The following is a 57,368-nucleotide window of genomic DNA, read 5'->3' as shown; positions in this document are numbered from 1 at the left end:
GACTACACGCTACGCGCCACAGCAAACTCGAATGAAAACGATGAAGACTATGACGGTCTGGTCGTTTTCAAAAACTATGTCGAGGCGGCCTCGAACGGAGCCATTGAGGTTGAGCTGTTCATCGGAACGCAGCTTTGCTCGAACGGTGCCGAGTGTCTGCAGGGCGTGGCGGATGGCACCATCGACATCTACATCTCCACCTCTGGCGGCGCGTCGGGCATCTTTCCTTACGTGCAGGTTCTGGACCTGCCATATCTGATGGCCGATGACCGCATTGCCGAACACGTGTTGTCAGGCGATTTCACCCGCAAAATGCGCGACATGGCGCTGGAAGATTCCGGTGGCGCGATCCGCTTGATGACCATTGGCAACACCGGAGGCTGGCGCAACTTCGCCAATACGCAGCGTCGTGTTGCCGAGCCTGCCGATATGGAAGGTCTGAAAATTCGCACAGTCGTGGCCGACCTACCGCAGGAACTTGTCAAGGCGCTGGGCGCATCGCCGACCCCAATCCCATGGCCGGAACTGTTCACCAGCTTCCAGACTGGCGTTGTCGAAGGCTCGAAAAACGGCATCACCGACATCATGGGCATGAAATTCCCCGATGCGGGTCTGCAATACGTCACGCTTGATGGTCACGCTTACATGGGTGCGCTGTGGTGGATGAACAACGCCAAATTCCAGGAAATGCCCGAGGACATGCGTCGCGTTGTCGTGGATGGTTTCTATGCGCTGCAGCAGGCCACCTTTGCCTCGCCCAAGCGCAAATCGATCCAAGCATACGAAGATTTTGTTGCTGGCGGAGGTGATCTTTACGTACCTACACCCGAGCAGAAAGCCGCGTTCAAAGAGGCTGCAACGCCGGTCTATGCCTGGTTCCAGTCCAACGTGGCACGCGGAGATGAAGTGTTTAACGCATTGACCGAGGCCGTTGCAGCGGCTGAGGCGGATGTAAACGCCTCGCGTGATGCGGACCTGAACTAAATTGTTGGGTCGGGCCTTTGGGCCCGGCCCTCACCGAAACGGGTACATCCACCCTTTGTAGTCGTTGACCAGAACATGCGCCCTTTCGATCTGCTCCGGCGACATCTTCTTGACCACTTCCTCAAGGCTGATCGCCGCATCGGGGTCGCCGCCAATCGCGCTGAGCGTGTACCACATGTAGGCTCGCACCAGATCAGGCGCAGGCATGCCCAGACCCAGCTCATAATACCAGCCGATGCCGGATTGTGCCCCCGGATGCCCCTTCATCGAGGCGCGCAGATACCATTCGAACGCGCGCTCATAGTCTTGCTCGACCCCAAGACCCAGCCCGTACATCACACCGATCAACTCTTCGGCTTCGGCATTGCCGGATCGCGCCGCTGGCAACAGTTCTTCGCGCGCGGCCTTAAACTCCCCGGCTTCCATCAAATCACGCGCCTGTTCCAACTCGGCCAGCGCCGGAGTCGCAAGCAGATAAAGGGCAAATACAAACTGACGCATGGGGTTGCTTTCCTCTTGGCCGGAGCCGCGGCGGCTCAGGATTTGCCGCGCCCGCTGACGGATTCTGATTTCATTCCCTTTGATACGGAACAGGCCGCTATCGGTCATCAACTGTTTTACGATCCTATCCTGTCGGGTAACCAAAACATTGCTTGCGCTCATTGCCATCACCCGGATTTTGGCACCTCGGACGGGCTGTCTCTGGGCATCGGCGAAGGCGGGCAAGGGCTAGGCCCGGACCGCACGCCCGGCATCGGGGCGGATAAGATCCGCAAGCGAATTCCGCGGAACTCGCCGGGCTTGTGGAATCTGGGGGCCAAGGAGATCCATACGGTCTTTCACGACGGCCGCCTGAGTATCTCGGACGTTTACGGCAACGGCTTCAATTCACCTGCACAGGAGTGGCTGCCGGAAGGATTGAACTCCCTATTGGCCGCACAAGCATTGTTCCCGCTGACCTCGCAGTTCGAGATGGCTGGCAATGTCGCCGAAAATCAGGTGACGGGCGCGGTGCATGACCGCATCGACAAAGGTTGGCCGATCCTCGCGAAGCGCGTCCGCACCGACCCTCTCTATGGCCCAGCCATGGTCAGTGCGTTTGATGAAATCGACACGACCGAAGACATCACGATTACCCAGATCGCCAACGCGCTGGCCGCGTTCATGGCATTGGAATGGCGCAGCACAGACAGTCCGTTTGATCAATTTCTGGCCGGCGATCGTTCGGTCCTGACGCCACAACAAAAAGAAGGGATGTCCCTGTTCTTTGGCGACGCGGGCTGTTCTTCCTGCCACTCTGGCCCATTACTTTCGGATCAAAGTTTCCATGCATTAGGGTTGCCTCCGTTTGGTCCGGGGAAAACCCGTCTGTGGGATCCTTATGCGCGCGACGTGGGCCGTGTGGGTGAAAGCAATCGCCTGGAAGACGCCTATCGGTTCCGCACGCCAATGCTGCGGAACGTCGCCAAAACGGCGCCCTACGGTCACAACGGTGCGTTTCCCGATCTTGAAGGTATTGTACGCCATCACCTGAACCCGCAGGAAAGCCTTGCGACATGGACCTCAGATATGGCTGCCCTTCCCGAAGTGCCGTGGCTGGAACGTGTCGACTTCATCGTCTGGGAAGACAGCTTAGAGATGGCTCGCCAGCGCCGCAAAATCGATATTACCCGGCAAAATCTGACGGATGATCAGATTGCCGACCTAGTTGCCTTTCTTCATGCTCTGACGGGAACGACGCTTGATACGCCGCTCTTTGGTGTGCCCGAGGGCTTTGAACCCTAGAAGAGCTTGGCCATGTCATTGGACATTTGCTTGAAATCTCATAATGCTCCGGTCAAATCCACCGCCGAGAGATTCAATGCATTGCCACTACAATCCAAATGATCAGTTACAGAATTGCGATATTGCAGATCTGACGCGGCGCTTCACAATACAGGATGCAGCTGCCTTGGATGCGACTCTGCAACGGGAACGTATATCGGGTAGATTCTGATGGACCATATCATTACTCTGAATTCGGGTTCGTCTTCACTCAAGTTTGGGTTGTTCACAACCACCGGAGACGATCCGGTGCTGATCTGCTCGGGTGAGGTTGAAAGCATTGGCAGTGCAGCGGCACATATCAGCGCAAAGACCACGGATGGCCGGGTACTTGTTGATACCACGTCCGAGGCTCTGCACGATCAGGCCAACGCACTGGATTACATTCTGGATTTTCTAGAGCGAGAGTTCCCGGCTGCACGTGTGGCAGCCGTTGGGCACCGCATTGTGCATGGCGGGCCGGACAATGATCGACCGATATTGCTGACCCCCGATAGTTTGCAGGTGCTCGAAAAGCTCGAGCCTTTTGCGCCGTTGCACCAGCCTTACAATCTGCACGGTGCACGCGCGGCGATGGAAAGGTTCCCAGATGCCAAGCAGATTGCTTGTTTCGATACGGCTTTTCACCGCCATCACCCCTGGGTGAATGACACATTCGCATTGCCGACCGAGTATTACGACATAGGCGTTCGGCGTTATGGTTTTCACGGGTTGAGCTATGACTACATCTCGGACCATTTGGCCAACACCGCCCCACTAATTCATGGCGGGCGCGTGGTTGTAGCCCATCTTGGCAACGGTGCTTCGATGTGTGCCATGATCGCAGGCCGCTCGGTCGGGTCGAGCATGGGATTTTCGGCCATGGATGGTTTGCCGATGGGCACGCGCTGCGGTCAGTTGGATCCGGGGGTTGTGCTGTATCTCATGGATCAACAGGGCATGAATGCGGACGAGATATCGGATCTTCTTTATCGCAAATCCGGGTTGCTGGGACTTTCGGGTATGACCAATGACATGCGCACACTCGAGGCGTCGAATACGCCGGGTGCGCGTAATGCAATCAACTATTACACCTTCCGGATACGCCGCGAACTAGGTGCATTGGCCGCCGTGCTGGGTGGGCTGGACGCGGTCGTGTTTACCGGTGGGATCGGAGAGAACTCGACCTACATCCGTGATCGCATCTGCACTGATATGGGATGGTTGGGCATCGAGCTGGACCATGATGCAAACGCTGATAACAGGCGGGTTATTTCCACCGATTTGTCGCGCGTGAAATTGATGGTCATTCCGACAAATGAGGAATTGGTAATAGCGCGGGCGGCGGCTGCGCAGATCGGCTGAATCTTCCCTTTCGAAGCGCGCTGGTTTGAAATTTTTTTCTGGGATCAGACAAAAATGTTTCGACACTACGGGAATCCCCCAATTTCGCGATTCCCATGGATGCGTTTACTTTTGATTAACTACCGGGCCAGTGTGCCCAACCACTTTCACTAATTTCCCCCGATGAGGGGCTGGCTTCCTACCCCCTTGGCCGGCCCCTCTACTTTTTTGGGACTAGGCTCACACCGTATCGTTTTGAAGGATTTTCCGAACGAGTGCAGGCAGCTTGGCGCTGTCTTGATAGCTGAGCGTGTGCGGCAGGTCCGAAATAGGTGATTTGCGATAGCCTTGTTCAAATAGCAAAAACGGTACCCCTGCACGCTGGGCTGTTTCGGCATCAACCTCGCTGTCACCGACAAAGATGTGCGGGCCGGCAGCCTGCAGTGCCTCAAAGCTGGCGTTCAGATGCGCTGGGTCGGGCTTGCGGATATCCAAGGTGTCGCCGCCAAACACCGTGTCGAAATAAGGCTGCAGCTTCAATTCGCTCAATACATGCCAGGCCGGCGCTTCGGGTTTGTTGGTACAGACCCCAAGAGCACAACCCATTTCACGAAGTTCTTCCAATGCCTCAAAGACTCCGGGGTAAACGACGGTCTGGTCGCACGCGCCCGCATTGTAGTGCTTTAAGGTAAGCTGCGTCAGTTCCGCGTGCCGATCCGGCTCTATCCCGCAATGGGTCATTACACGCTCGACCAATTTAGGCAGACCGTTTCCGACGAATCTACGGATTGTGTCATTAGGCAATGCCGGATGCCCTTGATCATCAAGCATTCGATTTGCTGCAGTAGCGATGTCGGCAAGGCTGTCCACCAAGGTGCCGTCCAGGTCAAATACAACGACTGCCGTCATCTGCGAATCCACCTTTAACTATTGATGATTAGTGCCTAGGTCGCAATTCGTGACGACGCAATGGAGAGCCGAATAATTGGCTTCAAAACTGTGACTTGACAAACCTTACTATTTTTATCAGATTAATCTTACGAACAGATAGCCAACCCTATTCAGGGTCAGCCAGATCAAGCGAAACAAACCGACAGGCCACGTGCCAAAGACGCTCTGGAGATGCCCCGATGAACATGCAAACCCCCTCCTCGACGCAAAGTTATGCTGTTTCAATGCTGCCGGCTCATAAAGCAGAAGACCTGACAAACGGTGGCAATCTGGCCCATATCGAGCTGGGCGATCAGCTTTACACACTGCGCATCACCCGCGCGGGCAAACTGATCCTGACCAAATGAGTGCAACTTCTTCGCGCGGCGGGGCGGCCGTCGGCCGCCTGTCAGACTTGAGCCCCATTGAGGCCGGTGCAGTCATGTATCTGCGTCTCTGGGGTGATGGTGACAAAGGCCGCGCCAACGCTGCTAGTGATTTCGACATCGCGCTGGGCGCAGATCAGGGCCATGCCACGATGCTGACTTTGGATCGGCTGTGTTCACTGTGTACGCATCATGGTCGCCGCCCGCTGGTGCGCCATGGCTTGGGATGCGCCTGTCTGGGGGCTGATGAGAACTGCTTTGCCCAGATGATCGGCGCCGCGTCCGAGGGCGCGCGCGAGGACGCGATGATGATGGCCTCGCTGATTGTGCGACCTGATTTTGCCCCAGCATTGGCCTCATTGTCCGAGGAACTGGGGCTGGCTCTACGCCGGATGATTTTAGCGGCACCTTTGCCGACGACAGGGCACCAACCCCCAAATGCGGTGCTCCACTGATCGGTGGTAGCAAAACCCCGGCCATTTTGCCGGGGTTTTGTTTTACTCAGCAACAGCTACAGTCTGCATGGTGATGGTCGTGATCGCATTCGAGGGCGGGGCTATAGTCCCCAACCTCCGCAAGTATTTCCCGCAACGCCCAAAGGATCATGTCCACATCTTCCGCTTCGATGGTTAGCGGCGGCCGTATTTTCAGGATATTGTCCTTCGGCCCCTCGCTGCCAATCAGGATGCGGTGATCGCGCATCCGGTTTTTAACGTAGCTACAGATCTCGCCACTTTCCGAGCCATCTGGGTTGATCAGTTCTACGCCCAGAAAAAGGCCCATACCGCGCACATCGCCAACGCAGGAAAAGTCTGCTTCAATCTGCCTGAGGCCGTCCATCAGGCGAGCCCCCATGACGCGGGCATTTTCTTGCAATCCTTCGTCGTCGACAATGTCCAGCACCTCTTTCCCGATCCTGCAGGACAGGGTTGAGCCGCCAAAAGTAGAAAAGAACTCGATCCCGTTGTCGAAGCTTTGGGCGATCTCTTTGGTGGTGACCAGCACGCCCAGGGGGTGGCCGTTGCCGATGGGTTTTCCCATGACCACGATGTCAGGCAGCGCGCCCTGATGTTCAAAGCCGAAGTAATGTTCACCCAATCGCCCAAGACCAGTCTGAACCTCATCTGCGATACAGACCCCGCCGGCAGCGCGGATTTTTTCGTAGACAGCAGGCAGATAGCCCTTTGGCGGGATGATCTGCCCGCCGACCGAAGGGAAGGTTTCTGCGATAAAGCCCGCAAGGCCGTGGCCTTTCGCCTGTAATGCCTCAATCGCCGGATCAACCAGATCCGCAAACCTCCGGGCACGGTCGGGATCGTCACGGCGGAACGAACCGCGATAGTCATCTGCGACCTCAACCAGTTCCACCCAATCGGCTTGCCCAACCCCTCGGGGTTTGTTGAACTTGTAGGCCGAGATCGCCACCGCTGCGTTTGTGTTTCCGTGATAGCCGTGATCCGGCGTCACGATACCCTTCGCCCCGGTATGCGCGCGCGCCAGCCGCAAGGCCAGTTCGTTGGCTTCAGTTCCCGAGTTGACGAAGAAACAGACCTCAAGGTGATCTGGCAGTTTCGACAAAACCTTGTCAGCAAATGCGGTCTGCGCAGGATGCAGATAGCGGGTGTTGGAGTTCATCCTCTTCAGCTGATCCGCCGCGACCGCTTGAATGCGCGGATGTGCATGGCCCACATGTGGTACGTTATTGTACGCGTCCAGATAAGGCCGCCCCCATTCGTCGAACAGGTGATGCTTCCAACCGCGCACCAGCATGATCGGATCGTCATATGTTAGGCTGAGGTTGCCGCCGAAGTGATCGTGTCTGTCTTGCAGGATAGCTTGCTTGTCGGTTGGGCAATATAAAACCTTCTCATCCAGCAGGTTCAACAAAGCCGCCGGGTTGGGGCACACCGCGTTCCACAGTTCCATCTCATCCGGGTCGGCAACTCCGGGCCAGTCGGCCTGCATCCCGTCGGTCGTCAGTGCTAGTTGGAAATGCACATGCGGGGCCCAGCCACCATTCTGGCTGGCATTGCCCAGCCGGGCAAAGGCCGCACCCTGAGCCACCGGATCACCGGGTTTCAAACGCTCGCTTACTTCGGGGTCCAGATGGCCGTAGAGCGTATAGAACGTGTCCCCCTCGGGTGTTTCGTGATGCAGGATCACCACCCCACCGTAATCGAGATGAGCGTCCCGGTTCTCAACCACCTCGACCCGACCACTCAGCGGCGCATGAAGCACCGTTCCGGCGGGTGCAAACACATCCACCGCCAGATGCACGGTGCGCCGATCCGAGGCCTTCCACGGACCCTTGCGGAACCCTGGCTCCGCATAGATCAGGCGGGGTTCATTGTAATAGCCAAGCCAGAGGCCCTCTCCGAATTCCTCTCCGACTCGTGCCGCCTCAGCAAGCGGCATGTGGAACGGATTTTGTGGCCATGTCGAATTTTCCACCGACAACGAGCCCATCGGTGCATCGCTTAAATCCTGCCCGAACATCTGTGCAAAATGCCCGCGATGGCTGGATAGGTAGGTGTGGACACGCTCGGCTCCGTCAACTACCGGAAGGCCACAAGCGGCCCGCAGGCGGGCTGGCATGAGCGCGCCATTGATCTTCGCGTCCTCCAGGAATCGCCACGCCGGAGCCTGGCTGATTGTCACATAAGGGTCGTCCGGGTTCTCGGCCGCCATCAGAGTAGAGTTCACCACCGACACTGCCAGCCGCATCTGCAGAAGGGGCCAGATCAGGTCGATCTCATCAGGTCGCAAACGGTTGGCGGCGTGATAGCCACGCACCAAAGCGGCCAATGCGCGTTCGGGTTTTGGGTGGTCCAGAACGACATAGGCCCCGGCAATGGCCAGTTCGCATACACGCGGTGCTGAGCACATATCACCAAGGTCGATCAGGCCCGAGACGATTCGACGTTCGCTCAACTCGCCTTCAACAAGAATATTGTAGTCATTGGCATCATTGTGGATCGCCTGTTTAGGTAAGCCGTTCAGCTGATCACCGATGGCATCAAATTCTAGGGCTATCTGTCGCAGTCGCGCGCGCCGTGCCGGATCAGAAATTGCCTCCAGTTGATCAACAATCCAACCAGCTTGGGTCAGGTCCCATTTGAAATCTGCACGACTTAAGCCCTTGTGCTTGAACGCCTCCAGCGCCCGGTCTGTTGCGCCCAGAACACGCCCCAGCTTGAGGATCAGGTCCTCGTTTTTTGGCACACTGCGGGCAAAGCACTGCCCTGGCAGTCGTTCAAGCAGCCAGACCAGCCGCGGCTGCCCGTCCGCGTCAGCAATTTCAGGCAACATGGTTCCGTTCAAATCAGAAACAACGTCAGGAAACGGCAAGCCCGGAGCCTCGGCATCGAGATGCTTTAGTGTTTTGATCTGCAAATCCACCAGATCGGCGTCACATCCGGCCCGCATTACTTTGAGCACATAGTCCTGCCCATTCGTGGCCTCGACTAGAAAGTTGAGGTCATATTCCCCATCCAACCGCGTTAGACGGGCTTCCAGCCCCCAGTTCTGACGCAGCTTTCCAGCCCAATATGCATTCAGATCGCCCATGCATTACCCCATGCCATTCCCAACTTGATCCCCTTCATCTGGCCAAAAATACTCTCGGGGGGATCGCGCCCCGGTGCGATGGGGGCAGATAGCCCCCCTGCCGTCAGCTCAAAGCACGCAGGCGTTTGAACAGCGAGGACGTATCCCACCGGCCGCCGCCCAGTTTCTGCACATCCTTGTAGAACTGATCGACTAGCGCGGTAACGGGCAGCGATGCGCCGGTCTCATTTGCTGTATTCAGGCAGATCCCCAAATCCTTGCGCATCCAATCCACGGCGAAGCCATGTTCGAAGTGGTCATCCAACATGGTCTCGTACCGGTTTGCCATTTGCCAACTGCCCGCAGCGCCCTGGCTGATTACCTCGACGACAGCACGGCCATCTAGACCGGCCTTCTCAGCAAAATGCAGCGCTTCGCTGAGGCCTTGCACCAGCCCGGCAATGGCGATCTGATTGCACATCTTCGTCATCTGGCCTGCACCGTTGTCGCCAATGCGGCGGCAGATCTTGGAATAGACCTGCATCACCGGTTCAGCTGCGTCATAGGCCTCCTGATCGCCACCACACATGATCGACAATACACCATTCTCGGCCCCGGCCTGACCGCCCGAGATCGGGGCATCCACAAAAGCGATCCCATCAGCTTTGCCAGCCTCGTACAACTCGCGCGTCACTTTGGCGGATACCGTAGTGTGGTCCACAAAGATTGAACCTTTGGCCATTCCGTGAAAGGCTCCATCCTCACCTGTGCACACCATGCGCAGATCGTCGTCGTTGCCGACACAGGCCATCACGAATTCGGCCCCTGCCGCGGCTTCACGCGGAGTAAGCGCCATGGTTCCGCCATGCTGGGCAACCCAGGCCTCTGCTTTGGATGCGGTGCGGTTATAGACTGTGACGTCGTGACCGGCGGCCTGAAGGTGCCCGGCCATCGGGTAGCCCATGACGCCCAGACCAAGGAAAGCGATTTTTGCCATGTGATGATCCTCTTTGTAATCCGTCCCAGGCCTCGACGGCACAACAGGGCGAGATGTTCAGCAGAGACAAATCAAAGGTTGGGCTAAAGGGCAACCCTGCGTCACAGTTTGCCGCCCAAGTCTTTCAGAATCGGGCAATCAGGACGGTCGTCCCCGGCACACGCGTCGATGAGATGGCTAAGCGTTTCGCGCATACCTCTGAGATCGGCAATTTTGGCGTCAATCTGCGCCAGATGATCCCGCGCAACGCGTTTTACGTCAGAGCTGGCCCGGGTCTCATCCTCGTAAAGGGCCAGCAATGTGCGGCAGTCTTCGATAGTGAACCCGAGCGTTCGGGCGCGACCCAGGAAATTCAGTTTGTGAATGTCCTTATCGCGGAACCGACGATACCCATTGTTGTCGCGCAGCGGTTTGATCAGGTTGATATCTTCATAATAGCGGATGGTTTTGACGGGCAGGCCCGTATGGGTCGAGACCTCTCCAATGTTCATGCTACAGCCTCCCGCTGAAGTGAATTGTCGCTGGCCCCCGGTATGCTGGTCCGGATGCGCCGCAGCCGCAGAGCATTGGATACGACAAAGACGCTGGACAAGGCCATGGCCCCGGCGGCTAGAGCGGGTGACAGTAGATATCCGCCAAACGGATATAGCGCTCCGGCTGCGACCGGGATCAGCAGCGTGTTGTATCCGAAAGCCCAACCGAGATTCTGGCGAATATTGCGCATCGTGCGTTGACTGATTTCGACCGCGTTTGCGACACCGCGCAGATCGCCCGACATCAGCACGACATCCGCGGTTTCGATTGCCACGTCAGTGCCGGTTCCGATTGCCACACCTATATCAGCCCTTGCCAGAGCAGGCGCATCGTTGATGCCATCACCAACAAAGGCGAGCGTTCCAAACCTGGTTTGCAACTTTTCTATTGCGTCAACCTTCCCTTCCGGCAGCACCTCGGCGGTGACGTGGTCAATGCCCAGCTTATCGGCCAGCGCCTGTGCGGTTTGCGCGTTATCGCCGGTGACCATGGCGAGGGTCACACCCATCTCATGCAGTCGGGTCAGTGCCTCGGGCGTGCCCGGTTTGATTGGGTCTGAAACTGTCAGCGCAGCAGCGGCTTGTCCGTCAATTGCAACATAGATCGGTGTAGCCCCTTGGGCTGCACGTATCTGCGCATCAGGCCGCAGGCTACCAAGGTCGATGCCGGTCTGTACCATAAGGCGGTCAGACCCAATCAATACAGAATGCCCCTCGACCTGCGCGCGCAAGCCCAACCCTGTCAGGGAGCTGAATTCCTTCACGTCAGGCAAAATGTCAGGACCTGCGCGAGTGATTGCGGTAGCTATAGGGTGTTCCGATCGCGCCTCAGCCGCCGCGGCCAGGCGCAGGACTTCGGCGCAGTCAAAGCCGTTTGTTGTCGCAACCTCTTCCAGTTCGGGCCGACCCAGAGTCAGCGTGCCTGTTTTATCCAGGGCGATGACTTTGGCTTGTTGTAACTGCTGCAATGCATCGCCCTTGCGGAACAACACGCCCAATTCAGCTGCACGCCCGGTACCCACCATGATCGAGGTCGGCGTAGCCAGACCCATCGCACAAGGGCAGGCGATGATCAGCACCGAAACCCCGGCCACCAGTGCCAGCGGTAAAGCCGGGGCGGGCCCAAAAATCAGCCACGCAGCAACCGTCAATAAGGCCACGCCTATCACCGCAGGTACAAAATAGTATGTGATTCGATCCACCAGCGTTTGAATGGGCAGCTTTGCCCCCTGTGCCTGTTCGACGAGTCTGACAACCTGCGCAAGCACGGTATCCGAACCTACATGCGTGGCCCGAATGCGAAGGGCACCTGTTCCATTTACCGTTCCTCCGACCACCGGATCGTTCTTGGCTTTGCCGATGGGTATGGGCTCACCGGTAATCATGCTCTCATCGACATACGAGGTTCCGTCCAAAACGTTCCCGTCCACGGGAACGCGCTCACCCGGGCGGATCTGAATGATGTCACCCACAATGATCTCGGCGATGGGCTGGTCTTGGGTTGTTCCATCCCTCTCGACCCGTGCTGTTTTGGGTTGGAGTCCGGCCAGTTTGCGAATTGCTGCACCTGTTCGCCCTTTTGCGCGGGCCTCCATCAGACGGCCCAGCAGGATCAGTACAACGATGACTGCCGCAGCCTCGAAATAGACATTGGCGGTGCCTTGCGGCAGAACCTGCGGCGCAAATGTCGCGAGGACCGAGTACAGATATGCCGCGCCTGTCCCCAAAGCGACCAGCGCGTTCATATCGGGGGCGCCTCTCAGCAGTGATGGGATACCTTTGGTGTAGAACACCCGGCCAGGACCGACAAGCAGCGCTGAAGCTAGCGCAAACTGGATCAAATAGCTTGTTTGAAGGCCGATAGTAGAATGAACCCAATGGTGAAATGCAGGGATCATATGCCCGCCCATTTCCAAAACAAAAACCGGCAAGGCCAACATGGCCGCAAACACCGTCGCGCGCCGCAGTCCTGCAAACTCATCTATTTTGCAATTATGATCGGCTCCGTCCTCGGCCTCCGAGCGCGCCGGATACCCCGCCTCGGTCAAAGTCTTCGCAAGCATTGCCGCTTCGGTTACACCCTCAGCAAAGGTCACAGTGGCGCTTTTCATGGCAAGATTGACTGCCACATCTGACACACCCGGGCTTGACTGCAAAATACGCTCGATCCGCTTCACGCACGAGGCGCAGGTCATGCCATCGATGTCCAGACGTATCTGTCTTGTCGCCGCGGGATAGCCCGCTGTGTTGAGCGCGTCTAGAATCTCGTCGAATGAGGCTTCATAGGTGATATCGGCCGTCTTGGTAGCGAAGTTGACTTCGGCGGAGCACACCCCGGGTGTCGCACGCAATGCGCCCTCGACCCGGCCAACGCACGAGGCGCATCCCATGCCCGTAATCCTGATCTGTGTATGCAGTAGCTCGGCCATTCGTGGCGTCCTGGTAATGTACTTTGGTCTCGATATAGAGGCTCCAGTCACTGGAAGGTCAAGGCACTGTTCTCAACTGCGCGCCACCGTCGCACCTGGATTGAAGTTGATCTACGCGCCGGAAGCCTTGAGCTCGGCCAACTCGCGTTGCAGCCGTTGATTTTCTGTCTGTAAATCAGCCAGTTGCTTGCCCAGAGTGTTTAGGTGGGGCCGTAGCTCGGCCTCGGTGAAGCGAGGCGTGATGTGGCGCGGGCAGTTCCAATCGAGCGCCTCAACTTTGATGATGGCAGCACGCTCTGCCTCGGTCTCAGAGCCGTCGACATAGAGATTGGTTGCGGCCTCAACACCCTCGGAAAATGTCATCCGCCCCAGGATCTTGAGGCGACGCTGGTTCGCGTAATCCATCAGAATCAACGCCACGCGGTCATTTCCATCAAGATTTCCGCGCGAGATATACTGCTTGTTTCCCGACAGGTCTGCGTAACCGATAGTTTGCGGGTCCAGCACTTTCAGGAACCCGACCGGTCCACCCCGAAACTGAACATAGGGCCACCCTGTTTCTGATACAGTGGCTTGATAAAATCCGTCGCGTGCGTGAATGAATGCCTCCTCTGCCGGTCCGATTTGATGGCCTTGCCGCGGCCCGGATTCGAGGAACTTTGAGTAGGTTTTGGCTGATCCCATCCGTTCTTGATGGGCGCGCACTGCGGGCGTGAAGGTCAGTTCAGAAAAGGCGCGGGGCATTTTTGCTGTCTCCTGAGTCTTTCGCGGATCGTCTTCAATATGGATGACAATTGCGTGGGCTGTCAGATGTGGAAACGCAGAAGTGAACAGGGCAGGAAACTGGACCAAAGACGTTGCGTAGCAACGCTTTTCGACGCCACGTCACATGGATTGGAAGGAATCGCACACGCAGGTAGCCTTGGGTCAAACACCTGATCTGGAGAGCTTATTGATGTCGCTTTTTACCAGCACCGCCGCCTGGATTACTGACGAACACCGGATGTTTGCCGAGATGGCCGGCCGTTTCATGGACGATGCTTTGGTTCCCAACACAGAGAAATGGGCCGAAAACGGCGTTGTCGATCGGGACTTTTGGCTGCAGGCGGGTCAGACGGGTCTGATGGCTGGTTCGATTGCCGAGGAATATGGCGGTGTTGGCGGTGGAATGGGCTTCGATTCTGTCACTCTGTACGAACAGACCGCACGCGGTGATGCTGGATGGGGATATGGCATTCAGTCCATCGTGACCCATTACATCACCACCTATGGCAGTGAAGATCAGAAACACAAATGGCTGCCAAAGCTTGCCTCGGGCGAGATGATCGGAGCGCTTGCCATGACCGAGCCGGGTACCGGATCGGATGTGCAGGCAGTGAAGACTACGGCTGAGAAGGATGGCAATTCGTATCGGCTTAATGGCTCCAAGATATTTATCACCAACGGGCAATCGGCTGATCTGGTCATCGTGGCGGCGAAGACCGACAAGTCCCTTGGGGCAAAGGGTGTCTCGCTGATCGCCGTCGAAACCGAAGGAACCGAGGGATTCCGCCGGGGACGGAACCTCGAAAAGCTTGGGATGAAGGGCAACGACACGGCAGAATTGTTCTTTGAGGATGTCAAAGTTCCAATGACTAACCTGCTGGGCTCAGAGGAGGGGCAAGGGTTCTATCAGCTGATGAAACAGCTGCCGTGGGAAAGGCTGACCATCGGGATCATGGCGCTGGGCGCGATCGACTTTGCAATATCTGAGACTGTGAAATATGTGCAGGAACGCAAAGCTTTTGGCCAGCGGGTGATGGATTTCCAGAATACCCGTTTCAAGTTGGCCGAGTGTAAGACCAAGGCCGAGGTCCTGCGCAGTTTTGTCAATGACTGCATCGGCAAGCTGGAGGCCGGCGAGCTGGACGCAGCGACAGCGTCAATGGTGAAATACTGGGGTTCAGAGGTGCAGAACGAAATCATGCATGAATGCCTGCAACTGTTCGGCGGCTATGGCTTCATGATGGAGTATCCGATTGCGCGGCTCTACGCGGATGCGCGGGTGCAAATGATCTACGGTGGCACCAATGAGGTGATGAAAGAGCTTATCGCCCGTTCGCTGGACGTCTAACGCGAGGCACTCTCGCCCGTCGTCGGCATTCCTTGCAGAACGTCTCCTCCAATTGGGCCAGGCAGGCGCGGGCGCAGTCCGCACCTGCCCGGCCCCTGCTGTCCGCAGGACGCAAGGCCGGAGGCCGCGCAGGTTTGCGACACTCGTTGCCATTGAAGCACTGCATTCCGCCTGCCATTGTGATTGAGGGATATTCTGTCCGAGAGGAACCTCGACATGGTTGCGTCTAACAAAGATCGCATATGCGCCCTGCTCAAGAGTATTGAGACGGGCGATCCGGGCCCGATTTCAGTGGTGAACGAAGCGCGGTATATCCAGCACAATCCACAAACTCATGAAGGCAGTGAGGGCTTGGCGGCGTTGTTCAAGCGGCTGTCTGATACCTCTCCACGCGTGAACATTGTGCGCGCGTTTGAAGATGGAGACTTTGTCTTTGCACATACCGAATATGATTTCTCGCGCCGAAACATTGGTTTTGAAGTGTTCCGCTTTGAAGACGGGCAAGCGGTCGAGCATTGGGACAATACTCAGAAACGATTGGGCCCAAATGGTTCGGGGCGCAGTATGGTGGATGGCCCCACAGAAAGCCGGGACATCGAGTATACAGAAAAGAACCGGACGCTTGTCCGCTCTTTCGTTGAAAATGCCCTGATCGCAGGAGATCCAGATCAGATAGAAGCTTTTGTTGACACCACTGCCTTTGTGGAACACAGCCCGGGTTTCTCAGACGAGTTAACATCGTTGCGCGCCGCATTTTCTGACACAGAGGCTATTAACTATCAGCATCTTCACCGGGTTCTGGCGGAAGGCGATTTTGTTTTGACCGTTTGTGAGGGTGAGCGTGCGGGAAAGCATAGCTCTTTCTATGATCTGTTCCGCGTATCTGATGGCAAGATCACTGAACACTGGGATACGGTTGAGATCATTGCACCGCGCAGCGAATGGAAGAATGACAACGGCAAATTCTAAGGGAGTTCTAAAGGCTGGTATCAGGCTCCAATTGTTCACTGATCCAGCCTTGGAAAGATCGCAGCGGCTCGGGGGTAGACCGGTCATTCGGCCATACGAGATAATAGCTGCCAAGACTCACATACGGACCGTCCCACGCCTTAACAAGTCTCCCTGAGCGCAGATCATCCTGAACCAGATATGAAGGCACCAAAGCTACGCCCAATCCATGGATCGTGGCTTGGATCATGGTCGAGAACTGATCGAACATCATACCCCGCAGGCCGGTGACTGATTGGCCCTGCATCTCGAACCAGCGCTCCCAGGCGTCTGGTCGGGAATCAAGGTGCAACAGCGGCGCGGCGCAGAGGGTATCCAAGGTGTCGAAATTGACGTTGGTAAGTGCAGGGGCACAAACGGGCAGGAGCTCTTCCCTCATGATCGGCAGATACTGAACACCCGCCCAATCCTGCTGACCAAAATGGATCGCTGCATCAAATGGTTCAGAGGCAAAATCAAATGGCTTGAGGCGGGTACCCAGATTGACTGTGACCTCAGGATGGCGGCGGGCAAAATCCTGCAGGCGCGGTGCAAGCCAGTGCATCCCGAACGCGGGAAGGATCGACAGGTCAAGCGACCCGCCAGCCGGGTTGGCTTTGAGCTTCAATGCCGCACGCGCCAGTTCCTGCACTGCAGACCTTGCGGTCTGGACATAATCTTTGGCGGCGGGCGTGAGGCGCAGCCGCATTTGGCTGCGCTCGATCAGTTGCACGCCCAACTGGTCCTCCATTGTCTTCAGTTGGCGACTGATTGCGCTTTGGGTCAGGGACAGTTCAGCTGCCGCAGCCGAAGCGCTGCCCAACCTGTCAACAGCCTCGAGCGCGAGCAGAGATGAGATGGAGGGAAGAAACCGCCTGGGCGTAATCATATGACTTATCCTCATACCTTCTGAACGCAATAACACTGGTTTTTTCCAACCACCAGAGCGATGAAAGCTGGAACGCATCGCCAATTGTGATCTTGAAACGCGCGCCCGGGCGCGGGAAAATCGAGAGGCTGGGCGAACCCGCGCCGAGATCGGTCAAAGCCGATGATACAGACCAAACAAAAGCGAGAACCATGGACCGCGCCCAGATCGTACATGAGAATTTTCTGACCCGCGTTGCAGATCGCGATTTTCCCGACGGTGTGCCGCCGTGCTCCGGGTTGAGCGATGCAGATGCGGTTTCGCTGTTCCGGTCACAGGTTCTGAGCCGTGCATTGGACAGGACCAGCCGAGCGATGCAAAAGGCTGGGCAGGGGTTCTATACGATTGGCTCGTCCGGGCATGAGGGGATGGCAGCCGTTGCGCATGCCCTGCGCCCGACCGATATTGCGTTCCTCCATTATCGGGACGCGGCCTTCCAGATCGCGCGGGCGGAACAGGTACCGGGTCAACAGATCACATGGGACATGCTGCTCAGCTTTGCGTGCTCAAGTGATGACCCGATCTCGGGCGGACGGCATAAGGTTCTGGGGTCAAAAGCACTGATGATCCCGCCACAAACCTCGACCATCGCCAGCCATTTACCCAAAGCTGTCGGTGCGGCTTATGCGCTGGGGGCTGCGCGCCGAAACACGCCTGAACATCGCGTGCTGCCGGAAGACGGAATTGCAATGTGTTCTTTTGGGGATGCTTCAGCCAATCACTCGACGGCTCAGGGGGCGATCAACACTGCAGGATGGACAAGCGTGCAGTCGACGCCGCTGCCCTTGATGTTCGTGTGTGAAGACAACGGAATCGGGATTTCCGTCAAAACGCCCAAAGGCTGGATTCAGGCGTCGATGGAGCACCGTCCGGGGATCAGGTATTTTCAGGCAAACGGGTTGGATATCTATGAAACTCACGCTGTCGCAAAAGAGGCCGCCGACTATGTCCGCAGGCGTAGGAAACCAGCTTTCCTGCATCTGAAAACAGTGCGCCTGTATGGCCACGCTGGTGCGGATGTGCCGACAACTTATCTGCCAAAGTCTGAAGTTGAAGCAGATGAGACAAACGACCCGTTGTTGCACACCGTACGGCTGCTGGATCAGGCAGGTGCGTTGTCGCCGGACCAGGCGCTGAGTATTTACCGCGACACTTGCGCAAGAACCGACCGCGTGGCGACCGAGGCTGCCAGTCGTCCTCATCTGGCGAATGTGGCCGAGGTTATGGCAAGCCTGATCCCGCCCAAACGTCCCTGCAAGCCGACAAATGGCCCGAGTGCAAAAGCGCGGACTGAAACTTTTGGCGGCGATACGCGTGCGATGGATGAGCCCCAGCCGATGAGTCGGCTGATCAACTGGGCGCTGACCGATCTGATGCTGGCGCATGATGAGATCGTGTGTATGGGCGAAGATGTAGGACGCAAAGGTGGCGTTTATGGCGTGACACAGAAGCTACAGCAGCGTTTTGGCCCGGACCGGGTGATTGATACACTTCTGGACGAGCAATCTATTTTGGGGCTCGCTATCGGCATGGGTCATAACGGCTTCGTGCCGATCCCCGAAGTCCAGTTTCTGGCCTATCTGCACAATGCCGAGGATCAGATCAGGGGGGAGGCAGCAACTTTGCCGTTCTTCTCGAATGGGCAATTCACTAATCCGATGGTCCTGCGGATCGCTGGTCTGGGGTATCAGAAGGGATTCGGCGGGCATTTTCACAACGACAATTCTCTGGCCGTTTTGCGGGACATACCGGGGGTAATCATCGCCTGCCCCTCTACTGGTACGGATGCGGCAAAAATGCTGCGCGAGTGCGTGCGGTTGGCGCGAGAAGAGCAACGGGTTGTGGTGTTTCTTGAACCGATCGCGCTCTATCCCATGCGCGATCTGCACGGGGCGCAGGATGGAGGGTGGATGACCACATATCCGTCACCGGATCAAAAGATCGCGCTGGGCGAGGTTGGCGTACATGGTGACGGCACAGATTTGGCGATCGTGACCTACGGCAATGGGCACTATCTCTCGAGACAGGCTTTACCCGAGCTTGAGGCGGCAGGGTTGAAAACCCGGATCATTGATATGCGCTGGCTTACTCCACTACCCACTGACGCCCTGCGCGAGGCCACCAACACATGCGCACATGTATTGATCGTTGACGAATGCCGCCGCACCGGCAGCCAGTCTGAAGCGCTGATGACTTTCTTCGCGGAAGACAGCCCCGCGATACCAACCGCCCGTGTTGTGGCCGAGGATTGCTTTATCGCGACCGGTCCGGCCTACGCTGCGCCTCTCCCCTCGAAAGACGGAATTGTTGACGCTGCTTTGGCGCTGACCGGAGGAAAATCATGACCCGCACTGCTGTTGTGATCTGTCCTGGTCGGGGTACTTATAACAAGCCTGAATTGGGCTACCTGCATCAACATCATGCGGGTCGGATGAGCCAATTTCACAGTTTCGATGAGATCCGTGCTGAAGCGGGGCAGGAGACGGTTACGGCGCTGGATGGCGCTGGCCGTTTCAGCGTTGGTAAATATTCGCGTGGCGATGTGGCCTCACCCTTGATCTATGCGGCGTCATTGGCGGATGCGCAGGCACTTGCCAAGGATATTGAGGTAGTCGCCGTCACCGGCAATTCGATGGGATGGTACATCGCGCTGGCCGTCGCTGGTGCATTGACACCAGAGAACGGCTTTCGTGTGGTCAATACGATGGGTACGCTAATGCAAAAGCAACTGATCGGTGGCCAATTGGTGTACCCGTTCGTCGACGAAGAATGGTCGAATGATGTTGCACGCAAATCAGCGTTGTTAGACGCGGTTGCACGGATCAACACATTGAAAGACCATACTCTGGCGCTTTCGATTGATCTGGGCGGGATGCTGGTACTTGCAGGGAATGAGGCAGGGCTAAATGCATTTGAAACCGCCAATCCCGTTGTGCAGGATAGGTTTCCTTTGCGACTGGCGAACCACGCTGCCTTCCACACCGTGCTACAGGCACCAGTGGCGACCGAAGGTCGGGCGCTACTGTGCGCTGATCTGTTTGGCCAACCAGAGCGCCCGATGATCGACGGCCGTGGTAAAATCTGGTGGCCAGGAGCGACAGATACCGGGGCACTGTGGGAGTATACACTTGGCCATCAGGTGACCGAGACCTATGATTTCACCCATGCCATCCAGACGGCCGCGCGCGAGTTTGCTCCGGACCTCTTTATTGTGACAGGCCCCGGTGCAACGCTAGGCGGTGCCGTCGCGCAATCTCTGACTTTGGGGAACTGGCGCGGTATGACGGACAAGATGTCGTTCCAGTCGCTGCAGGAAACTGACCCGTTTCTGATTGCCATGGGGCGGGCCGAGCAACGCGCCCTTGCAACTGGCTAGATCCGGCCTGATGATCGACGAAAATTTGGCGAGGCTTGGGAATGCCTGACTATGATCAATCGTTATGGCGGCAGACCTGCGGCGAGAGTATCAAAACGCAAAAACTCTCCGGTGACGTAACCGTAGACATTGCAATTATAGGAGGCGGGTACACGGGATGCTCTGCCGCCTTGACCGCAGCAAAGGCTGGGGCTTCGGTTTGCCTACTCGAAGCACATCGGATTGGGCATGGCGGCTCGGGTCGAAATGTTGGGTTGGTCAATGCTGGGCTTTGGCTGCCGCCTGATCAAATTCGATCGCATCTGGGGCAGGTGCCGGGTAGCCGTCTGATCGATCTGCTGGCGAATGCACCGTCTGAAGTCTTTGGGCTGGTCAATGCGCATGAGATCGCCTGCGAGCCGGTGAGGCATGGCACGTTACATTGTGCCCATTCGGCCAAGGGCTTTGAGGATTTGCATACACGCCATAGCCAGTTGAGCGTTTCTGGGGCGCCGGTCGAGCTACTTGATGCAAACACCTCACGCAAGCGCACAGGTAGCCCCGCTGTCCATGGCGCTTTGTTCGATCCCCGTGCTGGCACAATTCAACCGCTGGCCTTTGTAGTCGGCTTGGCACGCGCCGCGCAGGATGTGGGGGCGCTGATCTATACCGAAAGCCCAATCCAATCCCTGCGACAGGAGGCGGGGATGTGGGTTTTGCACGGAGAAAACGGCACCGTGCGTGCCAAATCGATCATTCAGGCGACCAACGCCTATCATCAAGGCATCGCCGATACCGCGCCCGCCTACGTACCTGTGTACTATTTCCAATACGCCACTGCTCCGCTGTCACCTAACCTACGAGCCAGCATACTGCCAGAGGGTGAAGGCTGTTGGGATACAGGGCTGATCATGACATCGTTCCGGCTGGATCAGGAGGGACGATTTATCATCGGCGGAATGGGTGATCTGAACAGCGTCGGAGGCTTTGCGCACAAAGCTTGGGTCAGTCGCAAGTTGGTGGCGGTCTACCCGCAACTGGCGGATCAACCGCTGGTCAAAGGTTGGCACGGACGCATTGCGATGACTTCAGACCACATCCCCAAGATCATTCAGATCGGTCCGCATGCGCTGGCCGCGCATGGGTTCTCGGGGCGTGGGATCGGACCGGGCACCGTGTTCGGTCGCTTGATGGCCGAAAGCCTACTTAACGATGATCCGTCGCTGCTGCCTGTGCCGCCGATAACGGAGTACCGTGAGAGCTGGACGGGTCTGCGCCGTGCTTTTTTCGAAACCGGAGCTGCACTGACGCACCTCGTCAAAACCCGATTTTGAAGTTTAGACAGACCGGGTAATACCGCCGTCCACACGGATATTCTGGCCGGTGATATATCCACCACCTTCGGAAGCCAGCAGCGAGACGACCGAGGCGATCTCATCATAGCTGCGCCCATAACGGCCCATCGGAATGCGTGCGCGGAACTCTTCCTTCTCGGGAAGGCTGTCGATGAACCCCGGCAAGACGTTGTTCATGCGGATATTGTCGATAGCATATTTGTCCGAGAACAGTTTTGCAAAGGCCGCCAGCCCCGCGCGGAATACGCCCGAAGTCGGAAACACCGGGTCAGGTTCGAAGGCGGCAAAGGTCGAGATGTTGATGATCGATCCACCACCCTGCGCCTGCATGATAGGGGTAACCAGACGTGTGGGCCGCACCGCGTTCATGAAATAGACATCCATACCAGTGTGCCAGTCCTCATCCGTAAGCTCGAGCACCGGTGCGCGTGGGCCATGACCAGCCGAGTTGACCAATACATCGATGCGCCCCCAATGGTTCATCGCCGCATCCACAAGTTTTTGCAGGTCATCAGTTGACTGGTTCGAACCCGTAATACCGACGCCGCCCAATTCATGCGCCAGCGTCTCACCCTTACCCGAAGAGGATAGGATGCCAACCTTGAACCCGTCCGCCACCAACCGGCGCGCGCTATCCGCGCCCATACCGCTGCCGCCTGCAGTGATCAATGCAACTTTTTCCATCTTCGCGCCCCTCTGCGATATCTGATGTGAAGATGGCTGACCCGTATCAATTTGACCAATCAGTTCTGTTGCGCAGTAGCAGTAGAAAATCTACAGTCTATGAATGCCTGCTCTTCCACCTCTCAACGCGATGCGCGCCTTCGAGGCCTCGGCGCGTCACTTGAACTTTCGCCTTGCAGCGGAAGAAATTGGGGTCACTCAAGGGGCCGTTGCTCAGCAAGTGCGTGGACTTGAGGCGCGATTGGGGACTGCTCTGTTTGAACGCCTTCCGCGCGGGTTGCGGCTGACCGAAGCGGGACGCAGGCTACAAGCGCCATTACGTCGGGCGTTTCGTCTGATCGAAGATGCCTTCGATGACCTATCCAGTAATAGGCAGATCGCAATATCGGTCACGCCCAGTTTTGCATCTAAATGGCTGGTGCCGCGTTTGAATGATTTTCTGACCAGCTATCCCGATATTTCAGTTCAGGTTGATGCACGCGAGCGGTTGGCGGATTTCAGATCGGATGGGATCGACATCGCAGTACGTCAAAGCCGTTCGCCGATTGCGCAGGACCTGAATGCCATACCGCTATTCTCGACGGAGTTCGTTGTTGTCAGCTCTCCAGAATTGGCGTCACAAATCTCCAACCCAGATGATCTGATGGAGTACGTTCTACTCAGCGATTCCCACGGACTTTGGCCTCTGTATCTGGAACGAGCCGGGGTAGAGGGGAAACCCCGGACGATAAGCTTCAGTCAGACAAGCCTGGCGATTGACGCCGCAATCTCAGGTCAGGGGTTTGCGCTGGCCAATGCCCCGCTTGTGTCGGATGAACTGGCCTCGGGGCGCCTATCGCAACCATTATCCGAGGTGCTGGTTGATGATCTGAGCTTTTTTATCGTCACCCCTAAGAAGCCACGTCAACCAGAATTAGTAGGACACATGCGCGACTGGCTTCTGTCTCAGGTCTGAAGATTGGCGGCAATGCTCTCGATCCGTGTGCGTAACCAGCGATGCGCGGGATCGTTGGTCGAGCGCTGGTGCCAGACCATGTAGATCGACACTGGGTCACACTCAAATGGTAATGGCGCAAAGTCCAGTGTCGCCAGCGGGCCGCGTTTCATCAAAGCTGTATCGGTCGAGATCAGGTCGCTGCCTTTCACGAAAGTCGGGATTGCGTTGAAATGCGGCAAGGTAACAACAGGTGGTCTGATCTGGCTTTGGTCCACGCCACGCATTACGGCACGGGCATTTCGTCCATCGGCGAAACGCACCTCGACATGATCGCTGTCACAATAGGCGGACCAGTCCCTGGGCGGTTCACGGTGGGCGGCGTCATAAAACACCATCAGCGGGCTGGTGATCAGGCGCTTCTGAAAGATATCCGGCCCATCTGGCGGCAATGGGGTCAGCATCAACTGGCACCGGTCACTGCGTAGTAAGTCCGGGTCCGGAACCCCCGAAGGGATGAATTCCAGTCGCAACCGGACGCCTTCCTTGCGCGTTTTACGCAGCAATTCGGGAAAGATCAGCTCGCGCGGCATATCATTGGTGGCGATTTGGATGGCCATCTGTTCAGACACAGGATCAAATGGACGGCCGACGGTCAGGGCACGCATGTTGTCCAGCACCTGTTGCACCGGCTCTTTGAGGGCAAGCGCGCGTTCAGTCGGGGTCAGCCCTTGACCGGATCGAACGAACAGCGGATCACCAAGCACTTGCCGCAACTTTCCCAGCGTGTGGCTGATGGCCGATTGCGTCACCCCGAGCCGGTCGGCTGCCTTCGAGACTGAACTTTCTTCGAGTATTGTCAGAAATACCCGAAGGACTTTGCCATCAAGATCAGTGAAATCAATTTTATTCATACTGTATATGATTATTCATGAATGGATTTGGTGTCCATGCCGGGATAGGGGGAAGGGCAGCAAGCAGGAGGCACACGATGGGGATCCGCTTTTTCTCGGACAAGAACCGACCCGTTCATATGGGCTCGTACCCGTTGGAACGGCTGGCACGGCAAAACCGGATGCCTGACTTGACACAAGTCCCACCAATGCGCGCGCTCAGCTTTCACCGTTCTGATCGGCCCGAAAGCATCGTCAATGCAATGGGAGAATTCCAGGCAATGCTGGATGCGATCCGGGACGGTTTCGTGAATCCAGTCGCGTCTGAAATTCCAGCCGATCCCGTTGATCGCGTCAACCACCTGAAAGCGTTCGGCTATTTTAACGACGCGTCGATGATGGGCTGCGGACCTCTGCTGCCGGATGCAATGTTGGCCGAACCCCGGCGCAACCCGGATATCGATCGGTTGGCCCATGCCCTTCGAACCCGCCAGACCAAGACGCTGGCCTCGGGCATCGACGTGATCATGGCAGATCTGAAAGAAAGCATGGAAGCCGCGCCCAAGCCCATCGACAGCCATCGCCATGCACTTGTGTTTGTTTATGAATTCAACCGTGATCCTGATCCTTCGGAGCCGGGGGCCGAATGGATCGCGGAGGCGCAGGATCACCGCGCCTGCCTCTTGGCCACCGAAAATGCCGTTGTGATAGCCAACTATACTCGTTTGTTGGGATTTGATGCACGGGCACACTCGGCAATGTCATCCGAGGTTGATCTGGGCAAACTCGCCGTGGCTGCAGGCCTGGCTTCACTGGAGGACGGTGAAGTCGTAGTGCCGTGGCTTGGCAAACGCTTTGGTCTGGCTGCGGTAACCACCGAAATGGAAATTGCTCATGATCTCCCGCTTTGCCCCATGGCGGAACAACCCTGGTTCCGGACCCAGGGTCCGGCGTGGTGGTTGGGTGCGGGCTTTGCGAAGAACGCCATGAACCGTGATCCGTATGCTAAGCGTCGATATGTCGATGGTGCGCATCCGTTCGAAAACCTCAAACGCGTGGACAACCCCACCACATATATCGACGAAGAGAATGTCGCCCGCGTTCCCAAACGGGCGGATATGTTCGCGCGCGCACAGTTCGGCGACATGGGCAAAAACCTGCAGGACGCAGCCAAAGGCGGCTATTATGTCCGCAAAGCGGCCCCAAGCTTTGCACAGCGCCGTGCGTTGGGCGCGTTTGTTCTGCTGCAGGATGGCGACAGCGCCATGGTCGAAGGACCTGCAGATGCCGACCGAAATGGCGCGAACATCAAGGCTGCGACTTACTTCCTTGGAGTCGACGCGGTGGGCCTCAGCCGGTGTCCCGAATGGAGTTGGTATTCCCACGACGCCACTGGCGAAGAGATAAACCCGTCACATGACCAGGCGATCAGCATGATCATTGACCAGGGTTACGAGACGATGGAAGGTGCCAGCGGTGATGACTGGATCAGCGTGGCCCAGTCGATGCGCGCATATCTGCGGTTTTCGCTTTTGGGCGGCGTAATCGCGCAGCAAATCCGCAACCTCGGCTACAAAGCCAAGGCCCATACGGTGATGGATGGAGAGGTGCTGCAACCCCCTCTGTTGCTACTGTCGGGAATGGGCGAGGTCAGTCGGATCGGAGAAGTTATTCTGAACCCATATCTCGGCCCCCGATTGAAATCGGGTGTCGTGACAACCGACATGCCGATGACGCATGACAAGCCGATCGATTTTGGCCTGCAGACTTTCTGTGAGAACTGCAACAAATGCGCGCGTGAGTGCCCATCGGGTGCGATCACCGCCGGGCCGAAGCTGATGTTCAATGGCTACGAAATCTGGAAGTCCGATAGCCAGAAATGCGCGACCTACCGGGTCACCACTCCGGGCGGCGCCATGTGTGGGCGTTGCATGAAAACCTGCCCCTGGAACCTGGAAGGCATATTCAAAGAACGCCCTTTCCGATGGGCCGCGATGAATATCCCTCAGGCCGCGCCTGCCTTGGCAAGGCTGGACGATGCCGTCGGCAATGGCGGTTTGAATGACACCAAGAAATGGTGGTGGGATATAGAGCTGGAAGCTGACGGTGCCTATCGCCCTACGCAACATCCCCTGAACCGGCGCGATCTGCAAAAGGACCTCGACCTGAAATACGAGGATCAGACGCTTGCGGTGTATCCGGCCTACCTTGCACCGCATCCGTGGCCCTATCCGTTTGCGATGGACCGCGAGGCCGGGATCGCAGCGTATGAAGCGATGCTGACCGCCGATGAGTACAAGGCGCGCAAGGCAGCGGGCGATATGTCGGTCATTCATCGTTATCAGATCGCAGGCGATGCTCCGGTCATGAGGGTGGAGCTGACTAAGGTCGACAAGATGACCGCGGATGTCACGAAGTATGAATTCTCGACGCTCAATGGTGCCCCGCTGCCTGAATGGACCGCTGGTGCGCATCTGGACGTGCTGGTCGCGCCAGAATTTTTGCGGCAGTACTCCATGTCCGGCGACCCGTCAGATTGCTCGACCTATCAGATCGGCGTTCTGCGTGAAGACGAGGGGCGGGGTGGATCAGCCCTCTTGCATCGGATTTTCAATGAAGGTCGTAAGGTTTTCATTTCCAAACCGATCAACCACTTTGAGCTGAATGAAGATGCATCGAGAACCTTCCTGATGGGGGGCGGCATCGGGATTACTCCGATGATTGCCTTCGCGCATCGATTGCACGCGTTAGGAAGTCCATTTGAACTGCACTATTCTGCCAGCACGCGCGCCGAGGCGGGATATCTGGACGACTTGGCCACGATGCCCTGGGCGGATCACGTTCACTATCATTTTTCAGATGAGGGCACGCGTGCTGATTTGGATGCGATCCTTGGCGGCTATCAGGAGGGTTGGCATGTCTATACCTGCGGTCCGGATCGTTTCATGGATGGCGTCATGCAAGCCGCCGAAGCGCAGGGTTTCCCAGAAGAAGCGCGGCATCTGGAGTATTTTTCGGTCCCCGAACAGCCGGAGTATGAGAACCACGAATTCACCCTTAAGCTGGCAAAATCCGGTCGGGAACTGAAAGTGCCAGCGGACAAAGATGCTGCTCAGGTCCTGAATGAAGCGGGAATACACGTTGATGTGAAATGCGCCGATGGCATCTGTGGTGTCTGCAAATGCGGAGTGATTTCGGGCGAAATCGAACATCGTGATTTTGTGTTATCGAACAAACAACGAGAAGGGGCGATCATACTCTGCCAAAGCCGTGCGGCGCAAAAAGACGGTGTGATCGAAATCGATCTCTGAGCGCAGTCCGAATGCGATATGTTTAGGTCAAAAAATAGGTCGCACAGGCCATGGACGAACAGGGGTCGCTGCACTAACGTCCCTCGCAAAACCCAGTGAACCCTGATCAACAGGTGCGAGGTACTTTCATGGACTATCACAGCCCCGCCAGTTTTGCCGAAGCGTCGGCGCTGGCACAAAATGCAACGGGCATCACGCGGTTTCTGGCGGGGGGCACCGACGTTCTGGTGCAACTGCGCTCGGAACTGGTGACGCCGGATACGCTGATCGATATCAAGAAGATCAACGGCGTACATGACATCACCCGTAATTCCGACGGCAGTTGGACATTGGGTGTAGCCACAACCGGCGCAGAGATGAGCGAGCACCCTGAGCTTGGCCACGACTGGCCCGGCGTGGTCGAGGCAATGGACCTGATCGGATCGACTCAGGTACAGGGGCGCGCGACGTTGACCGGCAACCTTTGCAATGGCTCTCCGGCGGCTGATTCCGTTCCCGCCATGGTCGCGGCAGGTGTAACGGTCACAGTCACTGGCCCAGAGGGTGTGCGGGACGTGGCGGTTGAAAACATCCCGACCGGCCCCGGTAGAACTTCACTGGCTAAGGGTGAGGTAATCTCGTCTGTCAACATTCCGGCGCGTGGCGAAAACGGTGGGGATGCCTATCTGCGTTTCATCCCGCGTACCGAAATGGATATCGCCGTGGTCGGAGTGGGTGTAAACCTACGACTGGACGGCGACATCATCACCGAGGCACGCGTATCACTTGGGGCTGTCGCTCCGACCGTCCTTCTGGTCGAAGAAGCAGCCCGCGCCATCATTGGCACCACTTTGGATGACTCCGCGCTCGATGCCCTCGCCGCTGCCGCATCGGCCGCATGCAACCCAATTGATGACAAACGTGGCACCATCGCGTTTCGGATCGAAGTTGCCGGAGTTCTTGCCAAGCGTACCGCCAAGATCGCCTATGCCCGCGCCAAGGGAGAGCAAACATGAGTAAGCTGCATGTAACGACCACCGTAAACGGTGATGAAGTTGAATATCTCTGCGATCCGCGTGAAACGCTGCTGGATTGTTTGCGCGACAAGCTGAACTTGACTGGCGCGAAAGAAGGCTGCGGCACGGGTGATTGCGGCGCTTGCTCTGTGACCGTCGATGGTCGTCTGGTGTGTTCGTGCCTAATGCTGGGCGTCGAGGCTGAGGGCAAGCAGATCGAAACCGTTGAAGGGATCGCAGATGGCGATGTCCTTCATCCGTTGCAGAAGAAGTTCATTGAATATGCCGCCCTGCAGTGCGGTGTTTGCACGCCGGGCATATTGGTTGCGGCCAAATCCCTGTTGGAAAAGAACCCGGATCCAACCGAGGAAGAGGCGCGCTATTGGCTGGCCGGCAATCTGTGCCGCTGCACCGGTTATGACAAGATCATCCGCGCCGTGATGGATACGGCTGCTGAGCTGCGGGAGGCTTCGTAATGGCACTCGACGATCGTAAGTCCATCTTCAACTTTGTAGGCACGCGCCCCGACCGCCCTGATGGGCTCGACAAAGTGACAGGTCGCGCCAGGTTCGGGGCTGATGCCTACGCGCCGGGTATGTTGCACGGGGCAATCCTGCGCTCACCCCACGCCCATGCGCGGATCGTCAGGATCGACACCTCAAAGGCCGAGGCGCTCAAGGAGGTCAAGGCTATCGTCACTCGCGCAGATTTTGCCGAACTCACGTTCAAGCCGGGTCTGGAAGGCGAGTTCTGGAATGTCCAGGAAAACGTCATGGCGGGCGAGAAGGCGCTGTATGACGGCCATGCGATTGCTGCGGTTGCCGCGACTTCAGCGTTGGCTGCACGTGATGCGCTGAAACTGATCGAGGTGGAATATGAAGTGTTGCCTCATGTCACCGATGTAGACAAGGCGATGGCTGCGGATGCACCGGTGATCCGCGAAGGTGCGGCCGACTATTCGGTGCCTGAAGGCATGCATCCAAATGTCGTACGCTATCATGAAAGCGGTCACGGAGATGTAGAGGCCGGGTTCGCCGAGGCTGATCTGGTCATCGAAGATAGCTTTGTGACCGAGGCGACCCATCAGGGCTATATCGAGCCTCATGCCTGTCTTGCGTCGTTGGGCGCGGACGGTAAGGGGGAATTGTGGTGCACCACTCAGGGTCATTGGTACGCTCAGAAATACTGTGCCACGTTGCTAGGCATCGAAACCGCGCAGTTGCGCGTGACAGCTTCCGAAATCGGAGGAGGTTTCGGCGGCAAGACCACTGTGTTCATCGAACCGGTGGCCTTGGCGTTAAGCCGCAAAGCCAATCGCCCGGTCAAGTTGGTGATGAACCGATCCGAGGTATTCCGGTCCACCGGCCCCACTTCATCCGCGTCGATGGATATTAAGATCGGGATGAAGAAAGACGGCACGATCACAGCGGCCCAAGGTATTTTTCGTCTGCAGGGCGGCGCGTTTCCCGGTGCACCTGGCGATTTGACTGCAATGTGTGCTTTTGCGCCCTATGACCTGACCAACGTGCGGCAGGTGGGGTATGACGTCATAGCTAACCGCCCCAAACAGGCCGCCTATCGCGCGCCGGGCGCACCAATGGGTGCTTTTGCGGTTGAATCCGTGCTGGATGAGCTGTGTAATCAACTGGGTCTCGACCCTGTGGATGTGCGCCTCAAGAACGCGGCGGCTGAAGGTTCAAAAGCCAGCTATGGACCCACATATGAGCGCATCGGCCTTGTCGAAACACTTGAAGCAGCCAAGGCGCATCCGCATTATTCGGCGCCGCTGAAACCGGGGCAGGGGCGCGGAATTTCCTGTGGCTTCTGGTTCAATCATGGTGGCGAGACGTCTGTTTCGTTGGCCTTGTCCGAGGATGGCTCGGCGCAAGTTATGGTTGGAACGCCTGACATTGGCGGTTCGCGTGCATCAATGGCCCTGATGGCGGCCGAGGTTCTGGGTATTCCCTATGAAAACATTCGGGTGACCGTCGCGGACACCGCTTCGCTTGGTTACAATGATGTCTCTCACGGCAGCCGCGTAACCTATGCCAGTGGTCTGGCGACGATCAAAGCCGCAAACCACGCGGTTGAGAAACTGTGCGAACGCGCAGCAGCCAAATGGGGCATTCCGGTTGATGCGGTGAAATGGGAGGATGGTTGCGCAGTACCGTCGGGCCCGAATGCGGGCGATTTCGACCCGCTGCCGTTGGCTGACATCACCGCAGATATGGGCGCGACCGGAGGTCCGATCTCAGGTCATTTCGAAGCCACCCCTGAAGGCGCGGGTGTGTCCTTTGGCACTCATATAGTGGATGCCGAGGTGGATCCGGAAACCGGCAAAACAAGCATCGTCCGCTACACGGTCATTCAGGATGCCGGCAAGGCGATCCACCCGACCTATGTGGAAGGCCAATACCAAGGCGGCGCCGCGCAGGGCATCGGTTGGGCGCTGAACGAAGAATATATCTATGGCGAGGATGGTCGATTGCAGAACTCGATCTTCCTTGACTACCGCATTCCGGTCGCAAGCGATTTGCCGATGATTGATACGGTGATTGTCGAAGTGCCCAACCCCGGCCACCCCTTTGGCGTGCGCGGCGTGGGAGAAACCGGGATCGTGCCGCCTCTGGCCGCCATCGCCAACGCGGTATCCAACGCAGCTGGTGTGCGGATGAAGCAACTGCCAATGTCACCGCCGCGCATTCTGGCGGCGCTTAAGGAAAAATGATCCAGGTTCACCTCTGGTCCAGCCTCCGGTCTCTGACCGGAGGCCAGCAGGTGGTCGAAGTTGAGGCGGCTACCACGGGGGAGTTGTTGAAAGAACTGGTGCGCCATCATCCCAGATTACAGGCCCCAATTGACGCGGGCGTATCGGTTGCGGTTGACGGTCGCATCATCGCGACGGGTCTGTCCGAGCCGATCCCGGAAGGTGCCGAAGTTTATCTGATGCAGCGCCTGCGCGGAGGCTGAATTTGGGAATCCTATTTCTTGGCGAAATCGCATGACAATATGAAAGTGCTGCACTGTTCGGTCAGGTTCTGAAACCGCGACCGTTCGCGGACATACAGATAAACCTGCCTCTTGTCGTCAAGATCCACGATAGGGCGGAAAGCGACCGCCTCTGGCAGGAATTCCGCCACGGTTTGGGGCAAAACAGTGATCCAATTACCGGATCGAACCAGAGTGATCAGTGAATGTGTATTGTGGATTGTGATCGCGGCATTTTCGGTGGCTGACAGGAACGCTGGCGATTGAATGAGATCGCAAAGCCTATTTCGCACAAATGGCGCGGTTGGGATATCAGCGATGCTCAGCGGTTTTGCACCTGTGATCAGGTCATGATCTGAGGCGGCGACAAGTCCAAATGGATCCTGAAATAGTGGAAGAGCGCGAACACCATTCAATGGATGATATCCCGATGCAATGCCGATATCGGCCTGATCCTGCGCAATCGCGTCGAGCACCTGTTGCGTATCCGAGTCACGCAGTTCAATCTTAACACCTGGGAATTGGCTGGTCATGTATTCCAGCAGGGGCGGAAATATCAACGCCCCGACCGAAGGGACAGATACGATCCTGATCAGACCTTGTTGAGCCTGTGCCGCCGCATCGATGTTCTGGACGGCCTGGTCAAATTGGCGGATCTGTTTCAGGGCAAGTTCGAATACCTGCTCACCCAGCGGCGATAGCTGGTTTTTTCGCTCACCTTCAAACAGTTTCTTACCCAGATGGTCTTCGAGCTGTTTCAGCGTCATTGAGATGGCTGATTGCGTTCGGCCAAGGCGATCGGCTGCCTCGACCAGATTGCCGGTCTGCGCGACGGTGCAAAAGCATCGCAACATTTCGATTTTGATGGCCAACCTTCAGATTCCTTGAAGTTTGTTTAAGTTATTTGAGTTTGACTGATGCGCCCCCGAAAATCCATCCTGTGACAAACGAATTCTGACTCTGGGGCGCATTGTGACCAAACTGAACCTAATCGCTGGCGAATGGCTGGCAGGCGAAAGCGAAATTGAAAACCGGAACCCTTCTGATCTGACCGATCTGGTCGGCATGTTCGCGCAGGCCAGCGGCGACCAGCTCGAGGCGACACTGGATCAGGCACGCGTGGCGCAGGCGGAATGGGCCGCCTACGGGCTGGAGCGCAAGCAAGCAGTTCTTAACGCAATCGGCAATGAATTGATGGCGCGCGCTGAGGAACTGGGCACGCTGCTCAGCCGGGAAGAGGGAAAGCCACTGGCCGAAGGCAAGGGCGAAGTTTATCGCGCCGGTCAGTTCTTCACCTACTACGCTGCAGAATGTCTGCGTCAGATCGGTGAGAACGCAGATTCTGTGCGCCCTGATATCGAGGTGGATGTGCGTCGCGAAGCCGTTGGCGTTGTTGCGATCATCAGCCCGTGGAACTTCCCAACTGCGACGGCCTCGTGGAAGATCGCACCGGCGCTGTGCTATGGCAACGCTGTCGTCTGGAAGCCTGCCAACATCACCCCGGCCTCGGCAGTGGCCTTGACCGAGATCATCGAGCGTCAGGATATTCCCAAAGGATTGTTCAGCCTCGTTATGGGGTCAGGGCGCTCAATTGGGCAGCGTCTTGTTGAAAGCCCCAAGGTCAATGCAATCTCGTTCACCGGATCGGTCCCGGTGGGCAAGGGCATCGCCGCAGCGGCCATACAGAATCTGACGAAGGTTCAGATGGAAATGGGGTCCAAGAACGCACTGGCGGTCATGGATGATGCCGATCTGGATCTGGCGGTTTCGCTGGCATTGGGCGGCGCGTTTGGTGGCACCGGTCAGAAATGCACAGCCTCGTCGCGGCTGGTGGTTCACGCGGGCATTCACGATGCATTTGTCGAGAAACTGGTTGCAGGCGCGCAGGCGATGAAGGTCGGCCATGCACTAGAAGAGGGCGTTCAGATGGGCCCCGTCGTCAGCCAACAACAACTGGGCGAGAACCTCGCCTATGTTGATCTGGGCAAATCCGAAGGCGCGGAACTGGCCTGCGGTGGTCAGCGTCTTGAGATGCCGCACGATGGCTTCTACATGTCGCCGGGCGTGTTCCTGAACACCAATAATGACATGCGTATCAACCGCGAGGAAATGTTCGCCCCTTTGACCAGCGTCATCAAGGTAGGCAGCTATGACGAGGCGCTGAGCGTGGTCAATGACACCAATTTCGGTCTGACTTCGGGCATCGTTACTAAATCTCTGGCACGTGCCACTCACTTCCGCCGCAATGCCCGCACGGGTGTTGTTACTGTCAACCTGCCCACCGCAGGTACTGACTACCATGTTCCCTTCGGCGGGCGGGGTGATAGTTCTTACGGTCCGCGTGAACAGGGCAAGGCAGCGGCGGAGTTCTACACCACCGTCAAAACCGCCTATATCAGCGCAGGCCCTGTCTGATGCTGATCGATGGCCTGCAATATGCAAACTGGTCGGAGAAGATCTTCCGGCAACTGCGTGAAGGAGGCGTGGACGCGATCCACGTCACCATCGCCTACCATGAGAATTTCCGCGAAACCGTTCTGAACTTTGAAAAGTGGAACCGTTGGTTCGAACAATACCCAGACCTGATCATGAAAGGCCGCTGGGCCAGCGACATCGACACTGCGCGCGAAACCGGGCGGTCGGCTGTGTTCTTCGGATTTCAGAACCCATCTCCGATCGAAGATGATATCGGTCTGGTTGAAATCCTGCACGATCTGGGCGCGCGCTTCATGCAGCTGACCTATAACAACCAGTCGCTGCTGGCGACCGGTTGTTATGAGGCCGAAGACACCGGTATCACCCGCATGGGCAAGCAGGTCATCAAAGAGATGAACCGCGTGGGGTTGGTGGTTGATATGAGCCATTCGGCGGATCGGTCGACTATCGAGGCCGCCGAACTTTCCGAGCGCCCCATCGCGATCACCCACGCAAACCCCCATGAATGGTCTCCAGCGCTTCGCAACAAGCGGGATGACGTGATCCGGGCGGTGACGGAAAAAGGTGGGATGCTAGGCTTTTCGGTCTATCCTCATCATCTGAAAGACAAGTCCGACTGCACGTTGGAAAGCTTTTGCGAAATGATCGCCCGCGCGGCTGACAAGTACGGGGCGCAGCATCTGGGGGTTGGTACGGACCTGTGTCAGGACCAACCCGATAGCGTGGTCGAATGGATGCGGGTTGGGCGCTGGACAAAAGAGATCGACTATGGCGAAGGCTCGGCTTCTAACGCCGGGTTCCCGCCGATGCCAAACTGGTTCCGCGACAATCGGGATTTTGGCAATATCGAATCTGGATTGCGTGCCGTTGGCATGAATGCCGAGGAAGTCGCCGGAATCATGGGCGGCAACTGGTATCGGTTCTTTGCAGAAAACTTTGGACCTTATGAACCATGAATACCGTGAACCCAACAATCGAACGCCGCGATCCCGCCACGGTGATGCGCCTTTCGCGTCTGGGCTCGCTTCATCAATGTCGGCTCAGTTTTATGCGCCAGCTCACCCGTCGCATGGCGGCCGAGCAGTGGGTTTTTAGCCGCCCCGTATTCGATATCGATGACAACGGGGTCGGCCACGCGGTCTATTCCGCACAAGGACCCGATCGCACCTATTCACTGGTCGCATTCGCCCATGACCTGCCGCCCGAGCAACGCTCGGACCGTGTGATCGCCGAGGCCTGGGATGCCACCTTCACCTTGTTTGATGGTGTTCCCACCAAGGACGATATCCAACGTTTGTCTCGGAACGTACCACTGCAAGAGGCCGGGCGTGTCAGTGAAAATGAATTGTCGCTGTCGCGTGCCAACCGTTCTGTTCGGTTGTGGGCTCATGTGGTCGACCAGTTGGCTGCGGGCCAGCAACCAGATCTCGCGCAGATCTACAAGGTTGGCTATCTGATGCGCACAACTGCGGTTTACGGATCGGGCAAGTTCGGCGCGGCGGATCGGGAAAAGATCGCAGACCGCCCCGAGGTCAGCGGCCCGTTTCAGGCCGAGATGCTGTCAGTATATCTGACGCGAATATTCGTCCGTGATCTGGTGCAGCATATGGCAAATGCAAAGGGTGGTACGCAGACCGCGCAGCTTGATCCCGATATCGCTCGTTGGCTGGGGATCGGCAACTCGACCGGATTGGGCATGGCGCCTTTCATCGTCAATCACCCGATCCTGTTCAACAACTGGATCATGGTCCGTGAAGAGGCCATCGCACGCGTTCGGTCCCTTGATGCCGCCACAGACGCCCAAGTTGCCATGTTCCGCGAGATTTTCGAGCGCAGTAAATTGTCGATCTCGTGGTGGCGGTCCGAGCACCCGATCCAGATTGAAAAACTCGCCGCACTGAATGCCGATCTGGGCGCGATAGCCGCGCATCTCGATCAGACCGATCTGACGGAAAATCAGCCCTGGGATCGCCTGATCCTGTGGTCCCGGACCGCGCTTAGCGAAGAAGGGCAAGAGTTGCTGGCTTCTTTGATCCTTGAACCATATGGCGAGTTGGTGGACGGGCTGGCCAGCTGCATGGCGGATGGCAATAGCGCGGCCTTTACAATTGACGGCGCGATGCCAGTCGCACAGGTGCGCGACCTGATCCGCTCCAGTTTTGGCTGGGCGCTCGATCTTGACTGGTCGGCGCCTGAACACTGCGCGCGTGCCTGGTATGTGTCGGAAGAAAAGCTTGAGCCTCGTTTGGGGGAACGGTTTGAAGAACCGATAGAGGAGTATGAGCAACCGCTTGCTCCGGCACGTGATTCTGCGCTTGCCGATAAGGCTTTGGCGGACTGGTTGGGCGAAAGTCCGATCGCCGAATTCCTGCTGCGCCACCCTGAACACCGCCACACCGTACGTCGTGCGCAGATGAGCCGACTGGCACCATATGGCGAAATCAGCGACAATACGATCAGTGCGGAGGTCCTGCCGATTGACATGTTGCGCGCCAAATTGTCGTTTTTTGGTGCCACGCATTTCGACCCGCGCTCGGATCGTTGGGTGCGTATTTGCATGTATTCGGGGGCACCTTACCCCGAGGAACTGAGTCCGGAGAACGCGGATTTGTGGGTGTATCCGGAGCGCGCCCAATGAGTTTTTCCCTTAATGAAATCGAAGCCACGGCCAAGCGTGCAACGCGGGGTGCGGGCTATGCCTGGGGCATCTCTGAAGAGGCCGCAAAAGCGACGCGATGGCTCTGTGCGCAGGGGCTGGATGGAACGGTCGAATTGTCGCGCGTGCTGGAAGGCGAGTTTGCCGGGTCACTGGAAGATCATGTTCCCGCAGGGCTGGACGGAGACTGGGTTGGTCGTAAAGACCTATGCCCACTGATGGTCGGTGCTCTGCTTTCCGACTGTGCGCACATGCTGTTGGCAGGCCCGATCCGGATCAGACAGGTTTCTTCGCCAATGATGATACTGCCATTTGCGGCCTATGCTGCGCGCATGCACAACACGGTGGTTTCAGTCACGGCGGGCGATTTCAAGGCTTTGACGGACGGTGCGAGATTGATGTCGAGAAACGATTGCCCGGTTCGCGCGGATCATGTCGAGGTCGCAATTGGCGACCTACTGATCGAGCCGTGTTCACGACAGACGCGTGCAACGCCTGATCCGGCGGCATGGATGATACTCAACCGTTTTGCCCATCTTACCTATGCTCCTGCGACTGAAGAATCCCGTTTGCTCGGCGCAGGGGCCGGGCTTTCTGACAATGACTGAAAAGAGACAGACATGATTGAAACCCGCACCCTCTCACTCGCTGAAATTGAAGACCTGTCCTTTCGCGCGCTAGTGGCTGCGGGGACGAGCGAAGAAAACGCGCGTCCTTTAGCGGTTGCGACCGCGGCAACCGAGGCTGACGGGGTTGCCAGCCATGGTCTGGCCTATATCCCGATCTACTGTGAGCATGTTCAATGCGGCAAGGTTGATGGGCTGGCACAGCCGGTTCTGGCGCAGCCACGCCCCGGCGTCGTTACAGTCGATGCTGCCACCGGATTTGCGCATTCCGCCATTGAAGCCGGGTTCGACGCCTTGATCCCCGCTGCCCGCGCGCAGGGGATTGCGGCGCTGGCGATCCGAAACAGCTATAATTGCGGCGTTCTTGGATATCACACTTATCGTCTGGCGCAGGCCGGCCTGGTAGGTCTGGGTTTCACCAACGCTCCGGCCTCAATTGCGCCCTCCGGCGGGGCCAAGCCGGTGGTCGGCACCAATCCGTTTTCAATCGCCGCTCCGGGCACGGACGGCCAGCCCGCCCTATTGATTGACCAGAGCGCCAGCACCATCGCCAAAAGCGAAGTCATGAAACACGCGCGTGAAGGCAGGCCGATCCCTGTTGGTTGGGCACTGGACGATGAAGGAAATCCAACCACTGATCCGAATGTGGGCCTCAAGGGTTCGATGGCGCCGTCGGGTGGTTATAAAGGTGTTGGCATCGCGCTGCTGACCGAAGTTCTGGCTGCTGCTCTGACCGGCGCGACTTTGGGAATCCACGCCTCTCCGTTTTCTGGCACGGCCGGTGGTCCGCCGAAGACGGGGCAGTTCTTTATTGCGATTGACGCAAATGCGACGGCGAATGACGCATTTTCAACAGGAATTGTCGATCTTGTCGAAGCGATCCGGTCGCAAGAGGGCGCACATTTGCCCGGAGATGGCCGCCGTGCAAAGCGACTGGCAGCTAAATCTGATGGCGTTGCGGTGAACGTAGCGACACTTAGCAAAATTGAGGCCCTGCTGACTTAGGGCTTTGTGGTGCAAATCCGGGGTGCCAGAAGAGAATGACCTGGAAATCGGGACACGTGCGAACAGGGAGGAATCACATGTCTATGAAGGACCCTTTTACCGATCTGGAGATCAAGCGATCTTCGGGTGGGTTTTACGAAGGCCACAGCGTCGAAATTGCCTTGCTCAGCAAGTCAATCATGGTCGCGCTGGTGATCTGGGCATTGGTCTGGCCCGCGAATGCAAACGGTGTTCTTGGCAGCCTGAACTCTCGCCTGCTGGAAGACTTTAACGCTTTCTATATCATCATCGTCGGCTTCTTTGCCTTTTTCCTGTTTGTTGTGGCTGCGCTGCCGCAAACTGGTAAACGACTCATGGGGCCGGAAGGTGAAAAACCGGAATTTTCGGATTTCTCGTGGTTTTCTATGATGTTCGGCGCCGGTCTGGGCGTCGGTCTGATGGTATTTGCCACCGCTGAGCCTCTGGGGCTTTGGGGGTCAAACCCGGTTGTGATCGCCGAACAGGTAGTTGGTAATACCGAAGAGGCACTCCAGTCCGGGTATCGTTATACCTTCCTGCACTACGGATTTCATGCCTGGGCGATCTATGTCGTGACGGGCTTGTCGCTGGCCTACTATGCCTACACACGCAACATGCCGCTAACGATCCGCACTGCGCTGACACCTTTGTTCGGCAAGCTGATGAACGGTTTTCTTGGCCACGTCGTGGACGTTCTGGGTGTTGTTGCAACAATCCTGGGTGTCTCGGTAACGATCGGTTTTGGCGTTTCACAGTTTATCGACGGTCTTTATGCCATCACCGGTATGGGATGGATCATGGATCTGAACGGAGAAGTGCCGACGCCAAGTACAGTAGGTCTTTTGGCGGGTCTGATCGTCATCATGGGCCTGTCGATCGTATCGGCTGTATCGGGCGTTGGTCGTGGCGTTAAGTATCTGTCTAATCTAAATCTGGTGTTGTCTCTGATCCTGCTGCTGGTCTTCGTCGTATTCGGGTCGTTCCTGTTTGCAATGACCACCTATGCAACGGCGTTCATCGACTACATCCTGCATTTCATCTCGCTCAGCTTTGGCGCGTTCAACCCGCAGTCAGCGGCAGCATTTGATGCAGCGTTGCCAAGCGAAGCTGCCCCATTTGCCGATGCCCTGTACAGCGGTGCAACCAACCCCTGGGGTTCGTTTGACGGGTTCAAATCAGGACTTGAAGGCGACGCCGCAGCCCTGCCTGAATCCGTTCTCGCTTCGGTCTATGCCGCTGGTGACCCCGGTCGTCAGTTTGGTTGGCAGGCAGGTTGGACCACGTTCTACTGGGCCTGGTGGATCGCGTTCTCGCCCTTCGTGGGCCTGTTCCTAGCGCGCATATCCAAAGGGCGTTCGGTTCGTGAGTTCATCGTTGGCTGTGTATTCGCACCAGCGCTGGTCTGCTTTGCATGGATGACCATTCTGGGTGGCACCGCGATCGATCTGGAACTGAACGGCACGGCCGAAGGCGCCATCATCGGTGCATCGAACACCGCCAAGCTGTTTGTAACCCTGCAAGAGATGATTTCGGGCGGGTTGCTGTCCGGCATCACCGTGATGTGCGTCGTATTGATCATGACGTTCCTGGTCACATCGGCGGACTCGGGCATTCTGGTGATGAACACCATCATGTCGGGTGGCGATCAGAATATCGGCAACAAGCACAAGATCATCTGGGGTCTGATCCTGACGGCTGTGATCGGTGCGCTGATCCTGGCTGCGGGTGAGAACAACCCGATGGATGCGTTGCGAAACGCGATGATCATCGGCGCATTGCCCTTTACGATGGTGATGGGGCTGATGTGCGTGGCGCTTGCCAAGGCGCTGTATCGCGACGGTTTGCGGCAAAAGCACGCTGCACCGGCCGAATAACATCATGGGCCCGGGTGGTTGTTAGGCAACCACCCGGTGTTTTTTGGGGCAGATTCGAAGCTGATTTAATTAGGTGATCGATCGGATACCACACCTTGCTAGGGCATAGATAAGCTGACTGATATTTTTTGCTGCGCGTGCACCATTTTCGATATCTTCTATGACCCGCTGGATTGAACGGGTCAGGGGCACGACTCGGTATCACGTTTAAGGCAAATTAACTGTCGGCAGACACTCAAACTTTTCGCGGCAAGGTTAAATTGCATGACAAGGTCGATGAAGCCATGCCAGCAAATTGAAAAATCGAAGCAAAATCGTATTTTTACTCCCAAAGGAGACATTCAAAATCCTACACTTGATACCGAATCTTATGGTAGCGCAGCTAGAACGCGTTCCGCCGTCCAGAAGACGCCTACCAAAGCGATAACTACGCTCAGCGGCACCACGATGCGGGGTCTGTACCAGTCTTCATTACGCCAAAGGCCAACGGTCAGAAACGCCGCTGCTACGACTACCAACTGACCGATTTCAACGCCGACATTGAAGCCTATCAAGCGAGCCAACCACTGGCCCCCGCCGGGGCTCAGTTCACCCAATACTGACGCAAATCCGAGGCCATGGAGCAGACCAAAGAGGAAAACGACGAAAAGGCGACCGGTGGAGGGTGTGGTACGCAAGATGTTCTCCATGTCTGACATCAGCACCTGTGGGCCTGATTGAAGGATTTGCATAGCGGAAGGTTTCTGGCTCATCTGAACCGTTAGGGAGTGAAGATGAGACGGAAAGCTGGAACCGACAAACCGACGGCTGAACGGGTCGTCAAGGGCATTCGCCGCAAGACGCGCAAGCACCATTCTGCGGAGGAGAAGATTCACATTGTGCTGGAGGGTTTGCGTGGCGAGGAGAGCATCGCCGCGCTCTGCCGTCGCGAGGGGATTGCCACGAGCCTGTACTATTCCTGGTCGAAAGAGTTCCTGGAGGCTGGAAAGAAGCAGCTGGCAGGCGACACAGCCAGGCAAGCGACTAGCCCCGAAGTGAAGGAGCTGCGGGCCGAGGCGTCGGCCTTGAAGGAGGCCGTTGCTGACCTCACCTTGGAAAACCGCTTGCTCAAAAAAGCATGCTCGGGGATGGGGACGGCGACATATGAGATACCTCGCAACGGAGAAGCTCGAGATCATCCGACTTGTCGAGCAGTCCCACTTGCCAGCGAAGAGGACGCTGTCGAGGCTGGGCATTCCGAAAACCAGGTTCTACCGCTGGTGTGCCCGCTATGAGGCGTTTGGTGAAGCCGGGCTTGAAGATCGCCGTCCACACCCCGGCCGGGTCTGGAACCGCATCCCTGACGAGATCCGGCAGGCCGTCGTTGACCTCGCTCTTGATGAGCCGGAACTATCGCCGCGCGAGCTGGCATTCCGCTTTACAGACACGAAAAATTACTTTGTGTCAGAGCCTTCGGTCTATCGCATCCTCAAGGAGCAGGATCTGATTGCTGGGCAGGCGTTCAACGTGATCAAGGCTGCCGACGAGTTCCATGACAAGACCACGAGACCGAACCAACTTTGGCAGACCGACTTCACCTACCTGAAGGTGACTGGCTGGGGTTGGTTTTATCTCTCGACGATCCTGGACGATTTCAGCCGTTGCATCGTGGCATGGAAGCTCTGCACAACGATGAAGGCCGACGATGTTACCGACACTCTGGGACTGGCATTGGAGGCATCAGGCTGTTCGTCGGCGACCGTCCGACACAAACCGAGGCTGCTCAGCGACAACGGCTCATCATACATCTCTGGTGACCTAGCGGATTGGCTCCAAGATCAGGGCATGGACCACGTTCGAGGGGCACCAAATCATCCGCAGACCCAGGGCAAGATCGAGCGGTGGCAACAAATGCTCAAGAACCGCATCCTGTTGGAGAACTACTACCTACCGGGCGCACTCGAGGAAGCGATCAGAGCCTTCGTCGACCACTACAATCACCGTCGCTATCACGAGAGCCTCGGCAATCTGACACCGGCCGATGTCTACTTCGGTCGCAGCGACGACATTCTGAAGGAAAGGAGAACCATCAAGGAAAGAACACTGAAACAGCGACGCTTGCTCAATCTCGGGAGCGCCGCGTAAGATCACAATCGATGAGCCAGGCCGTCCTAAACGCCGTCAGCTCAATCGGACCACTTCTTTCGATGACGGACATCTTGCACAGAAACAGTGGGACAAGCATGTTGGTGAGAGCCAGGAGGTGAGTTTCAAGGCGTATTTCTACATACTGAGACCCGCCTTGGCGATCTCCTGGATCAGGCAGATACCCGATACGCCACCACCAATGAACCTGCATGATCTCATTAAAGATCAGGACCTGGCACCCGACCTCATCGGGCATATTGACGAGTTGTTAGCGCTGAAAAGCAAAACCAAGGAAATGGGCCATGGGCAGCGCATAGCGAGCGTTGACGATTTCATACAAGATCAAATCGCGTGGGCAGCCATGCTGAAAAAGAACGAAGATCGTTACGACCTCATGACCGAGGGCAACAACTTGCTGCGGCACATCGTGAGAAAAAACGCGGGACTTGGTTCGTGATCTAACGATGGCCGCAACGGGCCAAACTGCTTCGGTCGTCTCAACGGCCACCTGAGCCAAAGTGCGCGGCGGAGTTATGGAATGCTTCCGCCACACATATTCACCAATAATAGTGGTGGGGCTTGCGCCCATCGGGCCAGACTAGGTCGTCTGGATCAGCGCCTTTCAGGATGCCGAACGCAAGGGCCTTGGATTTGCGTCTCATTGGACGCATGTGACAGGTGATGTCATGATAGCGTGGCCAATTGCCAAGCCACCGGACATCATCCGGGTCTTTTCCGAGACGACGGCTCAGACCTAGGCGTGAGTACCCGTTCCCAAGCATGGTACGGGGACGTTTGCGTTTGTAATGGGCCATGTCATTGGCCTTTCATGCAGTTTCTGAACTACATGGCACCCTCGATCGGTTGGCTCGTTGGTTTTGGGCTGGGCTCGGATAGACGGCCGAAAACGCAGCCGGTCTGATTATCGGACTGGGCGAACAACATCAATGGGGCGGGAAAAAGCCGCTCAATGTGGTGTTAGGTGATTGGGCCGCTAGGCTGTGGACGGACGGACCACTCAACCAGAGATCGCTTCACATAACACCCATTCAGTGATGTTCGCGCTTCGTTATAGCGGTACCAAACATCCATGGGTTGCGAATTTCCGGGTACTGAGACGGACCTGCAGCGCCCGGATTGACGTCACATTTCTAACTGTCGTCTTACTCACTTTCGGCAAGTGACCTGTGCAATGCCTCGAATAAGAGTCGCTCCTTGCGGAGTGGCATCTCATCGATGCTCCAGGCCCGTCGCGGGTCTGGCCAGAGCTCGTCGAACAGTTCCTCGGTCATGACGACGTGGGTCACCCGCCCTGTATGACGCAGGTAGGTTGGTCCTTCAGCCACTGCCAAGATGTCGCACTGCGGCCCGCTAGTGCCGACTTTCGTCGCACACGTGAAACAACGATCCAGTTGGAGTTTAGGAACGCGCAACACAGCCGCCGTCGGTGATAGTTATGGCCAAGCTCCCTTTCGGACTTCGTTTGCTTTTGAGGCCGACGAGATGGCCACGATGGCTTGGTGCCTGTCGTCCAAGAACAATCCCAGCACGTCTAAAACGTCTAAAAAATACCTATCGAAGACAATCGGGTTTCCTGACCTTAATACGTCTCCTCATACAAACGGCAGCGAGCATCCGTTTCCAATTCTGCAGTTCTTGTAATCTCAGACTGTTTATGTGTGCGATAGACCTGCGCAAAACCATCCGGGAACCAACCTGTTGCCACTGGGTTGCTCGCGTAGCGGTCCAGCGCCTCTTCTAAGGTTTGCGGCAGTCGCACGATGCCCTTTTCGGCCAATTCAGAGGCGTTCAGAAGCGATAAATCATCTTCTGTCGGGGTCGGCGCAGCCAAGCCTTCTTCGATGCCTTGTGCTCCGGCGAAAACAATAGCTGCCAATGCCAGGTGGGGCGAGGCTGCCGCGTCGGCAGCACGGTATTCGATATTGAATTGCCGAGCGATTGAGGTCGGATCCTTGGCCGTCATAGGGCAAATCCGCAACGACGCCTCGCGATCGCGGAATCCCAGATTGTTGAAAGCAGCAGACCAACGATGTGGTGTCAGGCGTTCATACGAGATCACCGAAGGCGCAGTCAGGGCCAAAATCGCATCCAGATACTTCAGAACTCCGGCAGCGAAAGCACTCGTCAGGTCCGACATGCCGCACGGCCCATCTTTGGCGTAGGTCAGCGGCGCGCCCTGATCATCCACAAAGCTCATGTGGATATGGACTCCGTTACCAACGCTCGCGACATCGCGAATAGGGGTATAGGTGGCCCGCTCGCCATAGGCCTGCGCAGTCGCATAGGTCAGTTCGCGCACCATGACGGCCGCGTCCGCCGCGCGCACCCCCAGTTCGGGGCCGATGACGACCTCATATTGGTTTGGGCCATATTCCTTCATGATCGAATCCGGTTTCAGACCGACCTGAGAAATAGCGTTGATCAAAGTCTCACACAGATCACGCTGCAGGCCAAAGCCCCGGTGGCCATAGGCTTCGTTGGCCTGAGCTGGCGGATCTTTCAACTGGAACTCATGCTCGAAGGCGGCCAGCAAATTTGCTCCTGAGACCTCGTGCAGCCGCTCCAGCGCCGCCCTCAAGAGACTGCGCGTGCAGAAGTCCCACGGGTCTCCGTCCAGCGTGACGATATCGCCCATAAGAAAGTGCAGACCAGAGTCTTCGCCGAATTCGACCTTTGCCTCGGCCGTGGCGTCCGGGATCAGAAGAAGATCGCCCAGCGCGCCAAACGGGCTTTCAGCAATTCCGTCAAAACAGTTGATCTGAACGTTGGTGGGTGTCCACCCGACCCCGCGCTGCAACCGCTTGTTCAGTTGATCCGCCGGAAAGGCCTTGCCCCGCAATTTCCCGGCAAGGTCTGAGGTGGCGACAAACATCAAGGGGGTTTTGGGCATCATGGGTTAGGGTCCTGATTGTGGGATCGCATGGCATCCCAGGCTTCGATGCGGGATTTCGTCTGATCCCAGTTGTCTTCGGCGACGCGGGTCACCAGCGCCTCGGTGACGGCAAGGGCCGCTGTGTACGTATCCCAGAGCGTGCCGCTTTCGATCGGAACTGGCAAGATTTCTGCCGCATGTCGGGATATGGGCGACAACCATTTGTCTGTCATGAGGACAACGCGAACCCCTCGATCCTGCGCGGCTGTCGCGGCCAATCGCGCCAATGCAGGTTGGTAACGGCGAAAATCGACCAGAAACAGGATATCCGCAGGCTTCATCCGTAGCAGGTATTCCGGCCAGACCTCATTGTTGGCCGGAAGATGATACACGCCGCTGCGGGTTTGGCGCAGGTGAAAAGACAAATGCTGCGCGATGGTGTCACTGATCCGACCGCCCAATATATAGACATCGCTCTTAGGTTGGCTCAGTACCGAGCATATACGCTGAAACTGCGCCTCGGTGATACCTTCTGCCGACAGCGCCATCTGAGACGAGGCCCGCGCGATGAAGTCGCGTAAGAACCCGCCATCGACACTGCGCCCTTCGCCGTGCAGATCGGTGGGTGAGCGTTGGCCCTCTTTCAATTCAGACAACAGAGCCCGCTGGAATTCCTGATAGCCCCCCAATCCGATCTTGGTAACAAACCGAGAGATCGACGGGGCCGAGACCTCGGCGCGCCGGGCGAGTTCCTGGATCGTGACCAGACCCGCATAGGGGTAGTCGCTCAGCAAAGCAGCGGCCAGCTTGCGCTCGCTCGCGGTCATGCGTTCAGCCTTCGCTTCAATTCTCTGCCTAACAAGCAAGCGGCACCTCCTGATCTGAATGGATCGCATGGAATAAAAATTTCAGTCAATCTATTTTTTATTGACTCTGAAAAAACTTGTTCTCTAACGTAGGCCACATGAAGACATCAGCCGCAACCCAAGAACTGCTGGTCACCGGGGATCCCGCCCCGGTAGAATGGGTGAATCGTGACAGTGATGCGAAGATCGCGCTGCTCTGCGAACACGCCGGGCGCGCGATCCCACAAAAGCTAGGCGATCTGGGTGTCTCGGAAGAGGTGCAAGCCAGTCATCGCGGTTGGGATATCGGGGCCGAGGCCGTGGCCCGGCAATTGGCTGACCGGCTACGGGCCCCATTGATCTTGCAGCGCTATTCCCGGCTTGTGATTGATTGCAACCGCCCGATCGAGGCCCCGGATTCAATTCCGCCAAAGAGCTTTGGAGAGCAGATCCCTGCCAATCTGAACTTGACCACTGCGGATCGCACGGCGCGTCAGCGCGAGATCATGGCTCCTCTGAACGGTGCCATTGAACATATGCTGGACCGGGCGCCGCGCGTGCTTGCGGTGTCGATCCATTCCTTCGCCGCACAGGTCGATGGTGAGACGCGACCTTGGCACGCTGGATTTCTGACCCGCGTTGACCCGACCACGGGACAAGCCGCTATCGACCATATCTCGGCCCTACGTCCCGATCTGCACATGGCGTTAAACCAGCCATATCAAATCGACAGTGAAAGCGACTGGTTCATACCGCATTTCGCCGAACCGCGCGGACTGGCGCATTCGCTGGTCGAAATCCGCAATGACCTGATCCGCGATGCAAAAGGCGTCGAGGATTGGGCGCAGCTTCTCGCCGAGGCCTTTACCCGGATATTGGAGACTAAGACGTGACCTTGACCCGCAATGTTCCACTGATCCCATCGCAATCCGCGCTGTTGTTCATTGACGTGCAGAATTATTCGGCACATCGCGAAGGTGCCGAATTCAAGGACCTTCCCGAAGCTGAATTCAACGAGAAATTCGGCTGGTTCTTCGACCAACTGGACGCCCGCGTGATCCCGAACATGCAGGCCATACAAACTGCCTGCCGCGCCGCCGGTGTCGAGGTCATGTATACCAATATCGAAAGCCTGACACTCGACGGGCGCGACCGGTCGTTGGACTACAAAATTACGGGGTTTCATGTTCCCAAGGGCAGCTGGGATGGAAAGGTCATTGACCAGATCGCGCCCCAAAGGGATGAGATTGTGCTGCCGAAGACGTCCTCGTCGGTTTTTGTGTCCACGCATGTTGACTATATCCTGCGCAACCTTGGAGTCCGTCAGATCGTTTTGTCCGGTCTTTTGACGGACCAATGCGTGGAAAGCGCCATCCGGGACGCGTGTGATCTGGGCTACCTTGTCACTCAAGTCGAAGACGCCTGCCTGACCCATACGCAGGATCGGCACGATAATTCTCTGCGTGCGATCAAGGGTTATTGCCGACAGATCACCACAAAGGAACTGGTCGAGGAATTGGCCGGTGCTTGAACTGAACGGCATCACCAAGACTTTTGGGGGGGTCCACGCCGTCGAGGATGTGACCATGTCCGTCGCACCAGGCGAGGTGCGCGGTCTGATCGGCCCCAATGGTGCGGGCAAGACAACGCTGGTCAACCTGATCTCTGGTCTGCTGACCCATTCGGCAGGAAGCCTGTTGCTGGATAGCGAGCCGCTGGACCACCTGCGCGCCCACGAACGCGCGGCGCGCGGCGTGGCGCGGACGTTTCAGAACCTGCGGGTCTTTCCAAGCCTCAGCGTCGCGCAGAACATCGACGTCGCCCGCTATTCCGGCCGGGGCGCTGAAATCGTCGAGGCCGCGATCCCGGAGTTCGGTCTTTCGGACAAGCTCAACCAGAACGCCGGGTCGTTGGCATATGGTCAACTCCGGCGGCTCGAGATCGTTCGCGCGCTGGCGCTGAACCCACGTGTCCTGATGTTGGACGAACCCGCCGCGGGGATGAACGAACAGGAAACGGAAGCTCTAGGCAGGTCTCTGACATGGGTTCGAACATATTCGGACAGCGCGATTTTGGTAATCGACCACGATCTGAAATTCATCATGTCGCTTTGTGACAAGATCACCGTTTTGAATATGGGCGCCATCATTGCCGAAGGCGCACCCGAAGAAATAACCAAGAACCAAGAGGTTATCGACGCTTATCTTGGCGAAACCGATGAACGTGCCGCGTGACGCAGGCGGCTTTCAACAGGAGAACAAGTATGAAAAAGTTGACCCTTACGACTCTGACCGCCATGAGCCTGGCCCTACCCGCGGTCGCCGAAGATACGATCAAGATCGGACTGGGTGTACCGATGACTGGTGATCTGGCTATCTATTCCGAATACCTGGGCGCGCGCTGCATGGCGGATATGATCAACGCCGAAGGCGGCGCAGGTGGCAAGAAGATCGAAGTTCTGGTGCAGGATTCCGCAGGCGACACGCAGGCCGCCATTTCATTGGCGCAGAAGTTTCTCGACGAAGGGGTCGTTATGCTGGGCACCACGCCGTTCTCGGACACGATGATCCCGGTGGCTCAGATCGCCCAACCTTACGGCGTTTCCATCTTCCAGCCGCAATCCACGCAGGTCGAGATGCACGCGGGCATCGTCGACAACTTCTTTACTGGCGTCTCACCTGATCCATTCACGGCAACGGCGGCTGCAAACCACGCGCTCAGCGAAGGGGTCAAGAACGTGGTTCTGCTGACCTCGGACGAAGGCGGATCGTGGTCCGCGCGTACACCGCTGTGGTTCGGACAAGTGATCGAAGAGGGCGGCGGCGAGGTGCTGGCCAAGATGAATTTCAGCTTTGGCACATCGGACTGGTCGCCTCAGATCGCGGACATGAAAGCACTGGGTGAAGAGATCGATGCCGTTTATATTTCGTCGATCATGCCTGATATCGGTGTACTCGTGAGGCAGCTGCGCAGCGCTGGTATCGACGCCTGGGTGGTCGGCTCGGATGGGTTTGACGATCCATCCCTGGATGCAGTCGCGGCTGATGATCCTGCGATCCTCGACAAGGTTTTCTTTGCCACGCTGGCCCCCAGCCATAACGAAAGCGCCGTGGTTAAGTTCATGGCCGATTGCAAGGAGTTGGGCCACGACGTCCCCGGTTTGTTCCCGGCCACCGGTGCCGACACGGTCAAGGCCGTTGCCTGGGCGGTTGAAACCTCGGGCAGCAGTGACCCGGCGGTGATTGCGGAAACGATCCGCACAGCGGAGTCGATCCCCGTTCTGACAGTCGACAGCATTTCGTTCAAGGACACGAAAACCTATGCCCAACGCACGATCCCTGTGATTGGCTACAAAGATGGCAAGCGGGTTCTGATCTCGAACGAAATTCCCGAAAACACACCGAAAGACTGGAACTGAGTCAAAAGACGGGGGCGGTTCCAGCCCCCGTTTCCAAACCCATGTTGAATGTTGAAAACCTGATAGTTTCTCACGGTCCGATCGAGGCCGTGCACGGCATCTCTTTCGCCGTGGACAAGGGCCGCTGTGTGTCCTTGCTGGGTCCCAATGGCGCGGGCAAAACCTCGACCATCTCGGCGCTGATGGGTGTGGTCAAGTCCTCCGGCCGGATCACCTTTGACGGGGCCGATGTTTCTTCGCTGCCTGTGGAAGCACGCGTGCAGGCGGGCATGTCCGTGGCCCCCGAAGGACGCCGCATCTTCTCGAACCTGAGCGTCGAGGAAAATCTGGTTCTCGGTGGCGCCACGCGCTCTGACCGCACGGCTAAGGACGCCGATATCGCCCACTGGCTTGAGACCTTTCCAATCCTTGGCGAACGAAGGGACCAGCCAGCCGGTACCTTGTCGGGCGGAGAGCAGCAGATGCTGGCCATTTCCCGCGCCTTGATGACACGACCAAAAATCCTGCTGCTGGACGAACCCAGCCTGGGTCTGGCCCCAAAAATCGTAAGCCAGATCTTCCAGATGATCGAACGGCTGAAAGCACAGGGAATTACGATCCTGCTGGTTGAACAGAACGCAACGCAGGCGTTGCGCCTGTCGGACTACGCCTACCTACTGAACAACGGGCGGATCGTGGCCGAGGGGACGAAGGAAACACTGGGCCAAAGCAGCGCGCTTATGGCGGAACTGACGGGGATCGCCTGACATGGAATACGTGGCCCAGCAGATGATGAACGCGCTTGCCTTTGGTGCGGAATATGCGCTGATTGCACTCGGTCTGGCGATTGTCTTTTCGATCATGGGGCTGGTGAACTTTGCCCATGGTGAGGTGATCGCGGTTGGCGGTTACACGATGGTGGCCTTTGCTGCGCTGGCGTTGAACAACCCCTTTATCGTCATAGGCGGAGCTATCGCGGCTGCGATCCTGATGTCCCTGTTGCTGGAACGCGTGGCGTTCCGACCCGTGCGATACGCAGATCCGACAACCGGCCTGCTGACCGCCTTTGGTGTTTCGATCATTCTACAGAATGTGTTTCTGCTTGCCGTCTCACCTCGCCCAGTGGCCGTGACGTCGCTGTATTTCTTAGACTGGCCCGTGCAGCTTTTGGGCGTTCAAGTATCTTCCCTTCAGGTGTTCGAGGCGGTGACAACGGTGCTGGTGATCGTCGGGCTGATGCTGTTTCTCAAGCGCACGACACTGGGTCTGGCAATGCGCGCTGCGTCGCTGGATTTTGAGATGGTCCGCATGGTCGGCGTCAGATCCAACAGGGTGTTTGCGGTGGCCTTCATGGTGTCGGGCCTTCTGGCTGGGCTGGCCTGTATTTTCATTATGGCGCGGCGTGGGTCGGTTGATCCGCATCTGGGGTTTAACCCAGTCCTCAAGGCCTTCGTGGCCTGCGTCGTCGGAGGATTCGGCAGCCTGCCCGGAGCCGTGCTGGGCGGCTTTCTTCTCGGCGCGATCGAGGTTGCCATGCTAGTCCTGCTACCGCAGGAATATGGCGGTATGAAAGACGCTTTTGTGTTTGGAATCATCGCCCTTGTCCTGGTCTGGAGGCCCGATGGCATCCTGTCGCCTCCGACTGAGAAAGGGGACAAGATATGATCCTGAATCCCAGTCAGAAACGCGGACTGGTGGGCGCTGCGATCCTGGCCGCAGTATTGATCACGATTGGGCTGGTCGTGACCTATTTCGGCTCTCGCTATCAGCTTCGGCTGGTCTACAGCGCCTACGTGAACCTATTGGTTGTTCTGGCCATGCAGGTGTTCATGGGCAATGCGCGCCTAACCAACCTCAGCCACAGTGCCTTCATGGGGATCGGTGCCTATGTGGCCGCAATTTGCGTAACGCCGGTAACAGTCAAATCCATCTCTCTGCCGGATGCGCCATGGGGGTTGAATGCCTTTTCGCTGGATCCGGTCAGTTCGGCCTTGCTTGCCATTGCGATCACCGCCATTCTGGCCTTAATCGTCGGGCTGTTCGTCGTGCGCCTGACAGGGTCCGGCGTGACCATCTTTTCCCTTGCCGTACTGGTCATCGTGCATTCGGTATTCCTGTACCGCACCGACATTTTCAAAGGGAACCAGGCGTTTTTCGGCATTCCACAGGTGTTTTCACTGACGTCTATCGTGATCTTGTCCGTGTTTGTTGTGTTCATCGTGCGCCTGTTTCGCGAAAGCCGTTGGGGTATCCAGCTGCGTGCCTGCGCCGATGATGAGGTCGGAGCCGCCGCGATGGGTGTGAACATTCGCAGGTTGCGCCTGATTGCCTGGGTTTTGTCGGCCATCCTGCTTGCGGTCGCCGGGATTGCTTACGCCTATTTCCTTGGCACGATTAGCGCGCGGCCCTTCTATTTCAACCACGTCTTCCTGACACTCGCCATGCTGATCCTTGGGGGAATGAGAACGGTTACAGGTGCGGTTCTGGGCACGCTTCTGATCTCGTTCGGGTTGGAATGCGTGCGCTGGCTGGAAACCGGCCCAGTCCTTTTGGGCATCGACCTGCCCGAAGTGCTGGGCTTGTCAGGCATTGCGTTGGGAACGGTCATCGTACTGACTATGGCCCTGCGCCCCGGAGGGATCATGGGTGATCAAGAAATCGAAGACCTGGTTCTCAAAAAACAGGAGTAAGTCATGGGTTGCAACCACACTATTCACAAACACAACCATCATTTCGGCTGGGACAACTCCATCGAACCCGTTCTGAGCGTCGACCCCGGCGAGACCGTCGAGGTCGAAACCATCGACAGCTCGGGCGGGCAGTTGAACGCTTCCTCGACAGTGGCCGACCTGGGTACGCTGTCCTTCGACGCGGTCAACCCGGTCACAGGGCCGATCCACATCAAAGGGGCCCAGCCCGGCGACACGGTTGCTGTGACCTTCCTGGATTTCAAACCCTCGGGCTGGGGTTGGACCGCCAACATCCCCGGCTTTGGCCTGCTGACCGATCAGTTTCCCGAGGCAGCCCTGCGTATCTGGAATTATGACGCCGATGCGATGACACCCGCCCTGTTTGGCCCGGGCGGGAAGGTGCCGCTGAAACCTTTCGTCGGCACAATCGGGTTGGCGCTGGCCGAGCCGGGTCTACATTCTGTCGTTCCGCCGCGTCGGGTGGGCGGCAATCTGGACATCCGCGACAATTGCGTGGGCACAACGCTATACCTGCCGGTGGAAGTGGCTGGTGGGATGCTGTCGTTGGGAGATACCCATGCCGCGCAAGGTGATGGAGAGATTTGCGGCACTGCCATTGAAAGCCCAATGGACGTGGCACTTAAGGTCGACCTCATCAAAGGCGAAAACCTACCTTTCCCAAGATTTGAAACCAATGGCCCCGTCACTCGCCATTTCGATGCTGCCGGGTACAAGGCGACAACCGGCATCGGCGAGGACCTGATGCAAGCTGCTCGCGATGCGGTCTCGGGAATGGTCGATTGGATCGCGGCCACGACGGGGATGTCTGCGCTCGACGCCTATATGCTCTGCTCGGTGTGCGGCGATCTCCGGATCAGTGAGATCGTGGATATTCCGAACTGGACAGTGTCGTTCTACTTTCCGAAATCCGTTTTAGACTAAAGAATGAAACGACTGTTAGACCCTGCTCTGAATCCGTGCTTGAGCCTAGGCGATGTATGAAACTACCGGTTCCGAAGAAAATCTGCACGCGCATGTTCCAATCGAATTTCCCGGAAGTTTAGGGATCGAAAACGATTGATGTTGGTAAAAAACTCTATCTACTACACCTTGTGTTTACGGCGATAGCCCCCAAATCCGTCACTCCGCTGCGTCCCTCTTTTTGGCACGATTCAGCCGCCAGCCAGATGGCTTGAGCCTTTGTTTCTCAAGGACGCATTTGAGAAGATAGCCGCTTCTGGGCCAGAAATGTTTGAAGTTTGGGTCAGAATTGAATGACGTGATTGACCGATTTATTGCGGTTTTGGCTGTCGATTGAGTCAAATATCAGTGACGTTCCACATTTCCAATGTCAGGCGACACATAGTTCTGCCACCAGCGACAGACCCTTGCCATTTTCGCCCCACTTCCTTCATCCAGCACCTAGACCGATTTCAATGATCCTGACTTCCCTTTTGGGAAAATCAGGGCTGATTTGCAGATCAGACACCGAAGGCGCCTGTTCCTGCTGATCTGCCACGTGGCGAACGCGGATGGGGGCGAGGCAATGCTATTCGACAATAGTGGTGCGGCCCGCAGGCGTAGCCTAGGACACGGTGTTGTCTAATAGGGTTGCCCGAGGGGTACACGCGTTCCCGCCTGCCGAAGAGGTTCATAAAGCGAAGGCCAGAAGCCACTGGTGTGAGATTTCTCAACCATTTCCAGGTTCTCCTCTTTGATAGGTTGGAGAGATATTGAACTGGTCGCCTTTCCACGTCCTTGATGCGGATCAAAAGGGCTTGGCTGCAATGTCCGCGCACCAGCCGTTGATCGCAATGCCGCTAGATGACCGCTTCGGCGCAATGACCGCCACCTACACGACAACGTTTGGAGGCCCAAAAGCTTAGTCGGATTCCCTTGTGAGAATTTCCATAGGCGTATCGAGGAGTTCCAGTATTTTGGATTCTAGGCGGAATTTCCGAGCGCTTATCGCATTCCGCTTGTTCCAGATTTTCCATATTGAGCCTTGCAATAATGCGTTTGGGGGATGTCCGCCGGAGGTGTTTTATTGTTGGTGCTCTGGTAAATTCCTCGAGAACCCAAAGAAAATTTCTGAAGTCGTCTGCAGCCACCCAATAATCATGGTTTGTAACAAATTGGAAAGTCAGAAACTTATTGGAAATTTGCTTGTCTAGCTTTATCGAGCGAACCAGTGACTTTTGAACCGCTTCCTAATTAAACTTGATTTTCCCAAGATCACGAGCCTTGGTCTTCACCTGTACAGCGACAACTGTACCGTCATGCAGCTCAATTATTAGATCTTCAAAATTCTCGCAAACAATAGACTTTGCGGAACTCGGCTGGGACACAAGCCGTATCGCGTTTATCGTGGCAACGCAAAATTGATACCTAAACCTAGCAATTACCTTGTCGCCGGGATCATTGCCGTCGAGAACATTCGTTGGTGATGGGTCTGTCAAATTAATTGCTACGAAACTTGTCTGATTCAATCATCGGTTGCTGTTTGGCCATGGTCGCGAATCGTACGGTTGTTGACAAGGAAGATACAACCCTAAGACCATCTGCCGCATGCGCTTTGCAAAAGTCAGCTTCAACGATTTCACAAACAATCGTTACTTGAATAGCGAACAACCGCTTCCCGCCCTTCGTGGCGAATCCCAGTTCTATTCGCGTGCAAAATTCGTCTGGTGTTACCCAGAATGTCACCCAAAGCCAATTTGGAGTGCATGTGAGCGACGCAGAATTCGCGCATCTGTCTGATTTATCATGGAAGTTTTGGTAGCGGAGGAGGGACTTGAACCCCCGACACACGGATTATGATTCAGTCCGGCTTGTTCCGCACCGCGCCACAAGCTGCCCCAGCCAACCACATTAACTATTTGGCTTTGTTAGGATTAAGGTGTGCAGGCGGACACATGCTGCCACAACGCGACACACCCATCCACAGGGTTGTCTGTCACCCATACGCTACCCAGTCCCGAAAGCGGACATTGATGCGCAGCATGGCGAATGACCGCTCCGAGCCCAAAGTGTTCATCGTTTTTCAAGGTGAGCTACGATCAATTGCGTAGCCAAAATGCAATAGATTTGGTCCCAACTAGAATACCGTGCTAGCGTCTGAGAAACGCCGATAAAAAAGGGATAGACAATGTCTGCGACACTTTATGATCGTCTGGGAGGGACGGATGGTATTCGGCGAATAGTTGACGCGCTGGTGGACAATCACTCCAAAAACCCAGTTGTCTCTGCTCGATTTGCAGGAAGTGATATTAAGCACCTCAAGCAAATGGCGGGAGACTTCTTTATTACTGGTTCTGGTGGACCTGAGATCTACGCAGGCAAGGATATGGCTAGCGCGCATCGGCACATGAACATCAGCGGAGACGAGTTTGTCGCAGTATTGGACGACGCTGTGAACGCACTAAAGGCAAACGACGTTGGTCAACGGGAGCAAGAGGAAGTCTTGTATATTCTATATAGCCTCAAAGGGCATGTCGTTGGGATTTGAGTATTGCGTGAACTGAGTGCACACAGAAAAGTGAAAATTCGGTCATCGGATTATTCTTGTGTGGAGCAGGTATCGCCCGGGTCTTGTTGAACGTCCACAGATGGTACCAATTGACAGTGAGGCTGAGAGCTTTTTCTTGGTCTCATTCTTGCTGTCGTACTGCGTATGATCGCGTTGGAAAAAAGTGGTGTGCTATATGGCAAAACTATCTGCAGGAATTTTCTTACTTGCTGTGGCAGTTTCAGCCACTATCGGTGCGGCAGCCACAGGGGTGAAGTGTAGCAACGCCGGAGGGTTAACCGAAATGATAAATGGAGAAGCGGTATGTTCTTTTCCCAGCAGAACTTGCCCAAGTGAATGGAAAACATATCAGTCGCTCAGACAATGGCGCCCCAAAACTTGTGGAGGCTCGCAATGCACGGGCAAAGATGAATGCACCACGAAGCAGGGTTGGTCAACGAATCCACCAATGTGTGTCTATGAGAGCGGTAGAAATTCTGAAGGCGATTGCACCAAGAGAAACAAATGCGAGGCGGACCGAGTTGTTCGGGTAGCCTGCACCAAATGAGTTTGCGGTGTTGCTCCAGCGACGCCAAGAATCCTTGAAAAATTCATTCGTGCATTGTAGGCAGCACAGATGTTCGCCTTGGGCAAGTGTTGCAAGAGTCAAAAAACTTGGCTTCGGGCAAATACTGACGGCAGCTAAGTCCGAAAAGCGCCTCTAATCCGATTAGCTGCCAACCGGTGCTCCAAAGGCAGGGGTACCGGAATGCTCGGAGCGAAAAAGGTGCTTTGTCCGCATTGCTGTCATTCATGATGCCACCAAGCGCAGAGTAACCGACCGAAAGCGTCGGATGTCTGCTTGGAGCCCAAAGCGGCCCTTCATTTAAACGCATCGAACGTTTTGAAAGTGCGTAAGTTCTTTACGTTTGATCCTCCCCCTCTGAAGTGGTCCGCCGTTATGGTTATGAAAACGGAGGAAGCACATTGCGAACAAGCGACCGAAGCCGGAAGAGATTGTCTCGAAGTTGCGGCAGGTTGAGATATTGATGGGGCAAGGCATGTCGCGTCCTGAAACAACTCCGATCCACACAGCGAAAGCTGCCGAAAGGTCGAGCTGACGAGAAGCGTCTGGTGGCGGACATGATAGAATTGGCCCGCCAGTATGGCCGCTACGGTTATTGCCGGATCGCGGCTTTGCTGAGAGATGCGGGCTGGCAGGTGAATGACAAGCGCGTCGAAAGGCTTTGGCGTCGGGCGGGGCTGAAAGTGCCAATGAAACAAACAAAGAAGGGACGGCTCTGGTTGAATGATGGGTCGTGTGTTCGGCTGCGGCCGGAGCATCGAAACCACGTCTGGAGCTACGACTTCGTGCGTTGTCGAACGGATGACGGAAAGGCGTTCCGCACGCTCAACGTTATCGATGAGTACAGCCGGGAGTGCTTGGCGATCCGCGTGGACCGTAAGCTGAACTCCAGCGATGTCATCGACGTGCTGAGTGACCTGTTCATCATGCGCGGTGTGCCAAGCTACATTCGCTCCGACAATGGCCCTGAGTTCATTGCCGTGGCCGTGCAAGACTGGATCAATGCCGTTGGAGCAAAGACCGCATACATCGAGCCAGGCAGCCCATGGGAGAACGGTTACTGTGAAAGTTTCAATGCGCGGTTCAGAGATGAGTTCCTGAATGGAGAAGTCTTCTACAATCTAGGTTCTGGACCCATTAATTTGGTTGCCGTCATCTCGGCTGCATGATTCAAGCCCCTGAGTTTCAGGGGTATAACATGAGTAATCTATT

At 56.7% G+C, this 57,368-nt stretch carries 49 protein-coding genes and 1 pseudogene (1 of these 50 running past the window's edge); 34 read left to right on the top strand and 16 right to left on the bottom strand.

Annotation, left to right across the window (positions count from 1 at the left end; genetic code table 11):
• A protein-coding gene (locus ACR0MQ_RS11345; protein ID WP_170476072.1) for a TRAP transporter substrate-binding protein crosses the window boundary here: on the top strand, positions 1-984 show its 3' portion. The gene continues 78 nt to the left of window position 1, outside the view; only the last 984 of its 1,062 coding nucleotides appear in the window; its start codon lies off the left edge, out of view; its stop codon occupies positions 982-984.
• A gap of 30 nt (positions 985-1,014) precedes the next feature.
• Here ACR0MQ_RS11345 and ACR0MQ_RS11340 read toward each other — a convergent pair whose 3' ends face one another.
• A complete protein-coding gene (locus ACR0MQ_RS11340) occupies positions 1,015-1,485 on the bottom strand; it encodes a tetratricopeptide repeat protein (protein WP_170476070.1) in 471 nt (156 codons plus the stop codon).
• 15 nt (positions 1,486-1,500) lie between these two features.
• Here ACR0MQ_RS11340 and ACR0MQ_RS11335 point away from each other — a divergent pair, with 15 nt between their 5' ends.
• Together ACR0MQ_RS11335 and ACR0MQ_RS11330 are read left to right on the top strand one after the other, a co-directional pair.
• Complete coding sequence (locus tag ACR0MQ_RS11335) at positions 1,501-2,769, top strand: cytochrome-c peroxidase (protein WP_480608219.1); 1,269 nt, start codon at positions 1,501-1,503, stop codon at positions 2,767-2,769.
• A gap of 210 nt (positions 2,770-2,979) precedes the next feature.
• Positions 2,980-4,152, top strand: a complete 1,173-nt coding sequence (locus ACR0MQ_RS11330; RefSeq protein WP_480608217.1) for an acetate/propionate family kinase — start codon at positions 2,980-2,982, stop codon at positions 4,150-4,152.
• A gap of 219 nt (positions 4,153-4,371) precedes the next feature.
• Here the strand turns inward: ACR0MQ_RS11330 and gph are convergent, their stop codons facing one another.
• Positions 4,372-5,040 (bottom strand): phosphoglycolate phosphatase, encoded by a 669-nt coding sequence (gene gph / locus ACR0MQ_RS11325; protein ID WP_480608213.1) that lies wholly within the window; start codon positions 5,038-5,040, stop codon positions 4,372-4,374.
• Positions 5,041-5,261: 221 nt separating this feature from the next.
• On the opposite strand from gph, the gene hemP reads away from it, so the two are divergent.
• Both hemP and ACR0MQ_RS11315 read left to right on the top strand, forming a co-directional pair.
• Positions 5,262-5,429, top strand: coding sequence for a hemin uptake protein HemP (gene hemP / locus ACR0MQ_RS11320; protein ID WP_010441016.1), 168 nt, complete (start codon positions 5,262-5,264; stop codon positions 5,427-5,429).
• Complete coding sequence (locus ACR0MQ_RS11315) at positions 5,426-5,902, top strand: hypothetical protein (RefSeq protein ID WP_480608209.1); 477 nt, start codon at positions 5,426-5,428, stop codon at positions 5,900-5,902. Before hemP ends, ACR0MQ_RS11315 begins: the two co-directional genes overlap by 4 nt.
• A gap of 46 nt (positions 5,903-5,948) precedes the next feature.
• Here ACR0MQ_RS11315 and ACR0MQ_RS11310 read toward each other — a convergent pair whose 3' ends face one another.
• From ACR0MQ_RS11310 to ACR0MQ_RS11290, 5 genes are all read right to left on the bottom strand, one after another.
• On the bottom strand, positions 5,949-9,014 hold the full coding sequence (locus tag ACR0MQ_RS11310; RefSeq protein ID WP_480608207.1) for an aminotransferase class III-fold pyridoxal phosphate-dependent enzyme: 3,066 nt from the start codon (positions 9,012-9,014) through the stop codon (positions 5,949-5,951).
• 103 nt (positions 9,015-9,117) lie between these two features.
• On the bottom strand, positions 9,118-9,990 hold the full coding sequence (locus ACR0MQ_RS11305; RefSeq protein WP_170771418.1) for an NAD(P)-dependent oxidoreductase: 873 nt from the start codon (positions 9,988-9,990) through the stop codon (positions 9,118-9,120).
• Between the two features lie 101 nt (positions 9,991-10,091).
• A complete protein-coding gene (gene cueR / locus ACR0MQ_RS11300; protein ID WP_170476056.1) occupies positions 10,092-10,481 on the bottom strand; it encodes a Cu(I)-responsive transcriptional regulator in 390 nt (129 codons plus the stop codon).
• Positions 10,478-12,952, bottom strand: a complete 2,475-nt coding sequence (locus tag ACR0MQ_RS11295) for a heavy metal translocating P-type ATPase (protein WP_480608202.1) — start codon at positions 12,950-12,952, stop codon at positions 10,478-10,480. Before ACR0MQ_RS11295 ends, cueR begins: the two co-directional genes overlap by 4 nt.
• 111 nt (positions 12,953-13,063) lie before the next feature.
• Positions 13,064-13,696, bottom strand: coding sequence for a pyridoxamine 5'-phosphate oxidase family protein (locus ACR0MQ_RS11290; protein WP_480608199.1), 633 nt, complete (start codon positions 13,694-13,696; stop codon positions 13,064-13,066).
• A 211-nt stretch (positions 13,697-13,907) separates the two neighbouring features.
• Here ACR0MQ_RS11290 and ACR0MQ_RS11285 point away from each other — a divergent pair, with 211 nt between their 5' ends.
• Positions 13,908-15,065 carry an acyl-CoA dehydrogenase family protein gene (locus ACR0MQ_RS11285; protein ID WP_480608196.1) on the top strand — a complete coding sequence of 386 codons (1,158 nt, stop codon included), beginning with the start codon at positions 13,908-13,910 and terminating at the stop codon, positions 15,063-15,065.
• 216 nt (positions 15,066-15,281) lie between these two features.
• Positions 15,282-16,034 (top strand): nuclear transport factor 2 family protein, encoded by a 753-nt coding sequence (locus tag ACR0MQ_RS11280; protein WP_480608193.1) that lies wholly within the window; start codon positions 15,282-15,284, stop codon positions 16,032-16,034.
• A gap of 7 nt (positions 16,035-16,041) precedes the next feature.
• On the opposite strand, the gene ACR0MQ_RS11275 is transcribed toward ACR0MQ_RS11280, so the two are convergent.
• Positions 16,042-16,941: a LysR substrate-binding domain-containing protein gene (locus ACR0MQ_RS11275; protein WP_480608190.1), complete on the bottom strand. Its 900-nt coding sequence runs from the start codon at positions 16,939-16,941 to the stop codon at positions 16,042-16,044.
• A gap of 191 nt (positions 16,942-17,132) precedes the next feature.
• On the opposite strand from ACR0MQ_RS11275, the gene ACR0MQ_RS11270 reads away from it, so the two are divergent.
• Genes ACR0MQ_RS11270 through ACR0MQ_RS11260 form a run of 3 tightly spaced genes read left to right on the top strand, consistent with a single transcriptional unit; the run spans position 17,133 to position 21,669 of the window.
• Positions 17,133-19,325, top strand: coding sequence for a dehydrogenase E1 component subunit alpha/beta (locus ACR0MQ_RS11270; RefSeq protein WP_480608187.1), 2,193 nt, complete (start codon positions 17,133-17,135; stop codon positions 19,323-19,325).
• Entirely contained in the window at positions 19,322-20,356 is a 1,035-nt protein-coding gene (locus ACR0MQ_RS11265; protein WP_170771406.1) for an ACP S-malonyltransferase, read from the top strand. The genes ACR0MQ_RS11270 and ACR0MQ_RS11265 overlap by 4 nt, the downstream gene beginning before the upstream one ends.
• A 41-nt stretch (positions 20,357-20,397) precedes the next feature.
• Entirely contained in the window at positions 20,398-21,669 is a 1,272-nt protein-coding gene (locus ACR0MQ_RS11260; protein WP_480608183.1) for an NAD(P)/FAD-dependent oxidoreductase, read from the top strand.
• 3 nt (positions 21,670-21,672) lie between these two features.
• Here ACR0MQ_RS11260 and ACR0MQ_RS11255 read toward each other — a convergent pair whose 3' ends face one another.
• Entirely contained in the window at positions 21,673-22,374 is a 702-nt protein-coding gene (locus ACR0MQ_RS11255; protein ID WP_170771402.1) for an SDR family oxidoreductase, read from the bottom strand.
• Positions 22,375-22,477: 103 nt separating this feature from the next.
• Between ACR0MQ_RS11255 and ACR0MQ_RS11250 the strand changes: the two genes are divergently transcribed.
• A complete protein-coding gene (locus ACR0MQ_RS11250) occupies positions 22,478-23,329 on the top strand; it encodes a LysR substrate-binding domain-containing protein (RefSeq protein ID WP_480608180.1) in 852 nt (283 codons plus the stop codon).
• On the opposite strand, the gene ACR0MQ_RS11245 is transcribed toward ACR0MQ_RS11250, so the two are convergent.
• Positions 23,320-24,222, bottom strand: a complete 903-nt coding sequence (locus ACR0MQ_RS11245; protein WP_170771398.1) for a LysR family transcriptional regulator — start codon at positions 24,220-24,222, stop codon at positions 23,320-23,322. The two genes, ACR0MQ_RS11250 and ACR0MQ_RS11245, sit on opposite strands and share 10 nt — an antisense overlap.
• Positions 24,223-24,299: 77 nt before the next feature.
• Here ACR0MQ_RS11245 and ACR0MQ_RS11240 point away from each other — a divergent pair, with 77 nt between their 5' ends.
• From ACR0MQ_RS11240 to ACR0MQ_RS11220, 5 genes are all read left to right on the top strand, one after another.
• Complete coding sequence (locus ACR0MQ_RS11240; protein ID WP_480608177.1) at positions 24,300-27,512, top strand: reductive dehalogenase; 3,213 nt, start codon at positions 24,300-24,302, stop codon at positions 27,510-27,512.
• Positions 27,513-27,640: 128 nt separating this feature from the next.
• Positions 27,641-28,507, top strand: coding sequence for an FAD binding domain-containing protein (locus ACR0MQ_RS11235; protein ID WP_170771394.1), 867 nt, complete (start codon positions 27,641-27,643; stop codon positions 28,505-28,507).
• Positions 28,504-28,983 (top strand): (2Fe-2S)-binding protein, encoded by a 480-nt coding sequence (locus ACR0MQ_RS11230; protein ID WP_170771392.1) that lies wholly within the window; start codon positions 28,504-28,506, stop codon positions 28,981-28,983. Before ACR0MQ_RS11235 ends, ACR0MQ_RS11230 begins: the two co-directional genes overlap by 4 nt.
• Positions 28,983-31,235: a xanthine dehydrogenase family protein molybdopterin-binding subunit gene (locus ACR0MQ_RS11225; RefSeq protein WP_480608174.1), complete on the top strand. Its 2,253-nt coding sequence runs from the start codon at positions 28,983-28,985 to the stop codon at positions 31,233-31,235. The genes ACR0MQ_RS11230 and ACR0MQ_RS11225 overlap by 1 nt, the downstream gene beginning before the upstream one ends.
• Positions 31,232-31,477 (top strand): MoaD/ThiS family protein, encoded by a 246-nt coding sequence (locus ACR0MQ_RS11220; RefSeq protein ID WP_010441051.1) that lies wholly within the window; start codon positions 31,232-31,234, stop codon positions 31,475-31,477. Before ACR0MQ_RS11225 ends, ACR0MQ_RS11220 begins: the two co-directional genes overlap by 4 nt.
• Before the next feature lie 11 nt (positions 31,478-31,488).
• On the opposite strand, the gene ACR0MQ_RS11215 is transcribed toward ACR0MQ_RS11220, so the two are convergent.
• Positions 31,489-32,367 carry a LysR family transcriptional regulator gene (locus tag ACR0MQ_RS11215; protein WP_170771388.1) on the bottom strand — a complete coding sequence of 293 codons (879 nt, stop codon included), beginning with the start codon at positions 32,365-32,367 and terminating at the stop codon, positions 31,489-31,491.
• 100 nt (positions 32,368-32,467) lie between these two features.
• Here ACR0MQ_RS11215 and ACR0MQ_RS11210 point away from each other — a divergent pair, with 100 nt between their 5' ends.
• The 6 genes from ACR0MQ_RS11210 (at position 32,468) to ACR0MQ_RS11185 (ending at position 40,110) form a co-directional block, all read left to right on the top strand.
• Positions 32,468-33,910 carry an aldehyde dehydrogenase family protein gene (locus tag ACR0MQ_RS11210; RefSeq protein WP_010441054.1) on the top strand — a complete coding sequence of 481 codons (1,443 nt, stop codon included), beginning with the start codon at positions 32,468-32,470 and terminating at the stop codon, positions 33,908-33,910.
• The gene (locus ACR0MQ_RS11205; RefSeq protein ID WP_010441056.1) at positions 33,910-34,887 is read left to right on the top strand and encodes a membrane dipeptidase; all 978 of its coding nucleotides are present in this window, start codon (positions 33,910-33,912) and stop codon (positions 34,885-34,887) included. Before ACR0MQ_RS11210 ends, ACR0MQ_RS11205 begins: the two co-directional genes overlap by 1 nt.
• Positions 34,884-36,569: a hypothetical protein gene (locus ACR0MQ_RS11200; RefSeq protein ID WP_010441058.1), complete on the top strand. Its 1,686-nt coding sequence runs from the start codon at positions 34,884-34,886 to the stop codon at positions 36,567-36,569. Before ACR0MQ_RS11205 ends, ACR0MQ_RS11200 begins: the two co-directional genes overlap by 4 nt.
• Positions 36,566-37,195, top strand: coding sequence for a DUF3726 domain-containing protein (locus ACR0MQ_RS11195; RefSeq protein WP_480608169.1), 630 nt, complete (start codon positions 36,566-36,568; stop codon positions 37,193-37,195). Before ACR0MQ_RS11200 ends, ACR0MQ_RS11195 begins: the two co-directional genes overlap by 4 nt.
• A 12-nt stretch (positions 37,196-37,207) precedes the next feature.
• Positions 37,208-38,218 carry an Ldh family oxidoreductase gene (locus tag ACR0MQ_RS11190; RefSeq protein ID WP_170771378.1) on the top strand — a complete coding sequence of 337 codons (1,011 nt, stop codon included), beginning with the start codon at positions 37,208-37,210 and terminating at the stop codon, positions 38,216-38,218.
• 77 nt (positions 38,219-38,295) lie between these two features.
• The gene (locus ACR0MQ_RS11185) at positions 38,296-40,110 is read left to right on the top strand and encodes a BCCT family transporter (RefSeq protein ID WP_170476013.1); all 1,815 of its coding nucleotides are present in this window, start codon (positions 38,296-38,298) and stop codon (positions 40,108-40,110) included.
• A gap of 368 nt (positions 40,111-40,478) precedes the next feature.
• Here the strand turns inward: ACR0MQ_RS11185 and ACR0MQ_RS11180 are convergent, their stop codons facing one another.
• The gene (locus ACR0MQ_RS11180; protein ID WP_480608165.1) at positions 40,479-40,841 is read right to left on the bottom strand and encodes a HupE/UreJ family protein; all 363 of its coding nucleotides are present in this window, start codon (positions 40,839-40,841) and stop codon (positions 40,479-40,481) included.
• 42 nt (positions 40,842-40,883) lie between these two features.
• On the opposite strand from ACR0MQ_RS11180, the gene ACR0MQ_RS11175 reads away from it, so the two are divergent.
• A protein-coding gene (locus ACR0MQ_RS11175; protein ID WP_170771376.1) for an IS3 family transposase occupies positions 40,884-42,234 on the top strand; the annotation gives its coding sequence in 2 pieces (ribosomal slippage) (positions 40,884-41,221 and positions 41,220-42,234; 1,353 coding nt in all).
• Positions 42,215-42,694, top strand: coding sequence for a DNA polymerase beta superfamily protein (locus tag ACR0MQ_RS11170; RefSeq protein ID WP_170771704.1), 480 nt, complete (start codon positions 42,215-42,217; stop codon positions 42,692-42,694). The genes ACR0MQ_RS11175 and ACR0MQ_RS11170 overlap by 20 nt, the downstream gene beginning before the upstream one ends.
• A 100-nt stretch (positions 42,695-42,794) precedes the next feature.
• On the opposite strand, the gene ACR0MQ_RS11165 is transcribed toward ACR0MQ_RS11170, so the two are convergent.
• From ACR0MQ_RS11165 to ACR0MQ_RS11155, 3 genes are all read right to left on the bottom strand, one after another.
• Entirely contained in the window at positions 42,795-43,052 is a 258-nt protein-coding gene (locus tag ACR0MQ_RS11165; protein WP_170771374.1) for a hypothetical protein, read from the bottom strand.
• A gap of 785 nt (positions 43,053-43,837) precedes the next feature.
• Complete coding sequence (locus tag ACR0MQ_RS11160; RefSeq protein WP_480608500.1) at positions 43,838-45,148, bottom strand: type I glutamate--ammonia ligase; 1,311 nt, start codon at positions 45,146-45,148, stop codon at positions 43,838-43,840.
• Positions 45,148-46,026 (bottom strand): MurR/RpiR family transcriptional regulator, encoded by an 879-nt coding sequence (locus ACR0MQ_RS11155; RefSeq protein ID WP_170542747.1) that lies wholly within the window; start codon positions 46,024-46,026, stop codon positions 45,148-45,150. The genes ACR0MQ_RS11160 and ACR0MQ_RS11155 overlap by 1 nt, the downstream gene beginning before the upstream one ends.
• Before the next feature lie 68 nt (positions 46,027-46,094).
• On the opposite strand from ACR0MQ_RS11155, the gene ACR0MQ_RS11150 reads away from it, so the two are divergent.
• The 8 genes from ACR0MQ_RS11150 to ACR0MQ_RS11115 are packed head-to-tail and all read left to right on the top strand — an operon-like array spanning position 46,095 to position 53,004.
• On the top strand, positions 46,095-46,868 hold the full coding sequence (locus ACR0MQ_RS11150; protein WP_170771369.1) for an N-formylglutamate amidohydrolase: 774 nt from the start codon (positions 46,095-46,097) through the stop codon (positions 46,866-46,868).
• Complete coding sequence (locus ACR0MQ_RS11145) at positions 46,865-47,506, top strand: cysteine hydrolase family protein (RefSeq protein ID WP_170475430.1); 642 nt, start codon at positions 46,865-46,867, stop codon at positions 47,504-47,506. The genes ACR0MQ_RS11150 and ACR0MQ_RS11145 overlap by 4 nt, the downstream gene beginning before the upstream one ends.
• Complete coding sequence (locus ACR0MQ_RS11140; RefSeq protein ID WP_170771367.1) at positions 47,499-48,209, top strand: ABC transporter ATP-binding protein; 711 nt, start codon at positions 47,499-47,501, stop codon at positions 48,207-48,209. The genes ACR0MQ_RS11145 and ACR0MQ_RS11140 overlap by 8 nt, the downstream gene beginning before the upstream one ends.
• A gap of 29 nt (positions 48,210-48,238) precedes the next feature.
• Positions 48,239-49,393: an ABC transporter substrate-binding protein gene (locus tag ACR0MQ_RS11135; protein WP_480608160.1), complete on the top strand. Its 1,155-nt coding sequence runs from the start codon at positions 48,239-48,241 to the stop codon at positions 49,391-49,393.
• Between the two features lie 41 nt (positions 49,394-49,434).
• Positions 49,435-50,139: an ABC transporter ATP-binding protein gene (locus ACR0MQ_RS11130; RefSeq protein WP_010437442.1), complete on the top strand. Its 705-nt coding sequence runs from the start codon at positions 49,435-49,437 to the stop codon at positions 50,137-50,139.
• Between the two features lies 1 nt (position 50,140).
• The gene (locus tag ACR0MQ_RS11125; protein WP_010437443.1) at positions 50,141-51,037 is read left to right on the top strand and encodes a branched-chain amino acid ABC transporter permease; all 897 of its coding nucleotides are present in this window, start codon (positions 50,141-50,143) and stop codon (positions 51,035-51,037) included.
• Positions 51,034-52,062 (top strand): branched-chain amino acid ABC transporter permease, encoded by a 1,029-nt coding sequence (locus ACR0MQ_RS11120; protein ID WP_480608155.1) that lies wholly within the window; start codon positions 51,034-51,036, stop codon positions 52,060-52,062. The genes ACR0MQ_RS11125 and ACR0MQ_RS11120 overlap by 4 nt, the downstream gene beginning before the upstream one ends.
• Before the next feature lie 3 nt (positions 52,063-52,065).
• The gene (locus tag ACR0MQ_RS11115) at positions 52,066-53,004 is read left to right on the top strand and encodes an acetamidase/formamidase family protein (protein WP_010437445.1); all 939 of its coding nucleotides are present in this window, start codon (positions 52,066-52,068) and stop codon (positions 53,002-53,004) included.
• 1,268 nt (positions 53,005-54,272) lie between these two features.
• On the opposite strand, the gene ACR0MQ_RS11110 is transcribed toward ACR0MQ_RS11115, so the two are convergent.
• A complete protein-coding gene (locus tag ACR0MQ_RS11110) occupies positions 54,273-54,521 on the bottom strand; it encodes a dsDNA nuclease domain-containing protein (RefSeq protein ID WP_170475443.1) in 249 nt (82 codons plus the stop codon).
• Positions 54,522-55,210: 689 nt separating this feature from the next.
• On the opposite strand from ACR0MQ_RS11110, the gene ACR0MQ_RS11105 reads away from it, so the two are divergent.
• Together ACR0MQ_RS11105 and ACR0MQ_RS11100 are read left to right on the top strand one after the other, a co-directional pair.
• Complete coding sequence (locus ACR0MQ_RS11105) at positions 55,211-55,570, top strand: group I truncated hemoglobin (RefSeq protein ID WP_170771355.1); 360 nt, start codon at positions 55,211-55,213, stop codon at positions 55,568-55,570.
• A 1,056-nt stretch (positions 55,571-56,626) separates the two neighbouring features.
• A pseudogene (locus ACR0MQ_RS11100) lies at positions 56,627-57,295 on the top strand (IS3 family transposase); the annotation flags it as partial.
• Positions 57,296-57,368: the final 73 nt, after the last annotated feature.

The organism is Ruegeria sp. AN6, assembly GCF_056540425.1.
This window is presented reverse-complemented; position numbering and strand designations above follow the sequence as displayed.

What these genes read in the sequence shown, in the direction of transcription:
- ACR0MQ_RS11340 (WP_170476070.1), bottom strand. Translation starts at nt 1,485, where the DNA reads ATGCGTCAGTTTGTATTTGCCCTTTATCTGCTTGCGACTCCGGCGCTG.
- ACR0MQ_RS11330 (WP_480608217.1), top strand. Translation starts at nt 2,980, where the DNA reads ATGGACCATATCATTACTCTGAATTCGGGTTCGTCTTCACTCAAGTTT.
- gph (WP_480608213.1), bottom strand. Translation starts at nt 5,040, where the DNA reads ATGACGGCAGTCGTTGTATTTGACCTGGACGGCACCTTGGTGGACAGC.
- hemP (WP_010441016.1), top strand. Translation starts at nt 5,262, where the DNA reads ATGAACATGCAAACCCCCTCCTCGACGCAAAGTTATGCTGTTTCAATG.
- ACR0MQ_RS11315 (WP_480608209.1), top strand. Translation starts at nt 5,426, where the DNA reads ATGAGTGCAACTTCTTCGCGCGGCGGGGCGGCCGTCGGCCGCCTGTCA.
- ACR0MQ_RS11310 (WP_480608207.1), bottom strand. Translation starts at nt 9,014, where the DNA reads ATGGGCGATCTGAATGCATATTGGGCTGGAAAGCTGCGTCAGAACTGG.
- ACR0MQ_RS11305 (WP_170771418.1), bottom strand. Translation starts at nt 9,990, where the DNA reads ATGGCAAAAATCGCTTTCCTTGGTCTGGGCGTCATGGGCTACCCGATG.
- cueR (WP_170476056.1), bottom strand. Translation starts at nt 10,481, where the DNA reads ATGAACATTGGAGAGGTCTCGACCCATACGGGCCTGCCCGTCAAAACC.
- ACR0MQ_RS11295 (WP_480608202.1), bottom strand. Translation starts at nt 12,952, where the DNA reads ATGGCCGAGCTACTGCATACACAGATCAGGATTACGGGCATGGGATGC.
- ACR0MQ_RS11290 (WP_480608199.1), bottom strand. Translation starts at nt 13,696, where the DNA reads ATGCCCCGCGCCTTTTCTGAACTGACCTTCACGCCCGCAGTGCGCGCC.
- ACR0MQ_RS11285 (WP_480608196.1), top strand. Translation starts at nt 13,908, where the DNA reads ATGTCGCTTTTTACCAGCACCGCCGCCTGGATTACTGACGAACACCGG.
- ACR0MQ_RS11280 (WP_480608193.1), top strand. Translation starts at nt 15,282, where the DNA reads ATGGTTGCGTCTAACAAAGATCGCATATGCGCCCTGCTCAAGAGTATT.
- ACR0MQ_RS11275 (WP_480608190.1), bottom strand. Translation starts at nt 16,941, where the DNA reads ATGATTACGCCCAGGCGGTTTCTTCCCTCCATCTCATCTCTGCTCGCG.
- ACR0MQ_RS11270 (WP_480608187.1), top strand. Translation starts at nt 17,133, where the DNA reads ATGGACCGCGCCCAGATCGTACATGAGAATTTTCTGACCCGCGTTGCA.
- ACR0MQ_RS11265 (WP_170771406.1), top strand. Translation starts at nt 19,322, where the DNA reads ATGACCCGCACTGCTGTTGTGATCTGTCCTGGTCGGGGTACTTATAAC.
- ACR0MQ_RS11260 (WP_480608183.1), top strand. Translation starts at nt 20,398, where the DNA reads ATGCCTGACTATGATCAATCGTTATGGCGGCAGACCTGCGGCGAGAGT.
- ACR0MQ_RS11255 (WP_170771402.1), bottom strand. Translation starts at nt 22,374, where the DNA reads ATGGAAAAAGTTGCATTGATCACTGCAGGCGGCAGCGGTATGGGCGCG.
- ACR0MQ_RS11250 (WP_480608180.1), top strand. Translation starts at nt 22,478, where the DNA reads ATGCCTGCTCTTCCACCTCTCAACGCGATGCGCGCCTTCGAGGCCTCG.
- ACR0MQ_RS11245 (WP_170771398.1), bottom strand. Translation starts at nt 24,222, where the DNA reads ATGAATAAAATTGATTTCACTGATCTTGATGGCAAAGTCCTTCGGGTA.
- ACR0MQ_RS11240 (WP_480608177.1), top strand. Translation starts at nt 24,300, where the DNA reads ATGGGGATCCGCTTTTTCTCGGACAAGAACCGACCCGTTCATATGGGC.
- ACR0MQ_RS11235 (WP_170771394.1), top strand. Translation starts at nt 27,641, where the DNA reads ATGGACTATCACAGCCCCGCCAGTTTTGCCGAAGCGTCGGCGCTGGCA.
- ACR0MQ_RS11230 (WP_170771392.1), top strand. Translation starts at nt 28,504, where the DNA reads ATGAGTAAGCTGCATGTAACGACCACCGTAAACGGTGATGAAGTTGAA.
- ACR0MQ_RS11225 (WP_480608174.1), top strand. Translation starts at nt 28,983, where the DNA reads ATGGCACTCGACGATCGTAAGTCCATCTTCAACTTTGTAGGCACGCGC.
- ACR0MQ_RS11220 (WP_010441051.1), top strand. Translation starts at nt 31,232, where the DNA reads ATGATCCAGGTTCACCTCTGGTCCAGCCTCCGGTCTCTGACCGGAGGC.
- ACR0MQ_RS11205 (WP_010441056.1), top strand. Translation starts at nt 33,910, where the DNA reads ATGCTGATCGATGGCCTGCAATATGCAAACTGGTCGGAGAAGATCTTC.
- ACR0MQ_RS11200 (WP_010441058.1), top strand. Translation starts at nt 34,884, where the DNA reads ATGAATACCGTGAACCCAACAATCGAACGCCGCGATCCCGCCACGGTG.
- ACR0MQ_RS11195 (WP_480608169.1), top strand. Translation starts at nt 36,566, where the DNA reads ATGAGTTTTTCCCTTAATGAAATCGAAGCCACGGCCAAGCGTGCAACG.
- ACR0MQ_RS11190 (WP_170771378.1), top strand. Translation starts at nt 37,208, where the DNA reads ATGATTGAAACCCGCACCCTCTCACTCGCTGAAATTGAAGACCTGTCC.
- ACR0MQ_RS11185 (WP_170476013.1), top strand. Translation starts at nt 38,296, where the DNA reads ATGTCTATGAAGGACCCTTTTACCGATCTGGAGATCAAGCGATCTTCG.
- ACR0MQ_RS11180 (WP_480608165.1), bottom strand. Translation starts at nt 40,841, where the DNA reads ATGCAAATCCTTCAATCAGGCCCACAGGTGCTGATGTCAGACATGGAG.
- ACR0MQ_RS11165 (WP_170771374.1), bottom strand. Translation starts at nt 43,052, where the DNA reads ATGGCCCATTACAAACGCAAACGTCCCCGTACCATGCTTGGGAACGGG.
- ACR0MQ_RS11160 (WP_480608500.1), bottom strand. Translation starts at nt 45,148, where the DNA reads ATGCCCAAAACCCCCTTGATGTTTGTCGCCACCTCAGACCTTGCCGGG.
- ACR0MQ_RS11155 (WP_170542747.1), bottom strand. Translation starts at nt 46,026, where the DNA reads ATGCGATCCATTCAGATCAGGAGGTGCCGCTTGCTTGTTAGGCAGAGA.
- ACR0MQ_RS11150 (WP_170771369.1), top strand. Translation starts at nt 46,095, where the DNA reads ATGAAGACATCAGCCGCAACCCAAGAACTGCTGGTCACCGGGGATCCC.
- ACR0MQ_RS11135 (WP_480608160.1), top strand. Translation starts at nt 48,239, where the DNA reads ATGAAAAAGTTGACCCTTACGACTCTGACCGCCATGAGCCTGGCCCTA.
- ACR0MQ_RS11130 (WP_010437442.1), top strand. Translation starts at nt 49,435, where the DNA reads ATGTTGAATGTTGAAAACCTGATAGTTTCTCACGGTCCGATCGAGGCC.
- ACR0MQ_RS11125 (WP_010437443.1), top strand. Translation starts at nt 50,141, where the DNA reads ATGGAATACGTGGCCCAGCAGATGATGAACGCGCTTGCCTTTGGTGCG.
- ACR0MQ_RS11120 (WP_480608155.1), top strand. Translation starts at nt 51,034, where the DNA reads ATGATCCTGAATCCCAGTCAGAAACGCGGACTGGTGGGCGCTGCGATC.
- ACR0MQ_RS11115 (WP_010437445.1), top strand. Translation starts at nt 52,066, where the DNA reads ATGGGTTGCAACCACACTATTCACAAACACAACCATCATTTCGGCTGG.
- ACR0MQ_RS11105 (WP_170771355.1), top strand. Translation starts at nt 55,211, where the DNA reads ATGTCTGCGACACTTTATGATCGTCTGGGAGGGACGGATGGTATTCGG.